This is a genomic window from Microlunatus ginsengisoli, from assembly GCF_039537205.1.
GTDB lineage: Bacteria > Actinomycetota > Actinomycetes > Propionibacteriales > Propionibacteriaceae > Microlunatus > Microlunatus ginsengisoli.
The window spans coordinates 1-57671 of sequence record NZ_BAABAB010000006.1 but is presented as its reverse complement, the minus strand read 5'-3'; the positions used below and the strand labels follow the sequence as shown (position 1 = coordinate 57671).

At 71.1% G+C, this 57671-nt stretch carries 47 protein-coding genes (1 of these 47 running past the window's edge); 25 read left to right on the top strand and 22 right to left on the bottom strand.

Annotated features, from left to right (window positions below; genetic code table 11):
- The 3 genes in view from tilS to dacB are tightly spaced (at most 52 nt apart) and all read right to left on the bottom strand, a layout consistent with a single transcriptional unit that may run on beyond the window.
- Positions 1-892: the 5' portion of a tRNA lysidine(34) synthetase TilS gene (tilS, locus tag ABD747_RS04120; RefSeq protein ID WP_344801825.1), read on the bottom strand. 65 nt of this gene lie to the left of the window's left edge; 892 of the gene's 957 nt are visible here — the first part of the coding sequence; the start codon lies at positions 890-892; the stop codon falls past the left edge of the window.
- A 25-nt stretch (positions 893-917) separates the two neighbouring features.
- Entirely contained in the window at positions 918-1997 is a 1080-nt protein-coding gene (locus ABD747_RS04115; RefSeq protein WP_344801824.1) for a zinc-dependent metalloprotease, read from the bottom strand.
- 52 nt (positions 1998-2049) lie between these two features.
- A complete protein-coding gene (dacB, locus tag ABD747_RS04110) occupies positions 2050-3504 on the bottom strand; it encodes a D-alanyl-D-alanine carboxypeptidase/D-alanyl-D-alanine endopeptidase (RefSeq protein ID WP_344801823.1) in 1455 nt (484 codons plus the stop codon).
- A gap of 91 nt (positions 3505-3595) precedes the next feature.
- Between dacB and ABD747_RS04105 the strand changes: the two genes are divergently transcribed.
- Both ABD747_RS04105 and ABD747_RS04100 read left to right on the top strand, forming a co-directional pair.
- Positions 3596-4159: an inorganic diphosphatase gene (locus tag ABD747_RS04105; protein ID WP_344801822.1), complete on the top strand. Its 564-nt coding sequence runs from the start codon at positions 3596-3598 to the stop codon at positions 4157-4159.
- Between the two features lie 361 nt (positions 4160-4520).
- Positions 4521-5492, top strand: coding sequence for a sulfotransferase family protein (locus tag ABD747_RS04100; protein WP_344801821.1), 972 nt, complete (start codon positions 4521-4523; stop codon positions 5490-5492).
- A 3-nt stretch (positions 5493-5495) separates the two neighbouring features.
- On the opposite strand, the gene ABD747_RS04095 is transcribed toward ABD747_RS04100, so the two are convergent.
- Together ABD747_RS04095 and ABD747_RS04090 are read right to left on the bottom strand one after the other, a co-directional pair.
- On the bottom strand, positions 5496-7988 hold the full coding sequence (locus ABD747_RS04095) for an Hsp70 family protein (protein ID WP_344801820.1): 2493 nt from the start codon (positions 7986-7988) through the stop codon (positions 5496-5498).
- A gap of 94 nt (positions 7989-8082) precedes the next feature.
- Entirely contained in the window at positions 8083-8979 is an 897-nt protein-coding gene (locus ABD747_RS04090; RefSeq protein WP_344801819.1) for a hypothetical protein, read from the bottom strand.
- 74 nt (positions 8980-9053) lie between these two features.
- Between ABD747_RS04090 and ABD747_RS04085 the strand changes: the two genes are divergently transcribed.
- From ABD747_RS04085 to ABD747_RS04055, 7 genes are all read left to right on the top strand, one after another.
- The gene (locus ABD747_RS04085; protein ID WP_344801818.1) at positions 9054-10127 is read left to right on the top strand and encodes a TRM11 family SAM-dependent methyltransferase; all 1074 of its coding nucleotides are present in this window, start codon (positions 9054-9056) and stop codon (positions 10125-10127) included.
- 26 nt (positions 10128-10153) lie between these two features.
- Positions 10154-10651, top strand: coding sequence for a SixA phosphatase family protein (locus ABD747_RS04080; protein WP_344801817.1), 498 nt, complete (start codon positions 10154-10156; stop codon positions 10649-10651).
- Between the two features lie 248 nt (positions 10652-10899).
- Positions 10900-12612, top strand: coding sequence for a sugar transferase (locus ABD747_RS04075; RefSeq protein ID WP_344801816.1), 1713 nt, complete (start codon positions 10900-10902; stop codon positions 12610-12612).
- A 113-nt stretch (positions 12613-12725) separates the two neighbouring features.
- A complete protein-coding gene (locus tag ABD747_RS04070) occupies positions 12726-13709 on the top strand; it encodes a glycosyltransferase family 2 protein (RefSeq protein ID WP_344801815.1) in 984 nt (327 codons plus the stop codon).
- Positions 13710-13714: 5 nt separating this feature from the next.
- Positions 13715-14626 carry a glycerophosphodiester phosphodiesterase gene (locus ABD747_RS04065; RefSeq protein WP_344801814.1) on the top strand — a complete coding sequence of 304 codons (912 nt, stop codon included), beginning with the start codon at positions 13715-13717 and terminating at the stop codon, positions 14624-14626.
- Positions 14627-14672: 46 nt separating this feature from the next.
- A complete protein-coding gene (locus ABD747_RS04060; RefSeq protein ID WP_344801813.1) occupies positions 14673-15248 on the top strand; it encodes an arsenate reductase/protein-tyrosine-phosphatase family protein in 576 nt (191 codons plus the stop codon).
- A gap of 138 nt (positions 15249-15386) precedes the next feature.
- Positions 15387-16838: a hypothetical protein gene (locus tag ABD747_RS04055; protein WP_344801812.1), complete on the top strand. Its 1452-nt coding sequence runs from the start codon at positions 15387-15389 to the stop codon at positions 16836-16838.
- A 121-nt stretch (positions 16839-16959) separates the two neighbouring features.
- On the opposite strand, the gene ABD747_RS04050 is transcribed toward ABD747_RS04055, so the two are convergent.
- The gene (locus tag ABD747_RS04050) at positions 16960-19500 is read right to left on the bottom strand and encodes a PKD domain-containing protein (protein ID WP_344801811.1); all 2541 of its coding nucleotides are present in this window, start codon (positions 19498-19500) and stop codon (positions 16960-16962) included.
- Between the two features lie 282 nt (positions 19501-19782).
- Entirely contained in the window at positions 19783-24201 is a 4419-nt protein-coding gene (locus tag ABD747_RS04045; RefSeq protein ID WP_344801810.1) for a PKD domain-containing protein, read from the bottom strand.
- 477 nt (positions 24202-24678) lie between these two features.
- On the opposite strand from ABD747_RS04045, the gene ABD747_RS04040 reads away from it, so the two are divergent.
- Together ABD747_RS04040 and ABD747_RS04035 are read left to right on the top strand one after the other, a co-directional pair.
- Positions 24679-26289, top strand: a complete 1611-nt coding sequence (locus tag ABD747_RS04040) for a lipopolysaccharide biosynthesis protein (RefSeq protein WP_344801809.1) — start codon at positions 24679-24681, stop codon at positions 26287-26289.
- A gap of 30 nt (positions 26290-26319) precedes the next feature.
- The gene (locus ABD747_RS04035; RefSeq protein WP_344801808.1) at positions 26320-27216 is read left to right on the top strand and encodes a hypothetical protein; all 897 of its coding nucleotides are present in this window, start codon (positions 26320-26322) and stop codon (positions 27214-27216) included.
- Here ABD747_RS04035 and ABD747_RS04030 read toward each other — a convergent pair.
- Genes ABD747_RS04030 through ABD747_RS04020 form a run of 3 tightly spaced genes read right to left on the bottom strand, consistent with a single transcriptional unit; the run spans position 27159 to position 30606 of the window.
- Positions 27159-28556, bottom strand: coding sequence for an O-antigen ligase family protein (locus ABD747_RS04030; RefSeq protein WP_344801807.1), 1398 nt, complete (start codon positions 28554-28556; stop codon positions 27159-27161). The genes ABD747_RS04035 and ABD747_RS04030 overlap by 58 nt on opposite strands.
- 2 nt (positions 28557-28558) lie before the next feature.
- Positions 28559-29989 carry a tyrosine-protein kinase domain-containing protein gene (locus ABD747_RS04025; protein ID WP_344801806.1) on the bottom strand — a complete coding sequence of 477 codons (1431 nt, stop codon included), beginning with the start codon at positions 29987-29989 and terminating at the stop codon, positions 28559-28561.
- Positions 29986-30606 carry a DUF4352 domain-containing protein gene (locus tag ABD747_RS04020; protein WP_344801805.1) on the bottom strand — a complete coding sequence of 207 codons (621 nt, stop codon included), beginning with the start codon at positions 30604-30606 and terminating at the stop codon, positions 29986-29988. Before ABD747_RS04020 ends, ABD747_RS04025 begins: the two co-directional genes overlap by 4 nt.
- Before the next feature lie 361 nt (positions 30607-30967).
- On the opposite strand from ABD747_RS04020, the gene ABD747_RS04015 reads away from it, so the two are divergent.
- The gene (locus tag ABD747_RS04015; protein WP_344801804.1) at positions 30968-32449 is read left to right on the top strand and encodes a right-handed parallel beta-helix repeat-containing protein; all 1482 of its coding nucleotides are present in this window, start codon (positions 30968-30970) and stop codon (positions 32447-32449) included.
- A gap of 543 nt (positions 32450-32992) precedes the next feature.
- On the opposite strand, the gene ABD747_RS04010 is transcribed toward ABD747_RS04015, so the two are convergent.
- The 6 genes from ABD747_RS04010 to ABD747_RS03985 form a co-directional block, all read right to left on the bottom strand.
- Complete coding sequence (locus ABD747_RS04010) at positions 32993-34168, bottom strand: DUF1972 domain-containing protein (RefSeq protein WP_344801803.1); 1176 nt, start codon at positions 34166-34168, stop codon at positions 32993-32995.
- A 150-nt stretch (positions 34169-34318) separates the two neighbouring features.
- Positions 34319-34738, bottom strand: a complete 420-nt coding sequence (locus ABD747_RS04005) for an adenylyltransferase/cytidyltransferase family protein (protein WP_344801802.1) — start codon at positions 34736-34738, stop codon at positions 34319-34321.
- The gene (locus tag ABD747_RS04000) at positions 34738-35517 is read right to left on the bottom strand and encodes a CDP-alcohol phosphatidyltransferase family protein (protein ID WP_344801801.1); all 780 of its coding nucleotides are present in this window, start codon (positions 35515-35517) and stop codon (positions 34738-34740) included. Before ABD747_RS04000 ends, ABD747_RS04005 begins: the two co-directional genes overlap by 1 nt.
- Positions 35517-35921 (bottom strand): hypothetical protein, encoded by a 405-nt coding sequence (locus ABD747_RS03995; RefSeq protein ID WP_344801800.1) that lies wholly within the window; start codon positions 35919-35921, stop codon positions 35517-35519. Before ABD747_RS03995 ends, ABD747_RS04000 begins: the two co-directional genes overlap by 1 nt.
- Before the next feature lie 214 nt (positions 35922-36135).
- The gene (locus ABD747_RS03990; protein WP_344801799.1) at positions 36136-36927 is read right to left on the bottom strand and encodes a class I SAM-dependent methyltransferase; all 792 of its coding nucleotides are present in this window, start codon (positions 36925-36927) and stop codon (positions 36136-36138) included.
- 113 nt (positions 36928-37040) lie between these two features.
- Positions 37041-38201, bottom strand: coding sequence for a glycosyltransferase family 4 protein (locus ABD747_RS03985; RefSeq protein WP_344801798.1), 1161 nt, complete (start codon positions 38199-38201; stop codon positions 37041-37043).
- 201 nt (positions 38202-38402) lie between these two features.
- Here ABD747_RS03985 and ABD747_RS03980 point away from each other — a divergent pair, with 201 nt between their 5' ends.
- Genes ABD747_RS03980 through ABD747_RS03955 form a run of 6 tightly spaced genes read left to right on the top strand, consistent with a single transcriptional unit; the run spans position 38403 to position 45418 of the window.
- The gene (locus ABD747_RS03980; protein WP_344801797.1) at positions 38403-40118 is read left to right on the top strand and encodes a glycosyltransferase family 39 protein; all 1716 of its coding nucleotides are present in this window, start codon (positions 38403-38405) and stop codon (positions 40116-40118) included.
- 9 nt (positions 40119-40127) lie between these two features.
- Positions 40128-40661, top strand: a complete 534-nt coding sequence (gene idi, locus ABD747_RS03975) for an isopentenyl-diphosphate Delta-isomerase (RefSeq protein WP_344801796.1) — start codon at positions 40128-40130, stop codon at positions 40659-40661.
- 52 nt (positions 40662-40713) lie between these two features.
- Positions 40714-41976: a polyprenyl synthetase family protein gene (locus ABD747_RS03970; RefSeq protein WP_344801795.1), complete on the top strand. Its 1263-nt coding sequence runs from the start codon at positions 40714-40716 to the stop codon at positions 41974-41976.
- Between the two features lie 7 nt (positions 41977-41983).
- Positions 41984-43468, top strand: a complete 1485-nt coding sequence (locus tag ABD747_RS03965; protein ID WP_344801794.1) for a phytoene desaturase family protein — start codon at positions 41984-41986, stop codon at positions 43466-43468.
- A complete protein-coding gene (locus ABD747_RS03960) occupies positions 43465-44409 on the top strand; it encodes a phytoene/squalene synthase family protein (RefSeq protein ID WP_344801793.1) in 945 nt (314 codons plus the stop codon). Before ABD747_RS03965 ends, ABD747_RS03960 begins: the two co-directional genes overlap by 4 nt.
- Complete coding sequence (locus ABD747_RS03955) at positions 44387-45418, top strand: DUF5914 domain-containing protein (RefSeq protein ID WP_344801792.1); 1032 nt, start codon at positions 44387-44389, stop codon at positions 45416-45418. The genes ABD747_RS03960 and ABD747_RS03955 overlap by 23 nt, the downstream gene beginning before the upstream one ends.
- Before the next feature lie 938 nt (positions 45419-46356).
- Here the strand turns inward: ABD747_RS03955 and ABD747_RS03950 are convergent.
- Genes ABD747_RS03950 through ABD747_RS03930 form a run of 5 tightly spaced genes read right to left on the bottom strand, consistent with a single transcriptional unit; the run spans position 46357 to position 49919 of the window.
- Positions 46357-46722 (bottom strand): hypothetical protein, encoded by a 366-nt coding sequence (locus tag ABD747_RS03950; protein WP_344801791.1) that lies wholly within the window; start codon positions 46720-46722, stop codon positions 46357-46359.
- A 39-nt stretch (positions 46723-46761) separates the two neighbouring features.
- On the bottom strand, positions 46762-48348 hold the full coding sequence (locus tag ABD747_RS03945; RefSeq protein ID WP_344801790.1) for an FAD-dependent oxidoreductase: 1587 nt from the start codon (positions 48346-48348) through the stop codon (positions 46762-46764).
- On the bottom strand, positions 48300-49160 hold the full coding sequence (locus tag ABD747_RS03940; RefSeq protein ID WP_344801789.1) for a methyltransferase: 861 nt from the start codon (positions 49158-49160) through the stop codon (positions 48300-48302). The genes ABD747_RS03945 and ABD747_RS03940 overlap by 49 nt, the downstream gene beginning before the upstream one ends.
- Complete coding sequence (locus ABD747_RS03935; RefSeq protein ID WP_344801788.1) at positions 49157-49570, bottom strand: lycopene cyclase domain-containing protein; 414 nt, start codon at positions 49568-49570, stop codon at positions 49157-49159. Before ABD747_RS03935 ends, ABD747_RS03940 begins: the two co-directional genes overlap by 4 nt.
- A complete protein-coding gene (locus tag ABD747_RS03930) occupies positions 49563-49919 on the bottom strand; it encodes a lycopene cyclase domain-containing protein (protein ID WP_344802029.1) in 357 nt (118 codons plus the stop codon). The genes ABD747_RS03935 and ABD747_RS03930 overlap by 8 nt, the downstream gene beginning before the upstream one ends.
- Before the next feature lie 420 nt (positions 49920-50339).
- On the opposite strand from ABD747_RS03930, the gene ABD747_RS03925 reads away from it, so the two are divergent.
- Both ABD747_RS03925 and ABD747_RS03920 read left to right on the top strand, forming a co-directional pair.
- Positions 50340-51446, top strand: a complete 1107-nt coding sequence (locus tag ABD747_RS03925) for an ROK family protein (protein WP_344801787.1) — start codon at positions 50340-50342, stop codon at positions 51444-51446.
- 106 nt (positions 51447-51552) lie between these two features.
- A complete protein-coding gene (locus ABD747_RS03920) occupies positions 51553-51813 on the top strand; it encodes a YtxH domain-containing protein (protein ID WP_344801786.1) in 261 nt (86 codons plus the stop codon).
- Between the two features lie 86 nt (positions 51814-51899).
- Here the strand turns inward: ABD747_RS03920 and ABD747_RS03915 are convergent, their stop codons facing one another.
- The gene (locus ABD747_RS03915; protein ID WP_344801785.1) at positions 51900-52760 is read right to left on the bottom strand and encodes an endonuclease domain-containing protein; all 861 of its coding nucleotides are present in this window, start codon (positions 52758-52760) and stop codon (positions 51900-51902) included.
- Positions 52761-53010: 250 nt separating this feature from the next.
- On the opposite strand from ABD747_RS03915, the gene ABD747_RS03910 reads away from it, so the two are divergent.
- The 5 genes from ABD747_RS03910 to ABD747_RS03890 are packed head-to-tail and all read left to right on the top strand — an operon-like array spanning position 53011 to position 57397.
- Positions 53011-53736 (top strand): DUF4129 domain-containing protein, encoded by a 726-nt coding sequence (locus ABD747_RS03910; protein WP_344801784.1) that lies wholly within the window; start codon positions 53011-53013, stop codon positions 53734-53736.
- Positions 53733-54278 (top strand): hypothetical protein, encoded by a 546-nt coding sequence (locus ABD747_RS03905; RefSeq protein ID WP_344801783.1) that lies wholly within the window; start codon positions 53733-53735, stop codon positions 54276-54278. The genes ABD747_RS03910 and ABD747_RS03905 overlap by 4 nt, the downstream gene beginning before the upstream one ends.
- Complete coding sequence (locus ABD747_RS03900; protein ID WP_344801782.1) at positions 54275-55285, top strand: AAA family ATPase; 1011 nt, start codon at positions 54275-54277, stop codon at positions 55283-55285. The genes ABD747_RS03905 and ABD747_RS03900 overlap by 4 nt, the downstream gene beginning before the upstream one ends.
- A gap of 7 nt (positions 55286-55292) precedes the next feature.
- On the top strand, positions 55293-56708 hold the full coding sequence (locus tag ABD747_RS03895) for a DUF58 domain-containing protein (protein WP_344801781.1): 1416 nt from the start codon (positions 55293-55295) through the stop codon (positions 56706-56708).
- Positions 56705-57397, top strand: a complete 693-nt coding sequence (locus ABD747_RS03890; protein ID WP_344801780.1) for a hypothetical protein — start codon at positions 56705-56707, stop codon at positions 57395-57397. Before ABD747_RS03895 ends, ABD747_RS03890 begins: the two co-directional genes overlap by 4 nt.
- Positions 57398-57671 lie beyond the last annotated feature (274 nt).

Below are 57671 nucleotides of genomic sequence, written 5' to 3'. Positions count from 1 at the left end.
GTCCGTGCCAGTCCACCACCAGCGCCTCGACGGCCTCGATATGGGCCTGGCCCAGGTCGCGAGCGCCACACTCGGCCAGCCAGCCGAGCAGCACCCGCCGGCGCAGCGGCCCGGGGAGCCGTTCGAGCCCGGCGCAGTCCAGCCCGTCGCCGGGCACGAGCCGTCCGGCCGCCTCTCTCGCCAGCGCGTCCAGCAGATCGGCGTCCGCACGGGCCTGGGCCGCGGTCCGCGCCAGCGCTTCGGCCATCCCGGGTCCGAGCTCGGCCTCCAGCACCGGCAGCACCCGATGCCGGACCCGGCTGCGGACGTACGTCGGGTCGATGTTGTGCGGGTCCTGCCACGGCTCGACGCCACCTTCGGCGCAGGCGGCGACGGTCACCGAGCGCGGTATCCCGAGGAACGGCCGGAGGAATCGACCCGAACGCACCGCCATCCCCGACAGGGAGCGGGTGCCCGACCCGCGAGCGAGCCCGAGCAGCACCGTCTCCGCCTGGTCGTCCCGCGTGTGCCCGAGCAACACGGTTGCGCCGACGGCGTCCGCGGCCGCCAGCAGCGCGGTCCGGCGAGCCGAGCGGGCCGCCGCCTCCGGCCCGGAGCCGGCATCGACGACGTCGACCCGGACCACGCCGATGTCGGCGACCCCGAGCCCGCCCAGCAGATCGGCCGCGCGGTCGGCGACGGCCGCCGACCCCGGCTGCAGACCGTGGTCCACCACTACGGCGGACACCGGCAGCTCGCGCCGGCGCCCCACGACCACCGCCGCGTCGGCCAGCGCGAGCGAGTCGGCCCCGCCCGAGCAGGCGACCAGCAGCGCGCGGTCGCCGGCGACCAGGCAGCGGCGCAAGGCGTTCACCAGCCGCAGGCGGGCCGGGCCCAGGTCGCGCCGCGCCACGCGCCGACGTCGCTTCGCGGCAGTGTCAGCCGGCGGCGGCCGGCTGCGGGTGGATCCGCGCCAGCCACAGCTGCGGATCGGCGATCTCGGCCCTGGTCGGCAGCGTCTCCGGCGAGGTCCAGACCTTGTTCAGTCCGTCCATCCCGACCGCGTCGAGCACGGCCCGGCAGAACGCCGAGCCGTCGCGATACTGGCGCATCTTCGCCTCCAGACCCAGCAGCTTGCGCAGGATCGCGTCGAAGCCCTGGGCCTTGCGCCGCACGGTGAACTTGGCCCGGATCTGCTCGACCGAGGGGATCACCTCGGGACCCACACCGTCCATCACCAGCTCGGCATGGCCCTCCAGCAGCGACATCACGGCGGTGATCCGGTCGACGATCTCGCGCTGGGCCGGCGTCTGGACCAGGTCGATGATCGACACCTCGGTCTCGCCGCGCAGCGACTCGCTCACCCGCTTGATCCCGTCGCGGACCATCTGGGCGATCGCCGCGGTGTCCAGGTCGGCCGTCGCGACCACCTCCGCGATCTCACCGTTGAGATAGTCCCGTAGCCACGGAACCGCGGTGAACTGCACCCGATGGGTCTCCTCGTGCAGGCAGACCCAGAGCCGGAAGTCGGTCGGGTCGACGGCCAGCTCCCGCTCGACCGCGACGACGTTCGGGGCGACCAGCAGCAGCCGCCCGCCGGGATTCTCGCTCTCGCCGGGCTGGCCGGGGAAGAACGGATCGAACTGGCCGAGCACCTTCGGTGCCAGATAGCTGAGCAGGGCGCCCACCTCGACCCCGGTGATCCGACCGCCGAGCCCGCCGAGGGCGGAGTTCTGCATCCGCTCGGCGACCCTGTCGTTCAGCGGCGTCAGGATGGTCCGGAACGCGTCGATGTTGGCCTGGATCCAGCCGGGACGATCGACCACCAGAACCGGTGCGGTGGCGCTCGGCGTGACCAGACCGGTGTAGTCGGTGACGTACGCCTCCGCCCGAGCCGCCGCGTCCCGAAGCTCCGCGACCGCGGCAGCCGCGCCCTCGCGCGAGATCTCCGGCCCTGGCTTGACCAGCCGCTGCGCCGTGGTGAACGCTAGCGTCCAGTCGACCATGCTCGAACTCATGCGCTGAACAATACGTGCTTGTCCCGCGCGCACCTGGCGCTGCGAGCCCCGCCTACCCCCTGCATCCGCAGCGGACCAGAGAGGCGGTGACCCGGTCCAGCCAGACGATCGAGTTCCACTCGTTCTTCGGGTTGTTCACGATGAAGGCGTACGCCAGCATCGAGCCGTCCGGTGCCCGGACGACGCCGGCCAGGCTGTGCACCTTGCTCAGCGTCCCGGTCTTGGCCCGGACCAGGCCGCGGCCGGCGCTCGCCTTCGGGTCGAAGAACCGGATGCGCAGGCTGCCCTCGACGCCGGCTACCGGCAATCCGGTGATCACCCCGCGGAGTTCGGGATGGTTCTCCTCCGACGCGACCCGCAACGCCTTGGCCATCGAGTCGGCCGGCACCCGGGTGTTCCGGCTGAGCCCGCTGCCGTCCACGATCCGCACGCTCGAGTCGAGGATGCCGAGCTTGACCAGCCGGTCGTGCACGGCCTTCCGGCCACCGTCGAACGAGGCCGGCTGCTTCGCCGCGATCGCGGCCTGCCGGAACATCACCTCGGCCGCGTCGTTGTCGCTGGCCATCAGCAGCAGCTCCACGATCCGCTCGGCGGGCAGCGAGTCGACCGACGCGACCAGCGCCGCCCCGGACGGCGCCTTGGTCTTCGAGGTCTTGGTCACCGCGATGCCCTGCTTCTTCAGCGCGGCGGCGAACGCCTTGGCGGCGGCCGCCGGCGGATCGGGCACCCGCGGACCGGGCGAGAACCCGGTCACCCGGCCCTCGTCGACCGACAGCGCCGAGACCTTGCTGACCTGATCGGCATAGAACGACGGCCAGGTCGGGTTCCAGGCCGGACCGGTGAACAGGCTCGCGTCGTAGCCGAGCGAGACCGTGCGTACGCCCTTCTTCTTCAGCGCCGCGGCCGTACGCTTGGCCAGGGCCGGGACCGACGCCTTGCCGTTGCCGGACTTGCTCGCGAAATACGGATCGCCGCCGCCGACCAGCACGATCGAGCCCGACGTCGGGGCAACGACCTTGGTCGTGAACCGGTGGTCGGGACCGATCAGGGACAGCGCGGCGGTGGTCGTGAGCAGCTTCATGGTCGAGGCGGGGATGAATCCCGTGGTCGCCTTGTGCTGGTACAGCACCGCGCCGGTGCCGACGTCGATCACGGTCCCGCTGAATGCGTCGCCGACCCCTTTGCGATCAACCCCGTTGATGAGTTTCGTCACTGCCGCCGCCGACGGTTTGGCCGCCGGCGTCGCGGCCGCGAGCACCGGCTTCAAGATCGGGGCCGCGGGCGCCGAAGGTCCGGCACCGCTCGGCGTCGGGCTGACCGTCGACGCCGAGGCGGATGCACCCAAACCGCCCGGGACCAGGGACGATGCCCCTCCGTCGGAATACAGGCCGGTGGCCTCGAGCCCGCTGCGCGCCCAGCCGCCGAAGGTGCCGGTGACCACCCCGACGGCGATGCCGGCCAGCACGACCAGACTCACCAGGGCGATCAGCACCCGCTTCAGACGCAACTACGTGCCTTCCATTTATCCCGTTATGCTGCAAATCGACTCACCGCCCGATCCGATGGCGCCGGGCCCATCCTAAGGAGAGCTGCCCAGAATGACCGCTCCCAACGCAGAGCCGAGCCGTCCGCTGAGCGGACTGACCTTCGACGTCACCGTCGAGATCCCCAAGGGACAGAAGAACAAGTACGAGGTCGATCACGAGTCCGGTCGGATCCGGCTCGACCGTACGCTGTTCACCTCGACCCAGTATCCGGCGGACTACGGCTACATCGAAGGCACCCTCGGCCAGGACGGCGACCCGCTCGACGCGCTCGTGCTCGTCTCGGAGCCGACGTTCCCCGGCTGCCTGATCAAGTGCCGGGCGATCGCGATGTTCCGGATGACCGACGAGGCCGGCGGCGACGACAAGGTCGTCTGCGTGCCGGCGTCGGACCATCGCCGCGACCACCTGCGCGACCTGGCCGACATCCGGTACTACCTGGTCACCGAGATCGAGCACTTCTTCACCGTCTACAAGGACCTCGAGCCCGGCAAGTCGGTCGAGGGTGCCACCTGGACGGGTGTCGAAGAGGCCGAAGACGAGGTCCGGGCCAGCTTCAAGCGGGCCGAGGACGCCGGCTACTACACGCCGGCCGCGACCATCGTCGCGCCTCACTGAGCTTCTCGCTCGCACCCGGCGCTGTGAGTCCGATCTTCCGCGACCACCGATCGGCAGGCCTGGCTCGACTCGCGGTCGGCTGACTGCGCCTCGGAATCGCCTTCCGCTCGGCGGGCACGGAAGACCGGACGCGCCTACCCGATGCTCGCGAGGGAGTGGGCTCCCTGCGTTGGTCGGGTCTGCCGGCCCACGTGCCCTGAGCCTGTCGAAGGGCCGTCCCGCTCACATCCCCACGTGCCCTGAGCCTGTCGAAGGGCCGTCCCGCTCACATCCCCATGTGCCCTGAGCCTGTCGAAGGGCCGTCCCGCTCACATCGAGGAAGGACCGACCAGATGCCGGCGATTTCTCCTAGTATTCCGACATGACCACCAGGGAATTGGTGCCGGACGCCATCGTCATCGGGGCGCCGAAGGCGGGGACGAGTGCGCTGCACGCCGCGCTCGCCCGGCACCGGCAGGTATTCGCCTCGCCGGTCAAGGAGCCGAAGTTCTATCTGTGCGGCGAGGCGCCGCCGCCGGCATACCGCGGGCCGGGCGACGCGCACAGCCAGCAGGAGTGGGTCTGGCGTCGAGCCGACTACGAGCGGCTGTTCGCCGGCGCCCCCGAGAACGCGGTCCGGCTGGAGAGCACCCCCTTCTATCTGTACGACCGCGGCGCCCGCCGGCGGCTGGCCGAGGAACTGCCGGCGGCCAAGTTCGTGGCCGTGATCCGCGACCCGATCGACCGGGCGTACTCGAACTGGATGCACCTGTGGGTCGACGGCCTCGAGCCGGTCGGCGACTTCGTCGAGGCGTGCGGCCGGGAGCAGGAGCGGATCGCGGCGGGCTGGGCGCCGTTTTGGCACTACCGCCGGATGGGCCGCTACGGCGAGCAGCTGGCCGACCTGTTCTCCCGGGTCGAGCGGGACCGGGTGCTGGTGCTGCGCTATCGCGAGCTGGTCGCCGAGCCGACCGCCACGCTGGATCGGGTCTGTCGCTTCCTGGGCATCGCCGAGGGCGAGATCGGCACCGTGCCGCCGGACAACTCCCGGCCGTACGTCCAACCCGGCATCCGCACCGCCGTGCTCGGCCGGGCGATCCGGGCCGGCGCGTACGCGGGCAGCTTCGTCTCGCCCGAGATCTGGCGGCAGGCCAGCAGGCCGCTGGTCGGCGCCCTGCACCTGGGCGGGCCGGAGCAGCGGCCGAAGCTGGACCCCGAGCAGCGGCTGGCGTTGCTGCAGACCTGCACCGACGACCTCGACCGGCTGGAGGACGTCCTCGGCGAGTCGTTCGCCGACTGGCGCTCCGCCGTCGGCCGGGGTTCGTTCAAGGAGCGCGCGAGCAAGCCGGCCTGACGCTCACTCGAGCGGATACTGCTCCCAGCTCCCCTTCATCTGCGGATAGCCGAAGCTGAAGTCGTACGTCGCCCGGGCGATGCTGATCACCCACAGCTGGTCCGTGCTCGAGGCGTAGGTGATCACCGGCGTCACCGCCTCGCAGGCGAGCAGCCCGCTCCGCGTCTTCCCGGACGCGGTGGTGCTGCGATAGCTCCCCTGGCCCGGGCCCTCGGAGCAATCGCTGTACTTGTCGGCGGTGAACGTGGAGGCCACCGCGCGCTGGTAGGCGTCGGCCGAGTTGTACTGGAAGTGCGTGACCGAGGTCACCTTCGAGCCCTTGATCGGGCACTCCAGCTTGACCGCCGCCGATTGCATCTCGGTTTCCACCGATCGGCAGCTGTCCCGATAGGTCGACGGCACATGCCCGATGAGCTCGTCGGCAGACGGCGCGCCGGTCAGCTCCACCGACGGAGAGGCCGCGGCGCCGCCCGCGCTCGCCGACCCGCTGCTGCTGCGGCTCGAGTTCAGCACGACGCCGGTCACCGCCCCGCCGATGATCAGGACGACCAGGGCCACTCCGATGACGAGCACGCCGCGGCGGCGATACCAGGCCGATGTCGTGGCGCGCGTCGGCGGCTGAGACCCTCCGCCGATCCAGGCTCCACCGCCGATCCAGGCGCCGGCCTGGCCGGCACCCTCCGGCCCGTCCGCCGCGGCCTCGTTCTCCGGCCCGTGCACAGCGGCCTCGTGCTCCGGCTCGTCCCCGGCCGGCTCCGGGCTGCTCGGGTGCTCGGCGGCCCGGAGCTGCTCTCGGGCCCGCGCCAGCAGGCTGGCGGCATCCTCGAACCCGGCGTCCGCGCCGACGACCGCCTCCAGCTCGGCGATCGCAGCGGCCCAGTCCTCGGCATCCAGGGCCCGCAGTGCCCCGCGATACCGCTCGCGCAGCGCCGCACGCTCCAGCTCGTTCCTGGCACCGGTCAGCATCGCCTCCGGCACGCGCTCCGGGGCCAGCCCCTGCAGCTCGGCGCCGGCCCGGAGCACGGAGTCCCACTGCCCGGCGGCGTAGAGGCTGCGCAGCTCCGACAGCAGCGCTTCGATCTGCACCTCCCGACCGGCCCTCGCCAGCCGGGCCCGGGGCTCCGGGTCCGCCGGGCGCAGCGCGACGAGTTCCTCCAGCAGCTCGACCGCGGCCGGCCAGCTCCCATCCTGCTCGGCCCGGGCGGTCCGCTCGGTGAGCTCCAGCACCCGCAGCTCGCGCCGCGCCCGGTCCAGCCGCTCGATCACGCGGCGCTGGCCCGGATAGCGCTCCGCGACCCGTTCCAGCAGCGGTACCGCATCCGCCCAGCGCTCGCCGAACCCCGCGGCGACCGCGGCGAGATAGTCCGGGTCGCCGAACGGGTCCGCGCTCGATCCCGCACCAGACTCCGACGGCCGGGCGGCCGGCACGGGTGCCTCGCCCTCGCGACACAACAGCGCGGCACCCAGCGCGATGTCGTGCTTGGGGTGCGTGTCGATGCTGAGCGGAGCCGCGAACTCGGTCTGGAGCAACTCCCCGACCAGCGGGATCCGTGAGCTGCCGCCGACCAGCACGATCGCGGCGAGGTCCCGCGGCGCGATCCGCGCCGACGCCAACGTACGCCGGAAGGCGGCCAGCGTGTCCATCAGGGCCGGCCGCATCGTCGCCTCCAGCTCGGCCCGGGTGACCCGTACGGTGGTGTTCAGCCCGGGCAGCGCGACCGGGACGGCGACGTCGGTCTCGCTGGACAGCGCCTCCTTGGCGTCCACGCAGTCCCGGCGCAACCGGGCCAGCCCGATCGTCGTCGCCGGGTCGTCCGGGTCGGCCCCGTCCAGCCGGTCGGCCAGCGCCTGCAGAACCAGTTGCGTCATCGCCTCGTCGATGTCCGCACCGCCGAGGTGCTCGACCCCGTCCGGGGTCCCCAGCACGGCAAAGCCCCGCTCCCGCTTCTCCAGCACGCAGACGTCGAACGTGCCACCGCCGAGGTCGTAGACAGCGATCTTGTCGCCGATCTCGACCTTGGTCCGGGCGGCGTAGTTCACCGCCGCCGCCTCCGGCTCGGTGCAGTAGCGCGCCGACGGCAGGTCCGCCAGCGCCACGACCTGGTCCAGCAGCTCCCGCTTGTACGGCCCCCAGTTCGCCGGGTGGGTCAGCATCAGATCGGTCGGCGGCTCGCCCTGCTGGCTGGTCGTCGCCGCGACCACCCAACGCAGCAGCCGGGCCATCAGGCTCTCCGCCGAGTACGCCGCCCCGGCCACCAGCAGCGGCACCGGGTCGCCGAACCGGCGCTTGAACTCGCGGACGAGCCGGCCGGGATCGGTCGTGCCGCGCCGCTCGGCGGCCTCGCCGACGACGAACGACTCGTCCTCGGCGAGGAAGAGCACCGACGGCACCTGCATGGTCCGGTTGCCGAGCCCGACCATGGTCGGACCGGTCCCGTTCACGACCGCCGCGGCCGCGAAGGCCGTACCCAGATCGACAGCCAACCGATAGCCCATGGCGACCCTCTGCCCCCGTGATTGCGTCGGGCTCAGGGTAGGACCGAGCGGCACCCGCTGGCACGGTCATTTCCGGGCCACGCCCGGCCCCGGATCAACCGAGCGAGGTCATGAGATCGTGCGAGCCGTCCGCGCGGGCCGCCTCGAAGTAGAACCTCGTCCGGCCGTCCGGCAGCGCGACTGCGCTGGCATAGCGCAGCGCGCCGGTGCCCTCGGGGGAGGTCGCGACCGGCTCGCTCGAGCTGAACAACGCCCCGCCGACCGAGCGGGCCACGCCGGTGGTCTCGAACCAGTTCGAAGCGGCGTCGGGACGGCCGTCGTAGAGGAGCACCAGCGGGTCCAGGCTCACCGCCGTGGTCACCCGGGCACCGCGCGCGTCCCACTCCCCGGCCGCACCGTGCAACACCTCGCCGTGATCGGTCCAGGTCAGCCCGTCCGCGCTGGTCAGGTACGCACTCGTCATCCGGTCCTCCTGACCGCGCTCGGTCAGCGGGTGACGGCAGACCCAGGCCTGCCACTGCGACCCGCGCCGGACGATCACCGGATCCTTGACGCCGACCGTCGCACTGCCCGGAAAGACCACCTGCCGCTGCCCCGCGGCCAGCCCGTCGGGCCGATCCGCGTCGAGCGCCTCGATCCACCAGTGCTTGGAGTCCGGCGTCGCGCAGCTCAGATAGAGCCGCCAGCGCGCGTCGGGCCGGTCGGAGGTGGTGACCAGCGCCGCCCGTTCGAACGACGCCGCCCCGAAGTCGTCGCGGTGCAGCTCTGCGACCGGATCGAAGGACACGCCGTCCGCTGACCGGGCCACCACCACGCTGACCCCTCGGCCCGCGTCGATCGGCCGGCGGACCCGGTAGGCCAGCCAGAAGACACCGTCAACAAGAACGGCGCTCGGCGCTCCGGTCCAGTTCCCGGGCCCCTTGGCCGGTGCCGGGACCACCACCTCGGCGCCCTCGAATCGCGGAACGGCGAGATCGGTTGCGATGTGCACCTGCCGACAATATCCGGTTTGTCCGCCAGCGCCGGCGGATCTCGACCGGCGCCGGGTCGCCATAGACTCCCGGCGTGTACGCGATCCTCCTGGCGCCGGCCAGCAACCGGGTGTACGCGGGCGAGTCCGGTGAGCTGGTCGCCGCCGAGTTGAGCGTGCTGCTGTCCGCCGTGGATCGCGATCCGGGTCCGATCCGGCCGCTGGAACTGGCCGGGGTCGGCTATCTCGCCCTGGACCTGCCGCCGGACCCGGTCGTCGACCGGGAGCTGGGCCGTGCCTCGGCCGTGCTGGCGGCGTACGAGCAGGTCGGCGACCTGCTCCGGCCGGTGCCGATCGAGCGCCCGGACCGGTTCGACGACGACCTGGTCACCATCCCGAAATATCCCGGCAAGACCAACGAGCAGTTCACCCGGCTGCTGGTGAACGTCACCCTGGCCGCGCGCCGCGCGCCCCGACTCGGACCGGCCAGCATCCTGGATCCGATGTCGGGCCGTGGCACCACGCTGAGCACGGCCTGGATCCTCGGCCACCACGGCTACGGCGTCGAGTCCGACCCGAAGGCGGTGGAGGCGCAGGCGGCGTTCCTGCGGACGTACCTGCGGCGGAAGCGGATCAAGCACCGGCTGACCACGACACCGGTGCGCCGGGACGGCCGCAGCCTGGGCCGCCGGCTGGACGCCGAGGTGCAGCCGCCGCAGGCCGGCCCGGGCGGCGCGGACTCGACCCACGGCGGCCCCGCGCTGGAGCTCACCGTGTTCACCGGCGACACCCGCGACACCGCCTTCCTGTACGGCAAGCGCACGTTCGACGCGGTGGTGACCGACGCCCCGTACGGCATCGTGCACGGCAGCGCGCACAGGGAGAGCGGCGCATCGGCCAGGGCCGGCAAGCACGGCAAGGCCAGCCGGGACCGCTCCGCGGCCGACCTGCTGGCCGAGGCGATCCCGATCTGGGCCGGCCTCCTCCGGCCCGGGGGCGCCCTCGGCCTGTCCTGGAACACCTACGGCCTGCGCCGGGAGGATCTGGCCGACATCGCCCGGCGGGCCGGGCTGGAGCCCCAGGACGGCGATCCGTACCTCCGGTTCGGGCACCGGGTCGACGCCTCGATCCATCGCGACGTGTTCGTGGCGGTCGCACCGCTGCGCTGAACGCGCCACGCCTAGGCTGAACTTCCATGAGCCGCCACCTGATCCTGCTCCGGCACGCCGACGCCGAGGCGGCGCGCCCCGGGCGTCGCGACATCGAGCGCCAGCTCAGCCCGGCCGGACTGGACCAGGCGGCCGCCGCCGGTCGATGGCTGCAGGAGCGCCGTCGACCCGACGTCGTGCTGTGCTCCCCGGCCACCCGGACCCGGGAGACGCTGGCCGAGCTCGGGGTCGGCGCGCCGGCGGAGTTCCCCGACTGGCTCTACGACGCCGGCGGGGAGACGATCGTGGCGGGTATCCGCGAGCTCGATCCGAGCGCACGGACCGCCCTGGTCGTGGGTCACGCCCCGGGCGTGCCCGCCGCGCTGCACGAGCTGACCGATCCGGAGGCGTCCGACCCGGAGGCCGTCCGGCAGGTGGCGAGCCGCTTTCCCGCCGGCACCCTCGCCATCCTCCGCGTCGACCAGGACTGGGCCGAGGTGAGCTGGGGTGCGCTGGTCGCCGTCAGGCTGCCGGGCGACGACTGAGCAGGTCCTCGAATTCAGGATGCGAACACCAGGTCACGATTTGATTTCGGCTACCAGCCATCGAATGCCTGATTGGTAACCTGCAGGGAGTCATTCCACTCGTTCGGTGTATCTGGAGTGCGCGTCGACCCTCACCGTGGTCGTTGCGCCGCAGGGTTGCGAACGAGCGGATGGCGTGAATCCGCTGGTCAAGGGGAGACGAGCGGATGACCCGTCGGGGGGCGGCGGGTAACGGGGGGATTGTGAGCATGCCACAGGGGGAATCCCGTGGGGTCCGTTCGGACCTCACGGAACCGCGAGCGATCGCGGAGCCGGCGGGCGCCGGCGCGAGTCCGGATGCGGGCGCCGTCGCGGCGCGGCCCGGGTCGCGCGACACGGCACGCACCGCCGAGCGGCGGGACACGCTGCCGCATCCGGACAGCCCGACCGACCGCTCGTCGATCCGCGACCTGGTCAGCCCGGACACCGACGCCGCGACCGCGACCAGGGCTCCGGTCGACGCCAGCGCGACCACCGCGTCCCGCCCGGCGTCCGGCGTCACCGACGCGACCAGCACGACCGGCGGCCGGCCGCTGGCCTGGGCCCGGCGCTATGTCGCCGTCGTCGCCACCTGCGACGCGCTGGTCGGCGCGCTCGCCGTCACCGGTGCGCTGCTGTTCCGCCCGCTGGCGTTCGAGCCCTGGAAGGTGGCCGTGCTCATCGCCGGTGCCGCGGTCGCGTGGCCGCTGGCCATCGCGGCCAGCCGCGGTTACGAGCGCGGCAAGATCGGGGTCGGCGACGACGAGATGCACGCCGTCGGGCGGGCGCTCATCCTGGCCATCGCCGTCAGCGCGATCCCGTGCGCGATCACCGGCCAGTACGGCGTCGTCGCCGTCTCCGGTATCGCCGTGCCGATCGCCGCGGCCGCGTCCATCTGCGTCCGCTTCGTCGCCCGCAAGAACCTGCACCGCCGCCAGCGCGCCGGGCAGGACATCCGTCGGGTGATCGTGGTCGGCAGCGCCTTCGCCGCCGCCGACCTGGCCGGCATGCTCGGCGCCGAGCCGCACTGCGGGATGAAGGTGATCGGGGTCTGCGTACCGAAGGCCGACGTCGCCCGGGCCAAGGAGGTCGGCCTGGAGGTGCTCGGCGACCTGGACCAGGTGCCGTCGCTGATCGACACCTACGGCGCCGATGCGGTCGCGGTCACCTCCGGTGACGCGACCCGGCACAACTACCTGCGCGAGCTCTCCTGGGCGCTGGAGGGCCAGCGCGTCGAGCTGCTCGTCCACCCGGGCCTGATCGAGGTCGCCGGCCCGCGGATGCACATCCGGCCGTACGTCGGACTGCCGCTGCTGCATGTCGAGCAGCCGCACTTCACCGGCTGGCGCCGGGTGGTCAAGCGGGCGTTCGACATCGTCGCCACGTCTCTCGGTCTGATCGTCATCTCGCCGATCCTGCTGACCATCGCCCTCGCGGTGAAGCTCGGCGACCGGGGCCCGGTGATCTTCCGGCAGACCCGGGTCGGCCTGGACGGGTCGACCTTCACCATGCTCAAGTTCCGCTCCATGCACGTGGACGCCGAGCAGCGGCTGGCCGAGCTCCGGGCGGCAAACCCCGAGATCGGGACCATGTTCAAGATGGTCGACGACCCGCGGATCACCCGGGTCGGCAAGCTACTGCGCAAGTACTCCCTGGACGAGCTGCCTCAGTTGTTCAACGTGCTGGCCGGCTCGATGTCGCTGGTCGGGCCGCGTCCGCCGCTGCAGTCGGAGGTCGACGGCTACGAGGACCACGCCCGCCGCCGGCTGCTGGTCACGCCGGGACTGACCGGGCTGTGGCAGGTGTCGGGTCGCTCGCTGCTGAGCTGGGAGGAGACGGTCCGGCTCGACCTGCGCTACGTCGAGAACTGGACCCTCACCCTGGACCTGCTGATCCTGTGGAAGACGGCCTACGCCGTCGCCGCCAAGCGCGGGGCCTTCTGAGCCGTCCCCGCCAACCGGCGGGATCTTCCGAACCACCGCCGGCTCGGTCCGGGCGGGTACGCCCGCCGATGCCGCCGACCTATTGTGGTTGTGATCGTACGAACGAGAGTGACATGAGCATGAGCGACGCCGCCACCGGCGCCACCCAACCGGCCGACCGGATGCAGGTCCGGATCGCCGTCTTGACCTACAAGCGCCCGCAGGACATCGCGGCCGCGCTGCCCCGGCTGCTGACGCAGGCCGAGTCGGTCCGCACCGACACCGTGACCGCGGACATCGTCGTGGTCGACAACGACCCCGACGGCGGCGCCCGGGAGTTCGTCGAGTCGTTCGCAGCCGACCACCCGACCACCGCGGTGATCTATCAGAACGAGACCGCGGCCGGCATCGCAGCGGCCCGCAACCGCGCCCTGGACACCGCCGACGGGATCGACCTGCTGGTGTTCATCGACGACGACGAGCGACCCAGCGAGCGCTGGCTGGAGCTGCTGCTGGAGACCTACCGGACGCACCGGAGTGCGGCCGTGGTGGGCTCGGTCGTCTCCGAGTACGAGGTCGAGCCGGACGCCTGGGTCCAGTCCGGTCGGTTCTTCGACCGCCGCCGGCTGCCGACCGGCACGAAGCTCGACGTCGCGGCGACCAACAACCTGCTGCTCGACCTGCACCAGATCCGGTCGTACGGCCTCCGCTTCGACCAGCAGTTCGGGCTGACCGGCGGCAGCGACACGATGTTCACCCGCACCCTGCACAAGCTCGGCGGTGAGCTGATCTGGTGCGACGAGGCCGTGGTGGTCGACGTCGTGCCCGCCGCGCGGGTCACCCGCGACTGGGTGCTGCGCCGCGCCTTCCGCAGCGGCTCGTCCTGGAGCGCGACGTCGTTGAAACTGGCTGAGGACCCCAAGCAGCGCACCGTGTCCCGGCTCCGGCTCACCGGTCGCGGCTCGGTCCGCATCGCGGGCGGGGCGGCTCGGGTGGCGGCGGGTGCCGTCGGCCGGTCCCAGGGGCAGCGCGCCCGCGGTCAGCGCACCATCGCGCGCGGCGCCGGGATGGTGTCCGGCGCCTGGGGCTACGTCTACGCCGAGTACAAGCGGAGCTGACCCTCGTGAGCCACCTTCCCCAGCGGCCCGACGTGCGGCAACGGTCCTTCGGTCGCCGGTCCTTCCTGGCCGGCGCGCTCGGCGCGGCGGTCGGCACCGGCCTGGTCGCGGCCGGCTGCGCCGGGATCGGTGGCCCGGCGTCGTCGCGGCAGCCGCCCGCGACGGTCAGCAGCCTGCTGGCCGACTCGCCGTTCTACATCGCCCATCGCGGCGGTGGCGGCAACTGGCCGGAGATGACGGCGTACGCGTACGACCAGGCGACCCGATTGCCGGGGCTGAAGGCGGTGGAGATCTCGGTCTGCCTGACCGCGGACGGCATCCTGGTCTGCAGCCACGACGCGACCACCAAGCGGATGACCGGGATCGACTACCAGATCGGCAGGGAGCAGTGGTCCACCCTCGCTCCGCTGATGGTGACGTCGGTCTACACCACCGATCCGACCCAGCCGGCGCGCCCGTTCAGCCGGTTCGACGAGGTGATCGAGGCGCACATCGACCACACAGTCGTCTTCGTCGAGCCCAAGACGCCGGAGGCGCTCGAGCCGCTGATGGCCAAGATGGCCGCGCTCGGCCAGCCCGAGCGCGTGGTCTGGAAGCAGCCGATCAACCAGGAGAACTTCGCCCGGGCGAAGTCACACGGCTTTGCCACCTGGGGGTACGTCCTGGACGAGCCGGGGCATACCTTCGCCCCACGGCTGGCCGGCTTCGCCGCCTCGAAGGACATCGACATGCTGGGCGCCCAGCGGATCCAGCCGGACGACTTCGTCAGCACCGTGGCCAAGGCAGCCTCGGCCAACGGCAAGAAGACGATCATGTGGGACATCCGCAGCGCCGAGGACCGCGCCCGAGCCCTGTCGCTTGGCTGCGTCGGGATGATGACCTCCAACATCGCCGAGGTCCCGCAGATCCCGCTCTGAGCCCACCGCCGGAAGCCACGGTGGGGCTGGCAAGCTGTACCGCGCCATGATCCTGTTCGTCTGTGAGGGCAACGTCTGCCGCTCGCCGCTCGCCGCCGCGCTGCTCAGCCGGGCGTTCGGCGAGGCCGGGATCGGGCTGGCGGTGGGGAGCGCCGGCACCCGGGCACTGGTCGGCCGGCCGGTCGACGAGTCGACCGCTGCGCTGGCCGAGCGGGCCGGGCTCGACCTGTCGGAGCATCGCGCCCGCCGGCTCGACCGCGACCTGGCCGGCTCGGCCCAATTGCTGCTGGCCGCAACCCGCCGGGTCCGCAGCCAGGCCGTCGCGATCCACCCACCCGCCGTGCAGTACGCGTTCACCATCCGTCAGCTCGGCCGGCTGCTGGCCGGGGCCGACGGCCCGGTGACCGAGGCGTCGGACCCGGCCGAGCGGGTGCTGGACGTGCGGACGTACGCCGTCCGGCACCGCGGTCTGCGCGTGCTGGAGGATCCGAGCGTGGACGACATCGTGGACCCGTACGGACGCTCGATGGAGATCCATACCGAGGCGGCCGGGCAGCTCGCGCCGGCCGTCGGCGAGCTGTCCCGGGCGCTCGGCGGACCCGGCATCGACTGGCCGCGCTGACCGCCGCGCCGGCGGGGACCGCCGCAGACCGCCGCCGGCCCGGGTGCTGACAAGCAGGTGAACTGTTGGCATACTTCGCGGAGAACTGGGGGAATCGGCCACCTGGCAGCGTCGCGGCGTTGCCGACAGGAGTGTGAGATGCCCCCGAACCCACCTGCCGCCCTGCCCTTCGCGACGTTCCGCGGAGCAGCTGCCCTGCGCGCGCTCCGCACGATTCTGGTCGCGCTGGTTGCGCTGGCGACGGCCGTCGTGCTGGTCGCGCCGGCCGATGCGGCGACCCGCCGGCTCACCGCGCGGGACGGCCACACCAGCACCCGGGCGATCGGCACCATCGGCAACGGTACGGCCAGAGCGGCCTTCGTCGTCCCGGGCAAGCGCGCGTCGACGGTGACGCTGGGGCTGGAGCTGCGCCGCAAAGGCGATGGCGATCGCTACCGCGTGCGCGCCACGGTCGCCCGGTCCGGTGCGGTCCGGGTGGCGGTGATCCGCTATCGCGGCAGCACGCCCACCGTGCTGAGCCAGCGCAAGCTCGGGCTCAAGGTCAAGGCGGGCCAGACGGTCTGGGTCGAGGGTGCCGTCAGCGGATCCAAGCCCGTGACCGTCCGGGTGCGCGCGTGGCGATCCGGCCAGCACACGCCGGGCTGGCAGCGCGCCGTGCGCGACTCGTCGGCACACCGGGTCACCGGCAGCGGCCGCGTCCGCGTGGTGGTCCGGCTCTCGGCCGCGCCGGGCGCGAAGAAGGTGACGGTGCGCTATCGCGACGCCCGGATCAGCCCGGCGAAGAAGCCGGCGAAGAAGCCGGCGACCCAGAAGGGGCCGAAGCCGTCCGCATCGACCACCGGCGTGCCCCGCGGCACGAAGTTGAAGGTGCACAACGGCAACATCGTGGTGACCAGGGCCGGGACGCGGCTGGACCGGCTCGACATCCGCGGCTTCGTCGTGGTCAAGGCTCCGAACGTCACGATCAGCCGGTCCATCGTCCGCGGCGGTTCGGGCGCGAAGACCGCCCAGGGACTGGTCACCAGCTACGGCCCGAAGAACCTGCTGATCACCGATACCGAGCTCCGACCGGCCCACCCCTCGGTCTACGTCGACGGCATCAAGGGCTGGAACTTCACCGCGCGCCGGGTGCACGTGACCGGCAACGTCGACTCGGTCAAGATCCAGGGCGACAACGTCACCGTCGCGGACTCGCTGCTGGAGAACACCACCTGGTATGCCCATGATCCCTACCAGGGTGGCGGTCCGACGCACAACGACAACATCCAGATCCTCAAGGGCAAGAACCTGACGATCACGGCCAACACCATCCGCGGCGCACAGAACTTCGCCGTGCTCGGTGCGGCCAACCAGGGCAACGTGCCCAATCTGGTGGTCAACCGCAACTGGCTGGACGGCGGCCACTGCACCGTGAAGCTGCAGTTCCACGGCTCGTACAAGATCAAGGCGACGGTGACCGACAACAAGTTCGGACCGCACCGGGCCGTCGCGCACTGCCCGATCCAGGCGCTGCCCGGTGTGACCCTGATCGCCCGCAACAACGTCAGCGAGCAGACCGGCCGGCCCGTCCAGATCTGGCGCAAGCCCTAGCCGCCCGGCCTGCGCCTTCCGGACCCGCACCCCGTACCCCGCACCCCGCACGACATGCGACTCCGCACCCTGCGGGCAGGGTGCGGAGTCGCTCGGCGCGGTGCGGAGTGCGCCGGAGGGGCTACGCCTGCGCCGCGACGAAGTCGTCGAAGCGGAAGACCCAGGGCCCGTTGGTCGCCGAGCTCGAGACGTAGGTATGGATACCGACCGAGCCGGCCGCCTGCAGGGCGGCGGTGGAGTCGGTCGCGCTGACCTGCCAGGTCGACGGCTCCGCCGCGGTGGACAGCCACACCTTGCCCCGGATCGTGGTCGGCGCGGTGCCGGTCACCTGCAGCCGGGTGTTCAGCCGCGCGCCGGGAGTGTAGGTCAGCCCCGGCACGATCAGCGTGGACAGCGCGGTCTCACCGCCCGACGTCCGGATCGCATACAGCGTCACCGCGCCGGCCGAGTCCACCTTCGCCTTGAGCCGGTAGTCGTTGCTGCCGACCCGGCGACCGATCGTGCCGGCATAGACCGCACCGGCGTTCGGCCGCTTGTCGAGCACCATCCCGGCGGTCAGGTCGACCGAGCTGGACGACACCCCGGCCAGCTGGGCCCAGGGCCCCTGCCCGGCAGTGGAGACCGTGACGAGGCCCTGCGAGCCGTTCACCGAGAACGCCGAGCCGTTGGTCGACCAGGCACCACCAGTGGGCGCGCTGCCGAAACCCGAGGCCACCGTCCGGCTGAAGGTGTCGTTCGCCACCCCGGCCGGCGCCGTTCCGATCGTCACAGTGCGTGTCGTGCTGTTCGTCGCGCCGCCGTTGTCGGTGACGGTCAGCCCGATCGTGTACGTCCCGTCCGCCGCGTAGGTATGCGAGGCGGTCGAGCCGGTTCCGGACTGTCCGTCACCCCAGCTCCACGCGTACGAGGTGACCGTGCCGTTCGGGTCCGAGGACCCCGTCCCGTTCGCGCTCACCGTGCGCCCGTTCACCGAGGTGGTGAAGCTGGCGACCGGCGGGGTGTTGCCGCCGCCTCCTCCGGCCACCGTGATCGATACCGTCGGTGAGGTCTGCGAGTTCCCGAACGGATCGACCACCCGCACCCGGTAGCTATGGGTGCCGCCCGTCAGGCCGCTGTCGGTGAATGTCATCGACGGCCGGGACCACCAGGTCGACGCCTGGGTGATCGTGCCCACCGGCGAAGCCAGGTTGTCCCGCAGCACGGTGTAGGTGAGGTTGGAGTTGTCGTAGTCGTAGTTCGCCGTCCAGCTCAGCTTGGCCTGACCCGCGCCCGGCGACGTCACGGTCGGGGTGAAGTTCGTGCCGCTGAGCTTGGGCCCCTGCTTGTTCGGCGCGATGTCGGAGGTCGCGAACCGGACCATGCCCTGCTGGCCGGTGCCGTTCACCTGCTTGAACTCACCGGCGTAGACGACGTACTTCCCGGAGCCCGAGACCGACCACGCGGCCTGGCTCTGCCCCGATGCGGTACCGGTCGTCATCTGCGGGAAGAAGTTCTGCAGCGACGGCGCCGGTTGCCCCGTGAAGCTCGGATAGCCGCGGGTGTCCTTGGTCAGCGTGCCGGTGGCCGCCTTGCTGAAGGCGATGGCACGCTGCGGCGGCGAGGTCTCGTTGTAGCCGCCGAGGTTCAGGCAGTAGTGCGGGTGACCGGCGACGTACACCGCGGTCGAGGAGGCGTAGACGCCGTAGCTGTCGCCGTGGCAGTCCTCGACCCACTTGATCCTCGCGTCGGACCAGTTCGCCGAGAAAGAGCCCTCCAGGTTTCCCCCGGTGCCGTAGATGTAGCCGGTGCCGTAGAAGTTGGTGCCGTCGGAGGACAGCGAGAGGATCGCGCTGTCCTTGCCGGCGTTGCGGACCACGTCGTTGGCCTGGATCGCCAGCGAGGTCCCGGTGCTCGCGTTCAGCATGCCGAGGCCGTAACCGGGACGGTTGGATCCGTTCAGCGTGACGAAGTTGCCGCCGACCACCAGCCTGTCCCCGGTCGGGGAGAGCTGCAACGCGTTGACCTTGGGATTGGCATCCGCCGTCCCGGTCATCGTCGGGGCGAAGCTCAGCAGAGCGCCGTCGCTAGCCCGCACGGCCGCAAGCCGCTGCCGCGAGACACCGTTGACTGCTGTGAAGGTCCCGCCCAGGTAGACCGTCGTGTCCGTCGCCGCCACCGCGCGAACCGTGCCGGCCGCGTTGACGTTGAAGCTGGTGATGATCGCGCCGGTGGTCGGGTTCAGCGCCACGATCCGGTTCTTGGTTGTGCTGCCGACCTTGGTGAACTCACCACCGACGTAGATCCGTGATCCGTCCGGCGCTGCCGTGATCCCGTAGGCCTGACCGTTCAGGTTCGCGTCGAAGGACTTCAACGCACCCGTGGTGAGGTCGTAGGCGAGGATGTTGTTGCGGACGACCTCGTTCTGTCCGGCCGCGGAACCGGACGGCCGAGCCCGGGTGAAGTTCCCGACGACGTACACCGTGTTGCCGAGCACCAGCTGGTTCCACGCGACGCCGTTGTGCTGCACCGTCGGGAGCACGTCGATCGCCACCGTCGGCGGCGTCTTCGGATCGTTCGGGTTGGCCGGCGCCGAGTCCGCACTCGCGGTCGGCAGGCCGACGGACAGCAGGCTCGCGGCGAACGTCGCCGCTACCGCGGTGACGGTCGCGACCGCGCGGCGCACGCGCGGAGCGCGACGGCGCGACGAAGCAGCCTCAGAACTGGTGATGATCATTCGCTACGTTCCCCTTGTACGCATCGGCGAAGCACCCCGTCTGCTTCAGAGCGCCGCGCGAACTACCCCCAGTCTTGAGAGATCCGAGGGCGGTTGCGGCCGATCTGTGACCTCTTTATGGATTCGTTACGACACGTCGAAATTCACGTGAAGCCTCCACGAAACGCGACGGGCCGTCCCCTCCGAGGAGAGGACGGCCCGTGCCGATCATGACCTGCTAGCTGGACTTCGTTACTTCACTGTGACCGCGGTCAGGTCGTCGACCTTCAGCACGATCGGCATCCCGGTGGCGGAGCCGCTCAGATAACCGACCACACCCACGCCACCACCGGCCTGCAGTTCGGCCGTGCTGTCGGTGGTGGTTAGCTGCCAGCTGGCCGGCTCGGTCTGGGTGCTCTTCCAGACCTTGGCCTGCACGGTGGTCGGCGAGGTACCGGTGGCCTGCACCTTCACGTTGAGCGTGCCGCCCGCGGTGTAGTTGAAGGCCGAACCCAGGTTGGTCGAGACGAGGGTGGTCTCGGCATTGTTGACCACCTTCACCAGATACAGGGTCAGCGCACCGTTGGTGCCCAGCTTCACCTTGGCCCGGTAGTCGTTGGTGCCGATGGTGCGGGCACCGACCGAGACGAAGGAGCCGCCGCCTCCGGCGATCTTGTCCAGGCTGACCTTCACCGCCACCTCGGTGCTGGTCGAGGACACCGACTCGAGCGCGATCCGCGGACCGGAACCCGCGGTCGTGAGCCGGATCTGCCCCGCGCCGTCGGCCACCGAGAACAGGCTTGCGGTGCCGTACCGGGTCCAGGCTCCGCCGGTCTCGGCGTTGCCCCAGCCGTTGCTGGCGGTGCGGCCGAAGGTGTCGGTCGCGAGCGGGCCGGTCGGGGCCACCGTCGTCACCGTCTTGGTCACGCTGTCGGTGGCGCCCTCGTTGTCGGTCACCGTCAGCTTCACCGACTGATCACCGGCCGCCGCGAACGTGTGGCTCGGGGTGGCCGAGGTGCTGGTGCCGCCGTCGCCGAAGTCCCAGGCGTACGAGGCGATCGAGCCGTCGCTGTCCGCCGAACCGGTGCCGTCGAAGGAGACGGCCAGGCCGGTCACGGTGGAGCTGAACGCGGCCGTCGGCTTGGCGTTCGCGACCGTGGTCACCGTCTTGGTCACGCTGTCGGTCGCACCCTCGTCGTCGGTCACCGTCAGCTTCACCGTCTGATCACCGGCCGCCGCGAAGGTATGGCTCGGCTTCGCCTCGGTGCTGGTCCCACCGTCACCGAAGTCCCAGGCGTAGGAGGCGATCGTGCCGTCGGCGTCCGTCGAACCGGTCCCGTCGAAGCTCACCTTCAGCTTGTTCACCGAGGAGGTGAACGCCGCCGTCGGCTTGGCGTTGTCGGTGGTGGTCACCGTCTTGGTCACGCTGTCGGTCGCACCGTCGTCGTCGGTCACCGTCAGCTTCACCGTCTGATCACCGGCCGCAGCGAAGGTATGGCTCGGCTTCGCCTCGGTGCTGGTCGCACCGTCGCCGAAGTCCCACGCGTAGGAGGCGATCGTGCCGTCGGAGTCGCTCGACTTCGTGCCGTCGAAGCTCACCTTCAGCTTGGTCACGTCGGCGCTGAAGTCGGCGGTCGGCTTCACGTTGGGCAGCTGGCCGCCACCCTTGCCGAAGTGGTCCGCGATCTGAGCAGAGCTCAGGGTCTTGGAGTAGATCGCGACGTCGTCGATCTTGCCGGCGAAGTAGTTGCTGCTGTTGCCACCCCAGGTGTTGTCACCGCCGACCCGCCAGTAGCCGGTGTAGGCCTGCGCCGCGGTCTGCGGGTTGGTGCCGACGAGCTGGTTGTCCACCCACAGCTGCATGCCGTTGCTGCCCTGCTGGGCCACCAGGTGGTGCCACTTGCCGTCGTTGTAGGACGCACTGGAGTGGATCACGTTGGTCTGACCGGTCCAGGTGCCGAACCGAAGCCGGCCGTCGTCGAACATGTAGACGTGGCGGTCGTAGCCACCGGACAGGCCGAACTGCGACGAACCGAATCCGATCAGCTTGCCGCCGCGGGTGGTGGTCGTGTTGAACCACAGCTCCTCGGCGTACGTCGTCGGGTTGTCGAAGGTGGAGTTGCTGGCGATCGCGCCGTTCACCCCGTCCAACGTCACCGACGTGTCGCCGCTGACACCGACACCGCTCGGCTGACCCAGGGTCACGCCGCCGTTGTAGCTGCCGGTGAGCTGGTTCGGGGTCGCATCGGCGGCGGTGGTGCCGCTGGTCTCGCCGAGCCGCCAGTACAGATCAGGTTCGTCGGTGTAGACGGCCTTGCCGTACCCGTCCGCCGGAGCGGTCGAGCCCGCCAGCGTCCGGCCGCTGTTGGTGTAGTGCGCCCGGACCTGAGCAGAGGTGAGGACCGTCGGGTAGATGGCCACGTCGTCGATGCTGCCGTTGAAGTAGTTGCTCGAGGGCTGGTTCGGCCAGCCGCCGATGTTGTCGCCGCCGACCCGCCAGTAGCCGGTGTAGGCCTGACCGGTGGTGATGTCGGTGCGACTGCCGATCTTCTGGCCGTCGACGTACAGCGCCATCCCGCCGGAGCCGAGCGATGCCACCACGTGGTGCCACTGACCGTCGTTGTAGGCCTTGGACCCGCTCACGGTCTGCACGCTGTTCGGGTAGACGCCGAAGATCAGCTGGCCGGAGTTGGTCATGTAGACGTGCCGGTCGTAGCTGCTGCTGTCACCGGACGCGGCCGAGCCGAAGCCCAAGATCTTGCCGCCGCTGGTGCTGGTGGTCTTGATCCAGGCCTCTGCGGTGAACGTGTTCGAGCCCACCTGGGACGCGGAGGGAACCATCAGGCCGTTACCGGTGCCGTTGAACGAGGCAGCGGTGTTGCTGTCGCCGTTGATCGCACCCGCGGTGCCGAACGCGACGCCGCTGCCCGCGGTCCCGTTGTTGAAGCCCGCCCAGTCATTCACCGTCGGGCCGGCGTTCTCACCGAACCGCCAGTAGTCGGCCGGGTTGTCGTCCAGCACGCCCTTGGCATACGAGGAGATCTCGCCGTCGGCCGACGCGACGATCGACACGGTGTCGGACCGCACCTCGTTGCCGAGCGGATCCTTGACGAAGATGCGGTAGCGGTAGGACTGCCCGGGCGTCAGGTTCGTGTCCAGGAAGCCCATCGGCGGCCGCGACCACTCCGACGACTTCTGCGTGGTGGTGTAGATCGGAGTCGCGGTGTTGCCGTCGCGGATCACCGAGTAGGTGAGCTGCTCGTTGTCGCGGTCCCAGTTGGCCGTCCAGCTGATCTTGACGGTGCCCTTGGCGAACGAGGTCAGCGTCGGGTTGATCTTGGAGCCGGTGAACTCGGGACCGACCTTGTTCGGCGCGATGCTCTTCACTGCGTAGCGGACCAGACCCTGCTGGGTCGCGCCGCCCGCGGTCGGGAACTCGCCGCCGTAGACGATGTAGTTGCTGTTGCCGGTGACGCTCCAGCCCGCCTGACCCTGGCCCGTGTAGGTGCCGCTGGTCATCTTCGGCAGCCACTTCAGCAGGTTCGGCGACGGCGTGCCGGCCCAGTTGAAGTAGCCGTACGGGTCGGCGGTCAGCGTGCCGGCGACGGCCTTGCTGAACGCGGTCCCCCAGTGGAAGGTCCACGGATCGGTCTGCGGGAAGCCGTCGGGCAGGTTGCCGCAGTAGTGCGCGTGGCTGACCGCGTACACGACGTCGCCGACCGGGAAGCTCTGATAGGTATCGCCGTGGCAGTCCTCGACCCAGGTCGTGGTGCCGCCGTTCCAGCTCATCCGGGCGGTGCCCTCGAGGTTGCCGCCGGCGCCGAACACGTAACCGGTGGCGTAGACGTTGTCCGCGCCGTCGCTAGTGAGGCTGGTGATGGCGGCCTGGCTGCCGCCGTTGCGGATCAGGCCGTTGGCCGCCCAGGGCAGCGAGGCCCCCGTGGTCGGGCTGACCGACGCCAGGCCGTAGCCGGGGTTGCTGGAGCCGTTGACCGAGGTGAACGCGCCGCCAAGCAGCAGCTGGCTGCCGTCGGGCGACATCACCATGGCGCGCACCACGCCGCCCTGCACGTTCGGCGACCAGGACAGCAGACCGCCGGTGAGGTTGACCGCGGCCGCGCGCGGCCGGGCCACACCGCCGACGTTGCTGAACAGGCCGGCCATGTAGACGGTGTCAGAGGTCGGCACGATCGCGCGCACGGTCGCGTCGGGGCTCGCCGAGAAGGTCGTGATCAAGGCTCCGGTGGTCGGGTTCAGCGCCGCGATGCGGTTCTTGGTGACCCCGTTGACCTGGGTGAAGCTGCCGCCGACGTAGATCCGGCTCTTGTCCGGCGAGACCGCCAGCGCGAGCACGTCACCGTTGGTGGTCGGTGCCCAGCTGCTGATCAGATTGCCGGTGGTCAGGTCGTAGGCCAGCAGGTTGGTCCGGGCCACCTCATTGGTGCCTGCGGCGGCGCCGGCCGGCCGTGCCTTGGTGAAGTTGCCACCGACGTACACGGTGTTGCCGACGATCAGCTGGGTCCAGGCGACGCCGTTGATCTGAGTCGTGGGCAGCGGATCGGCCGCGACCGTGGCCGGGGTGGTCGGATCGGTCGGATCAGGCGGCTGGGTGTCCGCCAGGGCCACGGTCGGCAGCTGCGCGACCGAGATGGCCACGGCAGCCGCAACCACGGCCCCTAACGTCTTGCCAAGCCTGACGGCATGGTGCTTCATGAGGTCCCCCACTGGTGACGACGGCTCGCTCCCCGCGAGCCGGTGACGAGATTGGCGCGGTAGCCAGACCAGTCGCATTGCAGACCGGGCATGGTCGTCACCGAGAAGACGAAAGCAGCGTCGAAACCGCACCGATCCGACGCAACGCACAGTGAACCCGACAAGGTTCGAATCCCCCCGAATAACAAGTCGCCGGACAGGGTCCCCACCCGCTTGCGGCCCGAAGCCGCCCCGGCTGGTGGAAATCCTACGCGATCGGTATGGAGTCGGTGACCAAAGGCCGCCAGCCCGGCTAAGCGTTACCAAGCCGTTATTGCTTCGACGTGACGGCCCTCACCTGCTGGCCGTTCTGGTCCCTCCTCCTGGTCCGAGTCACGTACGATTCCTGCAGCCCCCCGACGTCATATCCAGTCGTTCTGTTCAGGAGTGCCGTTCATGGCCACCACCCGCGGGTCTGCCACGACCGCCCCGGTTGGCACCGGCGAGGCGCCGCTGTCCGCGCACGCCGAGCGCCGCCGTCGAGCCGCCGCCGCTCGCGAGCGCGACATCGCGGCGATCCAGCAGCCCCGCGGCGTCCAGCAGGGCCAGGGCGGTACGTCGGTCCGCTGGAGCATGGCCGCGGTGCTGGGCCGGCAGATCTCGCAGATGGTCTGCGCTCTCGTGCTCGCCCGGCTACTCGGGCCGGAGACCTACGGCGTGATCAGTGCCGCCACGGTCTACGTCACCTTCACCACCCTGCTGCTCGACCAGGGACTCGCCGCTGCGCTGGTACAGCGGCCGGTGCTCTCGAGGTTCGCCCCTGGCGCGGTGGCGACCGCGAACCTGCTCTGCGGCCTCGCGCTGGCCCTGATCACCATCGGCGCGGCCCCCGCGGTGGCGGACTTCTTCCGCGCGCCCGACCTGACCCCGCTGCTGCAGGTGCTCGGCGTCGGCCTGTTGATCAAGGCACTGGCGATCACGCCGCGCGCGATCAACCTGCGGCTGATGCGGTTCCGGCTGATCGGCGTGGCCGACATCTCCGGTGGCGTGCTCGGCGCGATCGCCGGCATCAGCGCCGCCCTGGCCGGTGCGGGCATCTGGTCGATGGCAGTCCAGGTGATCTTCACCGACCTGGTGATCGCGGTCGTGCTGCTGGCCCGGACCCACGGCACCCGGCCCAACCACCACCTCGGTGAGCTGACCGAGATCCTGCCGTTCAGCCTGCGCCTGTTCGGGAGCAACGCGCTCGCCTTCGCCTCGCGCAACCTCGACAACATCCTGGTCGGTCGCTTCCTGGGCGTGACCGCGCTCTCGCTCTACTCGATGGCCTACCGGGTGCTGGTCATCCCGGTCCAGATGATCGGCCAGACCGTCAACCGGGTGACCTTCCCGATGTTCTCCCGGCTGGCCGGCGACCAGCCGCGGCTCGGCCGGAACCTGATCAAGGTCACCGAGCTGCTGGCCTTCGCCACCATTCCCGGCATGTTCGCCATCGCTGTCGCCTCTCCCCAGCTGATCGACATCGTGCTGGGACACGAGTGGGCGGCGACCGCCCCGGTGCTGAGCATCCTCGCCGTTGCCGGTGCCCGGGAGACGGTGTTCAGCGTCACCCAGTCCTTGATGCGGGCGAAGGGAGTCGGGAAACTCGTGCTGCGCTACGAGTTCCTCGCCACCGGCGTGCAGCTGACCGGCATCGTGATCGGTCTCCAGTTCGGGCTGATCGGGGTCGCGCTCGGTTTCACCATCGCCGGATTCCTCCTCAGCCCGGTGATGCTGGTGATCCAGCGCCGACTCTCCAGTGCACCGATCAGGACGCTGCTGGGCCGCATGCTGCGCCCGACCCATGCCTCGCTGTGGGGTGTCGCCGGCTATCTGGGCATCCGGCTGATCGGCTGGAACGAGCTGGTGACCCTGCTGGTCGGGGGCGTGGTGTACGTCGTCCTGCTCGGCGCGGTCCTGCTACTCGTGCACCGCGCTGCGCTGCGCCGCGCGATCGCCGCCGCGGTGGAGATCTTCGTCCCCGGCCGGAGCCGGACCGGGGCCGTTCCGCGCCGCGCGGCTGAGTAGCCTGTCGGATTTCGGCGGAAGGAAACGTTCATGCCAGCGACCCCGGTCGACCGGGCCAGGGCCAGCTATCGATGGCTCCGCAAGCGCGCCAAGCGCGCCCAGAGTCACGTCTGGCTCGCCGCCTTGAAGCGAACCAACGCGCGGTCGGCCACGTCGGTGCTCGGCGACGCCGACGTGGTCGTGTCGCTGACCACTTTCGGGCCGCGGTTGGAGTCGGTGGCCTACACCATCGAGTCGATCGCCGCCGGCACCGCGAGACCGCGCCGGATGGTGCTCTGGCTGGACGACGCCGATGCCTACGCCCACCGCCCGGACACGCTGCGGCGGTTGGAGGCGCGCGGTCTGGAGGTCGGCCTGACCGAGAACTACGGCCCGCACACCAAGTACTTCCCGACCCTCGACGGCGCGATCGAGGCCGGGCTGCCGGTGGTCACCGCCGACGACGACATCCTCTACCCGCGATCATGGCTGGCTGGGTTGTTGACCGCCGCTCGCGAGCATCCCGGAGTGATCAACTGCTACCGCGCCAGCGTGGTCGCCCTGGAGGACGGCCGGCTGGCCTCGTACGGCCGCTGGCCACGCTGTACCGACACCCGGACCAGCGTGGCCCGCTTCGGCACCGGCGTCTCCGGCGTGCACTACCCGCTGACTATGCTGCGCGAGCTGGCGAGCCGCGGCACGGCGTTCGTGGACAGCTGCCTGAAGGCCGACGACATCTGGCTGCACTGGGTCGCGCTACGGGCCGGCATCCCGGTGCGTCAGATCGCGGCGAAGCCCCGGCACTTCCCGCTGCTGCCGGGCACCCAGGAGCAGTCGTTGATGGCCGACAACGTGATGCTCGGCCGCAACGACGCCTATATCGCTGAGCTCTACGAGCCGGAGGACGTCGCGGCGCTGACCGCCGCCGGAGCGCCGACGTTGGGCTGATCCGTGTCCGCCGGCTGGGCGCCGGACGGATGCGCGTCCGTCGGCCGGAGGTGTCGCCGTGGCCGCTGGCTGGTGGCGAGGGGAACCGGCGGCTGGTTCGACAGCGGCAGTGACCAGGCAACCACCACGAGCGCAAGGCACGCCCAGATCAGGGTTCCGCTCTGGTTGGCGAAGGCCACCGCACTGAAGCTGTGCTGCATCAGCACACCGATGCCGGCGGCCAATGTCACCCCGCGGACGGATAGCTGGGCCAGACCGTAGCGGGCCACGATCACCACCTGGGTGCCGAAGTACAGCGTGGCCAGCAGGAAGCCGGTGTCGATCGCATACATCAGGAACGAGTTCTCGAGACTCGTCTCGAGTCCGGCGTTCCGGGCGATCGTGTAGCTCGAGATCAGCCCCTGCCCGGTGAGCAGGAACTCGGTCCAGTGATCGGCCACGAACCGGAATGCGAGGACGCGAGCGTTGGTGGATCCGGTGTCGTTGGCGAACCGCCCGGCGACGCCGGCCACCAGGGTCGACCCGAGCAGATAGAAGGCGATTCCGGCAACGGCGATGCTGGCCAGCGCTCGGCTCCACAGCGCCATCCGCGAGCGGATGATCGCATAGACCACGACCAGCCCGATCACGATCACACCGGTGCGCGACTGGGTGATCACCGCGGCGGATGCGTACAGTCCGACCAGGGTGAAGCGCCACACCGGCAGCCGGACGCTGAGGGCCAGGGCCGCCGCGACACAGGCGGCCATGGACAGCACCAGCGGACTGTCGGCGGTTCCCATCCAGCGCTGGTGGAACTGCTCGGGGGTGAACCAGTCCAGTTGGGCGTAGTCGTTGGCATAGAGGAGCACATCGTCGAAGGCAAGCTGCAGCAGCGCCATCACGGACTGGAAGGCAACCCCGAGCAGGACGGCGTTGCGCACTACCTTCAGCACCTCTCGGCGTCCCTCGCCGGCCGCGACCACGACGAGCCACAGCAGGAACGGCGCGACGATCTGGTCCATCAGCAAACGGGTACCGCCGCTGGCGGTGAACCGGCTGGTGATGAAGGCGCCGGCGATGAAGACGAGAACGCTCAGCACTACCAGGTAGTGCCGGCCGAGCACCCTGGCGATAGCCAGCGGATTGGTGACCAGCTGAACCACAAAGGTCAGCAGCACCAGCCAGGTCGCGGGGTGGAAAGCGATCCCGCTGCCCGACAGTCCGGTCAGGTGGTGCCCGCCCAGCGCCGGAACCGCCGCCCACACCACGATCGCCACCGCGATTGCGTAGGCCACTCGGTTGCGAAGCAACCAGGCGATCGCCAGGCAGAGCACCAGCCAGGCGGCCAGCTGGACCATGATCAGCCGGCCTCGGCGGTCCGGACCGGATCCTCGTAGTAGGTCGGCAGCCGGTCACCGCGGCCGGCGGGCACCATGGACAGAACCGTGCCGAGCACGCGAGCGTCCACCGACGCCAGCGAGTCCAGCGCGTCGCCGACCTGCTCGCGGCGAGTCTTGCCGTGCCGCACGACGAGAATCACGCCGTCGGCGACGGCGGAGGTGACGGCCGCGTCCGTGACCGGCAGCAGCGGCGGGGTGTCGACGATCACCAGGTCGTACGCGGCGCGCGCGTCGGCGATGAACCGCTCCATGGTCGGACCACCCAGCAGCTCGCTCGGGTTCGGCGGGATCGGCCCGCAGGCCAGCACGTCGAGGCCGGACGGACCCCATGGCTGGACGACCTGAGCCAGCTGGCCCTCACCGATCAGGATGCTGGTCAGGCCGGCCGACCCCTCGAGATCGAGATAGCGCTCGAGCTTCGGCTTGCGCAGGTCGGCGTCGACCAGCAGCGTACGGCGACCGGCCTCGGCGAAGGCCTGCGCCAGGTTCGCGGCCGTGGTCGTCTTGCCCTCGGCCTCGACCGAGGAGGTGATCACCAGCACCTCGACCGCACTGGCGGCATCGAAGTAGCGCAGGTTGGTTCGGAGCTGGCGGATCGCCTCGGCACGGCGGGTCCGAGTCTCGGTGGGCAGGATGATCGGTGCCCGCTTGGCCGCACTCTCGAAGCTGACCGAGCCGAGGATCGGCAGGCCGGTGCCGTCGACCAGCTGCTCACGACCGCGATAGGTGGAGTCGAACTGCTGCCGGAGCAGGGCCTGGGCGACGCCCACACCGAGACCGATCAACAGCCCCAACGCCAGGTTCAGCTTCCACCGCGGCTCGACCGGCCCCGGGTTCAGGGTCGGTCCGGAGATCACCCGGAGCTGAACAGCGTTCTGGTTGCCACGGTTGTCCAGCTCGCCGATCAAGTTGTCCAGGTTCTTCGCGATCGACTGCGAAATGATCATCGACCGCTCGGGCGACACGTCGCGGACCGAGACCGTCATCAGCACGGTGTCCGGATCGACCGACGCCGAGATCATCGCGTTCACTTCGGTGGTGCTGAGCGGCAGACCGGTGTCGTCGATGACGACCTTGGCCAGCCGCTCGCTGTTGATCACACCGACGTAGGAGTTGATCCGGCGCTGCGCGAACTCGTCGGCCTGCAACGGTGAACTGCTCTGACTGGTGGTGCTGGCGACGAAGAACGTGGTGCGCGTCTCGTACTTCGGCTGGATCAGCAGCGAGATCCCGATCGCGATCAGCAACCCGAGCAGGGTGCAGGCGACGACGCTCTTCCAGAAGCGGCGGAGCGCATGCACGTGCGTCCGCAGGTCGAGGGCCGACCGATTCGACTCAACGGGCGTGTTCGGCGATGTCCGGCCACGGGCCGGCTGCGAGGTGACGCTCATGGCTTGCCGCTGAAGATCACGGTCGGCGCGTCGGTGGTGTAGCTGAACTCCACCGTCAGCGGATCGCGCTGATCCGACGGGACGCTGAACACGTACGTACCGGAGGCGGACTTGCCGGCCGGGATCGGCGCGGACAACGGCGAGAGGCCGGGGCCGCTCAGCGTCGACGCCGGGGTCTTCTTCTTGCCGTAGTACACGTTCACTAGTGCCAGATCCATGGGCACCTCCTTGTCGGTTCCATTGGTCACCTCGACGGTGACCCGCACCGCAGGTCCGGCGATCTCGCCCGGCCCCTGCGCCTCACCCTTCACACTCTCGATCTTGCTGACCTTCACCGAGACGCCGTTGCCGAGGGACGCCTTCTGGTCCAACGGTGCAGTCGTGGCCGACGTCGGCTTGGTCGGCACCACGGTCGGTGTGCCGGTAGCGGTCGGAGCCGGGATCGAAGCGCTCGGCACCGGCGTGGTGACGGCCGCGCTCGGTTGCCCGGACGCCGCCGACGACGCCCCGGCCGAGGCGCTCGGTGTCTGGTCTGTTCCTGGTCCTGCTCCCGGGCTGTTACCGCCTCGCGTGAGCAGTACGACGACGATCGCGGCGATCAGAGCTGCAGTCCCCACTGCAATCCAGATCACGGTCTTTCGTCGCGGCGCGTCCGTTTCGGGCACGTCACTAGTCATCTTCAACTCTCTCGAACCTGCTGATCGGAGTCCCCCGCTCCGATGCTCGCACAAGCGTATAGCCCGTTTTCACTTCGCGAGGAGTTTTCGAGACGCCGAGAACAAATCGTGACCGTAACCGGGCCGTGACCAAACTCACGTCTGCCCTGATCAGCGCCGACTTGCGCGATCCGGCACGCGGGAGGAATCATAACAAACGGATAACGAAGGGATTGACCGGGGGGGCCGGCATCCGCCGACCGACACCGCAGTCGGACGAAGCACGACAACGCGAAGTACTTCCGACGGAGGAGACCCACCCGTGATTGGGCAACGACTTGCCTTGCGTTCGCGCACGCCGCGAACCCCCGAACCGGCCGATCGCCGGCCACGCCACATCGGCCGCATCCTGGCCATCCTCACCGCTCTGGCCACCGCGGTCGCGGCGCTGATCGCCACCCCGCTGTCCGCCTCGGCGGCCACCAGCGGCACGCTCTCGATCGCGCCGGGCAAGTCTGCCTCGGCCAACGTCACCGGCAGCAGCCTCGGCGACGTCGTCGGCTCTGCGACGTTCACCGTGCCGGCCCAGCGGACGGCGTACGTCGCGGTCCAGTTCCGCGCTCCCTCGGCGAGCACCGGATACCGCACCAAGGCCCGCGTCCTCAGCGACGGCACCGTCTCGGTCAGCGTCTCGCGGGTGTCCGGCGGCGCGGAGAGCATCCTGGTCAGCGCCACCAACGGGCTCAAGGTCAGCACCGGCCAGAAGCTGAACGTGGAGGGTCAGGTCACCGGCACCAGCCCCGTGCAGATCTCCGTCCGTGCGTGGGTCGACGGAACCACCAAGCCGGGCTGGCAGCAGACCTACAGTGACAACTCCGGCAGCAAGATCACCGCGGCCGGTGCGGTCCAGCTCTGGGGCTACCTCGACAGCGCCGCCGGCTCGACGGCGAACATCGCGTTCGCCAGCGCGACGGCGGCGGCCACCGGCGGCAGCGGCAGCACGACCGGCGGCACCGCCGCGACGACCGGTGGGAAGCCGTCCGACGCGACCACGGGCGTTCCGTCCGGCACCAGCCTGAAGCGCTACGACGGCGACCTCACCATCACCACGGCCGGTACCGTGATCGACGGCATGGACATCCACGGATTCGTCACCGTCAAAGCGGCGAACGTGACGATCAAGAACTCGATCGTGCGTGGCGGCAAGTCGAAGGGCTACGCGGTCGGCCTGATCACCAACTACGGCTACGACAACCTGGTCATCGACCACGTCGACGTGGTCGCGGAGTACCCCTCGGTCTACTTCGACGGCATCAAGGGCTGGGACTTCACCGCCAAGTACGTCCACGTGGTCGGCAACGTCGACTCGGTGAAGATCCACGGCGACAACGTGTCGATCCAGAACTCACTGCTGGAGAACACCACTTACTACTCCAGCGATCCGGCGCAGAGCGGCGGACCGACCCACAACGACAACGTCCAGATCCTGAAGGGATCGAACCTCAGCATCACCGGCAACACAATCCGCGGAGCCACCAACTTCGCGATCCTGGGCGGTGCGGAGCAGGCGAACGTCAACCTGAAGGTGAACGGTAACTGGCTGGACGGTGGCCACTGCACCGTGAAGCTGCAGGTCAAGAACGGCTGGTCGGAGACCGCCACGGTGACGAACAACAAGTTCGGTCCGAACCGGGCCGTGTCTTCCTGCCCGTTCACCGCCTTCCCTGCGGTCAAGCTCACCCAGAGCGGCAACACGATGGAGCTGACCGGCGCGGTGGTGAACCCGCTGATCGTGGTTTCCTGACCGCCGGATCTCCAACCAGGGCAAGAATCTGGTACGAACGAACGGACCGGGGTCGGCGTCAGCCGACCCCGGTCCTCGTGCGTCTACTCCGGTCTCGTCGGAGATGGAAGGGTGTCTGCCCGAGCCCTGAGCTCAGGGGGGACCTCACTCAGGGCTCGGGCAGACGGGGGGACACCGCGATGGGGACCGCGGTGCGCTCGGAACCCGCGCGCCGTCAGCCGGCGGTCGCAGGGCGGGCGTCAGCATGCATGGGATCATGCCGGTTGCCCGAGGTAGTCGGTGCGGCGACGTCGTTGCGTGGCCGCGCGCCGATCATGGCCGTGGTGACGTCGGGGCCGCCGATCCGCCCGCGGCGGCGCAGGCCGCCCGCCGTCGCGGCGACGCGCGGTCGACCGAACGACCGGTCACCGGCCGTGCCCCAGGAAACGGGCGCCCGATCGGCCCTGTGCGAAAGCATTGATTCCCCCGAATCTCGGCGCCACCCCCGCGACGCCGCCATGATCATATCTGTTGGACGTCCTGCCCGCGGGCAGAACGGTGAACTCAGTGCTGGAGCTCGAGCTCCCGCAGCGGCTCACGCTCGGGCACGCCGGTGCGCCGTCCGGACGGCCGGCGCGCCGGCGTCCGTCCCTCGGCGAGCCGCACGCAGAGTCGTTCGTAGGCCGCCGCGACGTCGTCCCAGTTGTAGCGGGCGATCGCGCGCTGGAGCGCCTCACCACCCCGGTGTGCCCGGTCCGGATCAGCCTCGACGTCCTCCAGCTGGCCGGCGAGCTCGCTCGGCGTACGCCAGAACTCGCCCTGCTCGCCGATCACCTCGCGGTTGAAGGAGACATCGAAGGCCAGCGTGTACGCGCCCGCCCCGGCCGCCCGGAGCAGCGACGGGTTCGTGCCGCCGACCGAGTGGCCGTGCAGGTAGGTCAGCGCGTGGGCGTACAACTGGTCCAGCTGCTCTTGATCCCACACCCCGCCCAGCAACCGCACCCGGCTGTCCGCCGCTGCGGCGACCGCCGCGGTGTACTCGTCGGCGTAGGGTGCCGAGCCGACCACGACCAACGGCAGCTCTGCCCGGCTGGCGACGTAGCCCTGGACCGCTTCCAGCACATGGTTCTCGGGCTCGAACCGGGCCACCACCAGGTGGTACTTCCCCGGCGCCAGATCCAGCTCGGCGACCCGGACGGCGTCGGCCGGCCTGCTGATCGGCGCGCCGTAGGCGATCAGTTCGGTCTCCGCCTCGAACTCACGCGCGTAGTAGTCGGCGATTCCCTCGGCGTCGGCGATCAAGGCGTCGGACCAGCGAACCGCCAGCGACTCGGCCGTGCGGTAGTAGCGCTGGCCGGTCGGACCCCACTTGCCCCGCTTCCACTCCAGCCCGTCGACGTGCGTGGCGACCGGGATCCCGCGGGCCCGGATGACCGGGAGCAGCGGCGCATTGGCGGAGTTGAACACGATCGCGGCGTCGACGCCGCGCAGCGAGCGGTGCAGCACCGACAGGCCGGTGTGGGCCAGTGTCTCCAACGACCGCTTGCGGACGATCGGGAGGTGCACCAGCCGCATCCCCTTGTAGGTCTCGAGCTGCTCGGCGCCGTCGCCGGTCGGACGGCAGTAGACGATCACCTCGTGACCTGCCGCGGCCAGCCGCGAGCCGACCTCCTCGATGCAGGTCTCGAAGCCGCCGTAACGAGCCGGCACTCCGCGAGTGCCGATCAGTGCGATCCGCATCAGTGTTGCCCCTTCATCGTGGTCGAACCCGAGGCAACACTGCCGAACCGGTCACTGCTCCGCCGACGGCCCGCCAAGCGAGCGTTTCCGGAACATTCCTTCTTGATCAACTCTTCCCCCCCGGAGAGTTTCGGTCTTTCCTGCAGCCGGCTATCGCTCGGCCAACATCGCTCGCAACTGCGTACTCGATGTGTGCGCGGTGTACGGGAAGTAGCAGACCCGGACGCCGACGGTGGCCATGTCGGCCTCGAGCTTGTCGCCCTTCGCCGTGCCACGCCAGTCGTCGCCCTTGAACAAGACGTCGAAACCCACCCGCCGCCAGACGTCGAGCTTGTTGCTGGAGTAGTCGACGACCACGTCGTCGACCATCTCGAACTGGCTCACGACCTCCATCCGCTCGGCCAGCGGGACGATCGGATACTTGCCTTTCGCCGCGAACAGCGCATCGTCGGTCACGACGCCGGCGATCAACCGGTCGCACTGCTCACGCGAGCGCAGCAAGATGTTCAGATGGCCGATGTGGAACATGTCCCAGGCACCCGGCACGTAGCCGACCAGCGGTCGCGCCATCACGCACCCGCCTTCGCCGACGCGTCCAGCGCTGCGACGTCGCCGTACCACTTGCGCAAGATCAGCACCAGGTAGCCGGCCGAGCCGAGCGCCAGCAGAGAATAGACGCCGAGGAAGATCATCGGCGCGCCGAGCAGCAGGAACGCCAGGCAGAGCACGCCGTAGTCGGTCGGGATCTTGGCCAGCGTCTTCAGCCGCGACGCACCCTCCTTCGGAGGGGTCGGCAGACCCAGCTTGGCCCGGTTCTCGCGAGCCAGCTGCTCGACCAGGATCATCCCGAAGAAGTGCACGGTCGAGACCACGGCGAAGATCATCGGGACCAGCAGCAGCAGACTGCTCGGCAGTTCCACCCGGCGGGCGAGCATGATCAGCACCGCCAGGTGCAGGCACACGATCTTGGCGGAGTCGATCATGTGGTCGAGCCACTCGCCGGTGCTGCTGCCGCCACCGCGCAACCTGGCCAGCTGGCCGTCGGCGGAATCCAGCGCATAGCCGACCACGAGCAGCACGCCGACCACGATGCCGAGCCACCAGGCGATCGGTGCCAGGGCAAGCACCGCGATACCGGCGAAGGTGAAGCCGGCGCTGATGAAGGTCACCTGGTTCGGCGTCAGGCCGATCTGATAAGCAGCCGCGGCGAAGATCCGGCCCAGCGGACGGTTCACGTACAACGAATAGGCCGGTGCCCCCTTCGAGCTCTTCTGCGCGCCGCGCAGACGCTCGAGCGCGGCGGCGAACCCCTGCCCTTCGGCCTGGTCGGCGACGGTCGAGGCGGTCATCACGCCACCGCCTCCCCGAGCGGCTGCAACGCGTGACGCAAGACAGCGCTCTCGCTCTCCCGCGGCGCCTCCAGCCGGACCACCGGCTGCGGGTCGCGCGCCTCGTCCCCGGGCTCGCGAGCCCGCTCGACGAAGATCACGACATCCGGCCCGGACGGCGCGGCGTCGGTCCCGTGCACGATCGCCTCGTCGACGCCACGGACATGGCTGACCAGGGCGAGGCGCTCCACCAATGGGATGACCGGCTGGCGGCCGGTCGAGGCCAGCACGAACTCATCGGAATAGACCCCGACGACCAGCCGCGAGCAGTGCTGCCGCGCCTGGGCGATCAGGTCCAGATCGTGGACGTTGATCAGATCGAAAGAGTGCGCCAGATAGCCGACGCACGACACAGTTCCCCGCAACTTGATATCCCCCCAGATATCCGCCGGCTCCCCCAGCCCGACGACTCCTGCTCACTTTAGCGTAAGTATTTGACCCCCACGTCGAAACCTCCACGCAATGCGCCAAGGATCACATGGTTTCGGGGCTCAGGAGCGCTTCGCAACCAGATTGATACAGAGCGCCCTCCGGCGGCTGACCGACACGCATCGGCCGCGGCGGCCGGGAGGCCATCGCTCACGGCCGGATCGCCCGGGCGGCCCGGGCGACGGCCGCCAGTGAGAACGAACCGGCCGGTCGACCGAGCCGGTCGAACAGCGCGTCGCGCAAGGCGGCCTGGCGTCGTGGCGGCAGGGACGCGCAGTACGCACCGGCCGGCCCGACGCCGGCCAGAAAGCCGTTCCACAGCTCCTCGAAGTCGCCGTAGCGCGATCCGACCGTGAGCGTGGTCTCGGTCACCTGCGTCAGCGTCTGACTCGCGAACAGCGCGGACAGCTCGCCCTCGCGCCCCAAGCGCAAGGTCCGTGCCTCGTCCGGAGCATCGGGGTCGATGCTCAGAGCGGCATCCCAGAACGTCCGCAGCATCTCCATCCCCTCGGCAAAGTCCCAGACGCACGCGGCCAGCACGCCTCCGGGCCGCAGCACCCGGCTCATCTCGCCGACCGCAGCCTCGGGGTCGCTGACGAAGTGGAAGACCAGCTGGGCGGCGGCGCAGTCGAACGAGGCATCGTCGAACGGGAGCCGCTCGGCCGCCGCGCTCCGGACGTCGACGCCGGGATGTCGTCGACGGCACAACTCGACGAAACTCGGCGTCGGGTCGACGGCGGCGACCCGGGCCGCGCCGGCCCGCCCGACGGCGACGGCGGTGAACGCACCCGGACCGCAGCCGACGTCGAGCACGCGGGTGCCGGGGCCGACTCCGGCGAAGTCGGCGAACGGACCCGCCAGCTCGGCAGAGTAGCGGCCCATGAAGCCGTCGTAGCCGGAGCCGGCGGCCCGGAAGGTTCGCGTGCCCTCGACCTCGGCCATACCTAGACCCCTCTCCGGCGCCGGCCGGCGACCGCTTTCGGTCAGTCTGGCGCGGCCCACGCTGACCCGACAAGCAGCGGGCTCTCGCGGTCAGCAGTCAGGCGGTCAGGCAGTCAGGCGGTCAGGGACCCGACCAGCTCGGCTACCTCGGCCCGGTAGCGCTCGATGCTGAACCGGTCGACAGCGCTCCGCCGGCCGGCCTCGGCGAGCCGGCCGGCCAGCTCGCCGTCGTCGGCCAGCCTGGCGATCGCATCGGCCATCGCGCTGACGTCCTCGGCGGGCACCAACAGCCCGGTCTCGCCGTCGGCGATGCTCTCGGTGTGGCCGAGGGCGGCGGTCGCGACCACGGGTCGACGAGCCAGCTGCGCCTCCACCACCGCATTGCCGAACGGCTCGCGCAGCGAGGGCGCCACGGCCAGGTCCGCGCCGGCCAGCACCGGCCAGATCGGCGAGGCGTAGCCCAGGAACGTCACCGCCCCGTCGAGATCGGGCCGGGTGGCACGCTGCTCGAGCTCCTCGACGTACCATTCGTAGCCCTCGAACGCCGTGCCGACGATCTCCAGCTCGATCCGATAGCCCTTGGCGCGGAGCGCACCAACCGCTTCGAGTGCGAGATGTGGGGCCTTGCGCGGTGAGAGCCGGCCCACCACCACCGCCCGCAACGGCTCCCCGCGCGGCGCCGGCGCCGGCTCCTCCGGCGGTTGCGGCACCCCGTTGTAGATCAGCCGGGCTCGCTCGCGCAGCGCCGGCACGATCTCCGCCATCGCGTCCAGCGTCGAGCGGCTGATCACGATCACCGCATGGGCCAACCGGAGCGGCGCCAGCAGACCCTTCAGCACCAGCCGGTTGTCGCCGGTCTCGGCCTCGTGCAGGTGGCAGATCGTCGGCCGGCCCACGAGCCGGCTAGCCAGCAACCACCAGGGCAGGGTGACGGTGTTCACGTACACCGCGGCCGGGGCAAAGCTGCGGATCACCCGGACCAGCCGCGGCAGGGCGAGCACCGTTTGGCCGATCATGGTGGCGAAGCCGCGAGCGGACGTGTTGGCCCGGCGCAGCACCGGGAACCCGACGAAGCCGACCTCGGCGCCGCGATCCTGGAGCCGGGCGACCAGCGGCCCGTCGCCGGGCACCGCGACCACCACCCGCCAGCCGCGCTCGGTCATCGCCGACACGCTCTCCAGCAGCTGCAGGTCGGCTCCGTAGACGTCAGCCGACGGGTGCGCGATCAACAGGGTCGGCGCGCCGGATCCCGTCCGGGGTCCATCAGCAGTCACGATCGTCCAGCCTTCCGGTTCGAGTGCGGGCGGCCTGCCCGGACCCGGACAATCATGCACATTTGTGCCTCGCCTTGTGCCGGGCCGGTCAATTCATCCAAACTCCACCAAATCGCCAGGCGTCGTGGGTAGCGTTGTGCGTAAGCAAGCGGGCATATCGGGGGATGTGCCGCGTCGGATCTGTCGCGGGGGACCTCCACCATGCCAAGCACTGGCGCACGCCTCGGCGCGCCCGCAGTCGATGACGTCGAAAAGTTCGAAGAGCCGCCCGCCGCCCTCGGCGGGCCCAACCGCCCCGTCCCACCGGCGGGTCGGGCCCCGACCCTGAATCGCCTGCTCCGAGACCGGTTCTGGCTGCTCGTGCCGCTGCTGGCGCTGCTCGCCACCGCCATCGCCGCGGTGCACGTGCGGCGCGTGTCGCTGTGGGTGGACGAGGCCTACACGGTCTCGGTCGCGACGCGCTCGCTGACCGACATCTGGCGGATGGTGCACACCATCGATGTCGTGCACGCGCTGTTCAACACCGCGTTGCACCCGTGGTTCGCGGTCGCCGGGGTGTCGGAGATCACGGTCCGGTTGCCCAGCCTGCTGGCCGTCGGGATCGCGACCGCCGGGGTGATGGTGCTGGCCCGGCGGTTGTTCGGTTCCTCGATCGCGGTCGCGGCCGGTCTGATCTTCGCGGTGCTGCCACGGGTCACCTGGATGGGGATCGAGGGGCGCTCGTATGCGACCACGGTCGCCGTCGCCGTCTGGTGGACCGTCTTGTTCGTCGGTGTGTTGCGCCGGCCCCGCTGGTACGGCTACCTGGGCTATGCGGTCGTCACCGCGGTGGCCGGTTCGCTCAACATCTTCCTGGTGCTGCTCGTCGGCGCGCACGGCCTCACGCTGTTGCTGGACCGCCGGCTGCGCTGGCGTCGGACGTTCTGGACCTGGCTGGCGGCGGCCGCGATCGGCGTGCTCGGCGCCGCGCCGGTCCTGCTCACCGCGGCCGGGCAGTCCGCTCAGATCGGCCCGACCAGGTACGGCCCGCTCGGCTACCTGCGCAGCGTCGTGGTGAACCAGTGGTTTCTCGGCGACACGCCGACCGTCTATCTGGCCGGCGGTCGCGTTCTCGACGGTGGCGGGTCCGGGGTCTGGAAACTCGCCGCGGTCGGGCTCGCCCTGCTCTGCTGGGCGCTGATCGCGTACGGGCTGCTCGCTGCTGGGTCGGTGACGGCACGCCCGGCCGCGCGGGACGTGCCGGAGCCGCGCGTGCTCCTGGTCGCCTGGCTGGTGGTGCCCACCGTGATCCTGGTCGGTTACGCCATGCTCGGATCGACTCCGATCTACAACCCGCGCTATCTGAGCTACGGCGCACCCGCGGTGGCGATCCTGACCGCGCTCGGCCTGCACACGCTGATCACCCGTCCCGCGGCGGTGTCGCGGCGCCGGACGGTCGGCGCTATCGCTGCCCTTGCCGTGATCGCCCTGGCCGTCCCGGTCTACGCCTCGCAACGGACCCCGACGGCCAAGAGCGGTGCCGACTGGGCGGGCGCGGCCGCCTTCGTCGCCGCTCAGCGCACGCTCGGCTCCGAGGGTGTCTACTTCGCGCCTCGGTCGGCCACCGCTACGGACTCCACCTCGGGCACCACGTCGCGAACCCTTGCCACGATCTATCCGGACGCGGTCGCGGGGATGCGGGACGTCACCCTGGTCAGCACCCCGGCGGCGGACGCGAACCTCACCGGCCGCTCGCTCTCACTGGCCGCCGCCCGGCCGCGGCTGCAGGGACTGGACGACGTCTTCGTGGTCCGGCGGGCCGACTATCCGAGCGACCAGCGGACGACCGACGAACGGGTGCTCGCTGGAGCGGGTCTGACCCGGCGGGCGCAGTGGACCGGCCCCCTGAACACGGTTGAGGTGTATCGCCGGGGGTAACCTCGCCGGGTGCGAAACGAGCAGGTCGTCCTCCTCGACCGGGACGGCTCGGTGATCGGGCAGAGCCCGAAGGCCGACGTCCATCACGCCCGCACGCCCCTGCACCTGGCCTTCTCGGTGCACATCTTCGACCCCTCCGGACGGGTGCTGCTGACCCGCCGGGCGCTGGCCAAGAAGACCTGGCCCGGCGTGTGGACGAACAGCTGCTGCGGGCATCCCGGGGTCGGCGAGCCGATGGGCGATGCGATCACCCGCCGGGTCCGGCACGAGCTCGGCCTGGAGCTCACCGGGCTGCGGAGTGTGCTGCCCGACTTCGCCTACACCGCGACCGACGCCAGCGGCGTCGTGGAGAACGAGATCTGTCCGGTCTTCGCGGCCGAGGCGGTGCATCCAAAGGCGATCCTGGGCACGAACCCCGAAGAAGTCATGGACTACGCGTGGGTGGACTGGAGCGAGGCGGTGGCGGCCATGGCGGCCACTCCGTTCGCCTTCAGCCCCTGGTCGGTCGAGCAGGTCGCCCTGATCGGCGCGCGCAGGCCCTGACCGATCCGGCCCACCCCCAACCGGCGCCGGCAAACAGCACAGGGAGGTCGGCGTGAGCGCTTCGGGCAGTCTCGATCCGGACGGCAGCGATCCGGGCGAGCTCGATCCGGGCGAGCTGGACGCGGTCGCGTCCGACACGGCATCGCGGACGACCTCCCGAGCGCTGATCGTGCCGTTCCCGGCCGAACGGCCCGCCGACATCCGGGCCCACCTGCGCCGGGTGGACGCCCTGTTCGACGAGGCGCTCGACGACCTGAGCGGCCTGTGGCGCGACCAGCTGCGGGCGGCCCGCCTGACCAGCCGGGAAGACGCCGATCCCGGCACCGACATCCTGAACCGGGACTTCCCGGACCGGGACATCCTGGACCGGGACCTGCCGGAGCTGCTCGCCGAGCTCGGCGCCGCCGGGGGCAAACAGCTGCGCCCGGTGATGTCCTACCTGGGCTGGGTCGCCGCCGGCGGCCGGCGGCGTGGCATCGGCCAGGCCGAGGTGGTCCGGGTCGGCGCGGCGTTGGAGCTGCTGCACCTGTTCGCGCTGATCCACGACGACGTGATGGACGAGTCCGAATCGCGTCGCGGCCGGCCGACGGTGCACGTCCGCGCCCGCGACCTGCATGCCGCCGCGGGTGCGCAGGGCTGCTCGCGGCGGTTCGGTGACAGCATCGCCATCCTGCTCGGCGACCTGGCCCATGCGGAGGCCGACCACCTGGCCGGTGGGCTGCCTCCGGAGATGCGCCGGATCTGGCGGGAGCTGGTGGTCGAGCTGGTCTGCGGCCAGCGGCACGACCTGACCGGCAGCGCGGGCAGCCGGGTCGACCTGCGCCAGGCGCGCTACGTGGCGCGGTCCAAGTCCGGCGGCTACACGGTGCAACGGCCGCTCCAGCTCGGCGTCGCCGCGGCCGCACCGGCGGACTTCACCACCGGGCTGTCGACGTACGGCCGCGAGCTCGGTGAGGCGTTCGCCCTGCGCGACGACCTGCTCGGCGTCTGGGGCGACCCGGCCCGGACCGGCAAGCCGGCCGGTGACGACCTGCTGTCGGGCAAGCCGACCGTGGTGATGGCCCTCGCCCAGGATCGGCTGAGCGGGCCCGCAGCGGCCCGGCTCCGCCGTTTGACCAGGGGCGACGGCGATCGAGACGACGTCGAGGCGGTCATCGCCGACCTCGATCGGGCCGGCCTGAGGGACGAGGTGGAGGACCTGATCGACCGGCACGTGCGCGCCGCCTGCCGGGCGCTGGACGACCGGGTGCTCGACCCGGCCGGGATCGCCGGACTGCGCCGGATGGCGGTCGAGATCGCCTGGCGCGATCGGTGAGCCGCCGATGAACCGGGTCGTGGTGATCGGCGCCGGGCTGGCGGGTCTGGCGAGCGCCTGCCACCTGCTGGCCGCCGGACACGACGTGACGGTGGTCGAGCGGGAGCCGATCGTCGGCGGCCGCTGTGGCCGGCTCGAGCAGGACGGCTTCGGCTTCGACACCGGGCCGACGGTGATGACCATGCCGGGACTGGTCGCCGAGGCACTCGCGGCGGTCGACGTCGAGCTGGACCAGGTGCTGCCGATGCGCCGGCTCGATCCCGCCTATCGGGCCCGGTTCGCCGACGGCAGCCGGATCGACGTGGTCTCCGGCCGGGTCGGGATGCGCTCAGAGATCCGGCGCGCCAGCGGCGAGGCTGACGCGGCCGCCTTCGACGGGTTCGTCGACTGGCTGACCGAGCTGTACGAGGTCGAGCTGCCGGCCTTCATCGACCACAACTACGACTCACCGCTGGGCCTGCTGTCCGATCCGGGCGCGGCGCTGCGGCTGCTCCGGCTCGGTGCGTTCGGCCGGCTCGGCCGGGCGGTGGGCCGCCGGTTCTCCGACGAGCGGCTCCGCCGGTTGTTCAGCTTCCAGGCGATGTACGCGGGGCTGGCGCCCGCCGACGCGCTCGCGTTGTATGCGGTGATCACCTACATGGACTCGATCTCCGGCGTCTGGTTTCCCGAGGGCGGCATGCACGCGGTGCCGCTGGCGATGGCGGCCGCGGTGGAGAAGGCTGGCGGCACGATCGTGCTGGGCGAGCAGGTGACCGGTCTGCTGCGCCGGCGCGACGGCGTCCTCGCCGGCGTCCGGCTGGCCGGCGGCGACGCGCTGGTGGCGGATGCGGTGGTCTGCACGCTCGACCTGCCGACGGCGTACGACCGGCTGCTGCCCGAGCTGCGTCCGCCCCGCGCACTGCGGCGACCGACGTACTCCCCCTCGGCGGTGGTCTGGCACCTCGGCGTACGCGGACTGCCGGACGCGGACGTGGCCCACCACAACATCCACTTCGGCCACGCCTGGGACTCCGCGTTCACCGCCTTGCTGGAGCGGGGCGAGCTGATGCCGGACCCGTCCCGGCTGGTCACGGTGCCCTCGCTGGACGACCCGACCGCCGCGCCGGCGGGCTGCTCCACCCTCTACGTCCTCGAGCCGGTGCCCAACCTCGTCGCGGGCCGGGTCGACTGGACCCGCGAGCGGGAGCCGATGCAGGAACGGTTGCTGACCTTCCTGGACCGCTCGGGGTACCCGGTCGAGATCGTCACCGAACGGCTCGTGACACCCTTGGAGTGGCGGGCGCAGGGTCTGGCGGGCGGCACGCCGTTCGCGCTGGCCCATACGTTCGCCCAGACCGGGCCGTTCCGACCGCCCAACGTCGAGCGGCGGGTGCCCGGACTGTGCTTCGCCGGCTCGGGCACGGTGCCCGGCGTGGGCGTGCCGATGGTGCTGATCTCGGGGAAGCTGGCCGCGCAACGCGTGGCGCGGTATCTGGGAGGTGTCGCGACGTGAGTCCGTCCGGTGACGAGCTCCGGCTGCGCGAGGGCTATCGGCGCTGCGCGAGCCTGACCCGGCGCTACGGGACGACGTACTTCTGGGGTGCGGCGATGCTGCCGAGGCCGCAGCGCAAGCACGTCTACGCCGTGTACGCGCTGTGCCGGCTCGCCGACGACATCGTGGACGACCCGCAGACCGGCACCGTGGCCGACCCGGTGGCGGCCGGCGCCCGGCTGCACGACTTCGTGGAGCGGTTCGGGCGGGACCTGGCCGCCGGCGGGAGCGAGGACCCGGTGCTGTCGGCGGTCGTGCACACCGCCCGCACCGCCGAGATCGACCCGGAGTGCTTCGACCGGTTCTTCGCCGCGATGGCGATGGACCTGACCCAGAGCACGTACCCGACCTGGGGCGACCTGCTGGGCTATATGGAGGGCTCGGCCGCGGTGATCGGGGAGATGATGCTGCCGGTGCTGCAGCCGCTCGACCCGGCCGCGAAGGCGCCCGCCCGCTCGCTCGGGCTCGCGTTCCAGCTGACCAACTTCCTCCGCGACATCCGGGAGGACCTCGACCGCGGGCGGACGTACGTCCCGCAGGAGGATCTGGACGCCTTCGGCGTCGACCTGCGCGTCCGCCGGCCGACCCCGGAGTTCAAGGCGCTGATGGCCCACGAGATCGAGCGCAACCGCGCGCTGTATGCGTTCGCCGACACCGGGATCGCGATGCTGCCGGCCCGCTCGGCCCGCTGCGTCGGCGCCGCCAGGGTGCTGTACGCGCGCATCCTGGATCGGATCGAGGCCGCGGAGATGAACATCTGGACCCGGCGGGCCCGGGTTCCGACGGTGCGCAAGGCCGCCACCGCCGCGGCGATCATGATCGCCGGACCGGGCCGCCAGCTCGCCAAGGCCACCCGACCCAGGCAGGGGGAACCGCAGAGTGTCACTTCGGACTCGCACTGACGCCACCCCGGACGTACCGGCCGGGCGCCGCCGGGCCGCGGCGCGGATCCCGATCGCTCGGGTGCCACAGCCGCGCGAGGACCGGATGACGTCGACCTGGAAACTGGCCCGACCGGGCCGGATCGCGGCCGCGCTGGCCGAGTCGCAGGCCCAGAACTCCGGCGGCTGGTTCGTCGCCGGGGTCAGCGCGGACGTGGGCCGCTCGGCCTCGGTCGCCCGGACCGTCGCCGGCCGCGAGGTGACATTCTGGCGGACGTCCGACGGCACCCTGGTCGCCGGGCCGGGCGCCTGCCCGCACCTCGGCGCGCTGCTCGACGACTGCCCGGTGCTCGGCGGCACGATGTACTGCCGCTGGCACGGGCTCGCCTTCACTCCGGACGGGGACGCGACCTGGTCGCCGTACCGGGCCTATGACGACGGCGTGCTGATCTGGGTCGGGCTGCCGACCGAGGGCGAGACCGCGACCGACCGGCCGGCACTGCCGCCACGGCCACCGCTGTCCGCGTCGGTGATCGCGGTGATCCACGAGACCGGCATCTGCGAGCCGCAGGACGTGATCGCCAACCGACTCGACCCCTGGCACGGCTCCTGGTTCCACCCGTACGCCTTCTCCCACCTGGTGGTCGACGACGCCGCGAGCGACGAGCGACGGCTCGTGGTGGACGTCACGTTCCGGTTGAACCGGACCTGGGGGGTGCCGGTCCGAGCGGAGTTCAGCTGCCCCGACACCCGGACGATCGTGATGCGGATCGTCGACGGCGAGGGCGCCGGCAGCGTGGTCGAGACGCACGCGACGCCGACCGGGCTGGACTCCCGCGGGCGGCCGCTGACGATCATGACCGAGGCGACCATCGCGTACTCCGACCGGACCGGCTTCGCCGCCGCCCGCTGGCTCGCGCCGCTGCTGCGCCCCTCGATCCGGCGGACCGCCCGGAAGCTGTGGGTCGACGACCTCGCCTACGCCGAGCGCCGCTACGACCTCCGCGCCCGCGGCGAGTTTCCCGGCTGAGCCTCATCGCCGCGTGGCTCGGGCTCTCCTTGGGTGCTCGCCTCGCGCGCCGCGCACGGACCCTCTCGCTCGAACCCGCCTCGCACGGCGCCCGCGTCGCTCGAACCCGCCTCGCGCGACGCCCACCTCGCGCGGCGCCCACCTCGCACGGCGCCCGCCTCGCTTCGTCCATCTTCGCTCGGGTTGGACCTACTTCGCTCGTGAAGCTCGACGCGCGAAGTGGGTGGAAACAGCGCGAAGTGGAGCCGGGGCGGCTGGAGTCGGTGGAACCCGCGCGAAGTCGGGCCCGCCAAAGCGCCGGATCCCGCGCGAACCCGGGTGAGGCGAACGGGCCGGGTCGAACGGGACGGGACGGCTGGGGCGGGTCGATGTCGACTGGGGGGCGGGTCGACTGGAGGGCGGGTCAAGACGACCCAACTTCGCTCGGGTTCGATCCACTTCGCTCGTGCAGCTCGACGCTCGAAGTGGGTGAAAACCGCGCGAAGTCGGGCGGGGGCGGCCGGAGCGGGTCGAAGCGCGCGAAAGAGCGCCTGGTGGAGCGCCGGGGCGCCGGGTAGGGCGAGGCGAACACGGCCCCGTCGAGACGGATCCAACTTCGCTCGGGTTGGACCTACTTCGCGCTCGTGAAGCGCGACGCGCGAAGTGGGTGGAAACCGCGCGAAGTGGAGCGGGGGCGGGACGAAATGGGTGGAAACCGCGCGAAGTGGGGCGAGCCGAGTGGGTGGCAGCTGCGCGAAGTGAGCGGGGGCGGGGCGGGGCGAGCCGAGTGGGCGGGAACCGCGCGAAGTGAGCGGGGGCGGGGCGGGGCGAGCCGAGTGGGCGGGAACCGCGCGAAGTGAGGCGGGGCGAGCCGAGTGGGTGGAAACCGCGCGAAGTGGCGCGGGGGCGGGGCGAGCCGAGTGGGTGGGAACGCGAAGTGGAGCGGGAGCGATCGAAGGTCAGGAGTCCCAGGGCGCAGTGTCGCCGAGCTTCGCGTAGTACTTCGCCAGGTGGCTCTTCACCCGGTCGATGTCCTTGGCGGGCAGGTCGACGCCGCCGCGCGAGCCCTGCATCACCGCGGCGGCCGCCATCACGCCGCGCGGGACGGCCACGAGGCTGCCGTCGACGACATCGGCGATCAGCAGCTTGTAGGCGGTGAAGTTGTCCTTGTTGTCCGCGTCGTACCAGACGTGTGCGTCGCGGTACTTCTCGTTGGGCTCGTCGTCCGCGTCGGCCCAGCGCCGGACCCGCTTCTCCGCGGCGTCGCCGTCCCAGCTGCGGTCGCGATCGGCCAGCGTCAAGTCCTGGAATGCGGTCACGGCCATCGGTCTCTCTCCTCGCCGTCGAGTTCGGTCGCCCGTTCCCTACCCGATTCGGGACCGACCACTCCGCGGCCCGAGCAACCCGCGCATGGGCACGGTCCACAGGTCGTGACCCGCCCGCCCCCAGCCCGCCAGCAGCGCGTTCGCCGCCTCGAACCCGGTCGTCGCGGCGCGCTCCATCAGCGCAACCGGCAGGTCGCAGCGCACGTGGTCGCCGGCCAGCAGCACCCGCGGCTCCGGCGTCCGGACGCCGGGGCGGAGCCGCCACGGCGACGTGTCGACCAACGGGCAGTCGGCCTGCACCAGCCACTCCTGATCCAGCACCGTCGCGGCCGCGACCTCCGGATAGACCCGGTGCAACGCGTCGTCGAGGCGGGCCCGCACCAGCGGGCGGCCGTCGGCGCCCGGTGCGAGGTCGGCGCCCGAGACGGCGTACGCATGGACCTCGACCACCGACCCGTGGTGGCGCTGCGCCCAGGTCGCCGCGCCCCGCTCGAACCGCTCGAGCACCGACACGTTGTCCAGCGGCCCGAAGCCGCTCGTGCCGAGGAACGCCGGCCGGTCAGCCCGCACCGGGCGGTCCAGCCACAACCGCCAGACCGCGAACGGCGGCGCGTTTCGGGTGCCGGCGACGCGCTCCCGCCAGCTCTCGGGTCCGAGCGCCGAGTCGGCGATCAGCGACCGGGTGGCGGCCGGGTCGGCCGCGATCACCACGGCGTCGGCGACCACGACCCCCGCCGACGTCTCCACCATCACCTCGTCGGCGGTGGGCGCGATGCCGACCACCGACGTACCGGTGCGGATCTCGACACCCAGCCCGTGCAGGTAGCGGCCGAGCGGAGCCCACAGCGTGGCGTCGTAGTCGTCGTCGGGTACGTCGAACAGCAGTCCCTCGGACGAGCCGAGGAAGTAGCTGTGGAACATGGCGACCAGCTCCGCCGCAGCGAAGTCCTCCGCCGGGGCGAAGAAGCTGCGGGCGAACACCTCCAGCGCCAGGTGCCGGGCGGCGGCGGGGAACCGCAGCCGGTCGAGGAATTCCGCCGCGCTCTCGCCGTCGTACGCGCTGAAGGAGTCGGGATACCGCACCCGCAGCAGCTCGAGCGCGGCGCCCACATCCACCCCGATCAGGTCGCGCGCCCGGAAACTCGGGCTCCGCGCGACGAAGCCGAGGATGTTGAACGGGGGCATCGAGGGCACCCGGTCGAACGCGTCCCGTCCACCGTCGGCGCTGATCAGCGGGTAGTCCGCGATCGGGACCAGCCGCTCCAGCGCCGGGTCGACCCGGCGCAGCAGTGCCCGGAGGTTGTAGTACTGCCGGAAGAAGGCGTGGAAGCCGCGGCTCATCGTCCGGCCGCCGGGTAGAGGCCACGCCGCGACCCGGCCGCCGAGCCGGGGCGACTGCTCCAACATGACGACCCCGATGTCGCGTTCGGCCAGCGCGGTGGCGGCAGCCAGGCCGGCGATCCCGGCACCGACGACGACCACCCGGGGCCTCGGCCCGCTCGCCCGTTCCCGGCCGGCCGGCGCGGCGTGCCGGACGGCATGCCGGTCCCGCCCGGGCCGCCATCGACCGGCGCCGATCAGCACGGCACGCGGGCGCGGAAGGTATGCAGGATGCCGTGCTGCCACCCGCGCACCGTGCGGACCTCGACATCGACGAAGCCCGCCCGCCACAAGCGATCGGCGAACCGCTCGACGGAGTCGAAGGAGAGCACGCTGTGCCACAGGTAGTCGTACAGCGCGACATCGGTCCGGGTCAGCCGGCTGAGCGGCATCACCACCGCCCGGCAGACCGCCGTCCACCGGACCCGCGCCGAGCGGGAGCCGTCCAGCGAGTACTCCTGGGTGACGAACACGCCGCCCGGACGCAGCAGGTCCCGCACGGCCTGGAGTACGTCGTCGCGGACCGAGTGCCCGGCGGCCCCGGCGCCCGGCAGGTTGCGGAAGAGGTACGCCGCGAATGCCCCGTCGAGCGGCGCGCGGATGCCCCAATCGCCGTGCCGGCTCGGCAGGTCCTGGGCCAGCCCCTGCCGGAAGCGGACGTCGCCCGGCCAGTCCTTGTCGCGCGCCCGGGCCAGCATGCCGGCCGAGGCGTCGACGGCCACGATCGACGGTGCGAGGACACGCCCCTCCGCGGCGAGCAGAGCCCTGGTCGAGGCGCCGGAGCCGCAGCCGAGGTCGAGCAGGCTGGGTGCCCCGCGATCTGAAACACCGCGATCCGGACTGCCGCGATCCGGACTGCCGCGATCCGGACTGGGGAGCCGGTCCATCAGCGCCGTCGCGGCGGAGCGCAGATGGCGGTGGTAGCCCGGGTTGAGCGCGACCATCAGGTCATAACGGGCCGCGGCCCGGTCGAAGTCGGCCAGCAGCCGTGGTCGGTCGCTCGCTGCGCCCGCGGTCGGGCCGAGCTCGCGCTCGGTCGCGATCTCGGTGTCGGTCACGTCGCCTCCGTCCGGCTCGCATCGGTCGGGCCTCCCTCGGCCGAGTCCGCTTCGGTTGGGCCCGGGTGTGACTTCTCACCCGGCGCTCGATTGGATGCAGTCCGGCCGGATGCGGCGATCGCCCGGCGCCACAGCATGACGGTCAGGGTGACCATGGCGAACCCGAAGCCGAAGTCCTCGATCGGGATGTCCCAGGGGGCGCGTACGCCGAGCATGGTGTCCGGGTCGTAGATCACGATCGGGTCGGACAGCTTGGTGAGCCAGCCGTCGACCAGGATCTGGAAGGCGACCACGATCGCCATCGTCAACCAGTACTGCAGCGACGCAAAGATCCCCGTCCGTAGCCAGGCCAGCTCGATCACGACCACAGCGACCACGGCAATCACCGTCAGTGTGGTGTAGTCAGGCATCAGGTCGCCCCTCTGCTCGGGCCCGCCCGCGGACGCCGGTGCGGCCCAGGATGATCCCCACGGCCTCGTACGTCAGCAGGCCGCAGATGGGCACCACCACGAAGAAGACGAGCTCCTCCAGCGGCATGCCGAGCACCAGGTGGACGCCGGTGACGAAGGAGTGGTTGTAGCTCCAGTGCCCGGCCAGGATCCCGACAACGTCCCAGACCGAGAACACCACCACCACCGGAGCCACGGCCCGCAGCAGCAATTGCGGCCGCCGATAGACCCTGGCGCCGATCACCAGCTCGAGCGGCAACGTCACCAGCAGGCAGCCCGCCATCAGCAGCAGGTACTGATAGTGATCGATGATGTCCCCGCCTCCGGGTCGCCGGGCTGTGAGCTCCAGGTTATGCGGCCCGATCGAGTTACGCGGGTCGATTCGGTGCGGGCCCGATTGAGTAGCGGGCGGATCGAGTGGTGAGCCGATCGTGCGACGGGCCGGTGGCAGCACTGGTCTGAGACCACGGCAGCAGGTGGATCGGAGATTACTTCACGAGTCTGTTCACAGGTCCGCGAAATTTCGCCGTTCAGATCTTTGAAACGACAACAAACGGCTACCATCGACCCCATGCCAACATCGCGACACCCAAGTTTTGGCGTGCGCGGCAGCGGCGGCTCGGGGGATTTGAGGCAAGGAAACCTGACCAGCATCTTGCGCTATGTGCGTGACAACGGCTCGAGCAGTCGTCACGACATCGCACAGGGCTGCGGGTTGGGTATATCGACGATGACTGACTTGATCTCGGAGTTGAGATCACGCCGGCTCGTCAAGGAACTCGACCCGATCCGGCGCCCCGCGGCAGGCCGACCCACCCGTCCGATCGCACTCGATGGTGAGCCATGGTGTGCACTCGGGATCCACATCGACGTCGATCAGGTCCGCTTCAGTGCGGTCACTGTCGGCGGCCGAGAGGTGTGGAGCGCTTCAATACCGGTGGACCTTCGCAGCTCTGCTGCTGAAGGGCCGGGCATCATCCGCGACATCTTGGTCCGAGAAATGGCGCAATTGCCACCGGACAAAGAACTCCTCGCGGTCGAGGTCGGCGTCACCGGATACGTCACCCGCGACACCGGGACAGTGAGTTGGTCGGCCCGTTTGGGCTGGCAGGACTATTCCCTGATATCGCTGGTCAACGACGTTCTGGCGGAACTGGACATCCGGCGTATTCACGTCGGTATCGCCAACGACTGCCACCTCGCCGGACTTCATGCGGCCCGGGTCGAGCTGCCGTCGACGCCTCACACGGTGGCGGCCTACCTCGGCGGGATGCGTGGACTCGGCAGCAGCGTCGTGATCGCCGGTGAGATCTATCGCGGCGCGCACGGCGGGGCCGGTGACTTCGGCCACGCCAACGTCGATCCCAGCGGCCCGGCCTGCTGGTGCGGGCGGCACGGCTGCCTGGAGTCCTACGTCGGGCTGCCGCGGCTGCTTGCCGACGGTGGCCTGATGTCGCTGGCCGACGCCGAGCAGCAGGTCGATGCCGATCCGGACCGGGCCGTCCAGCTGCTGGCCGACGCGGCAGCCGGCGGCGACGCGGACGTACTCCGCGTGCTCGACCGGTCGGCCGAGATCCTCGGCCGGGTCCTGGACGACGTGATCGGCCTGGTGAACCCGCACGAGGTGATCCTCGGTGGCTATCTGGGCGTGCTCAGTCCGTATCTGCTGGCGGGTATCCGGCAACGCACCGAGGTACGGACGGCGGTGGCCGTCTTTTCCGAGACCGAGATCGTCGGGCTGACCGAGGTCGTTCCTCGGGTCGTCCGCGGCGCCGCGCTGGCGGCCCGCGATGCCTGCCTGAACGACCCGCTCGGTCTCACCCGGCCGCTCGGCTGAGCCGGTCGACCACCCTGGGGTCTCCGGCTCGCTCCGGAGACCCCTCTGTCCCCCATCCTCCGACCCCTCCCGTCCCCCGGGTGAGGGCAGGACGAGAATGGGTGAGATGAAGAAGATGCTGGTGGTCGCCGGGCTCGGCGCAGCCGTGGGATACCTGTTCGGCACCGAGCAGGGACGGGCCAAGCTGGCGCGCTTCACGGACCGGGCCAAGCGGATGGCGGGCGATCCGGAGGTGCAGCAGAAGGTGTCCGACATGGCCGGCCAGGTGAAGTCGAACGCCGACAAGCTGCCCGATCCGGTCTCTGGCGTGGTCAAGACCGCTGCGGATCAGGTCCAGAGCAAGCTGGACCACCCCGAGTTGCGGTGATGGAGCGCCGCCTGCCCTGATTTTGTCCCCCGATTCGTCGCTGAGGGCCCCGTTCCGGCGGGTGCGACGTCACTGCCGGGACGAAATCAGGGAAGGTGTGCCCGGATGGTCGCGATGAACACCTCCGGGTGCTCGACCATCATCCGGTAGGTGAAACGAATGACCCGCCAGCCGGCGCCGACCAGCGCGTTCTGCCGCCACCGGTCGGACTCGAACACCGCCGGGTCGGTCGCGTGCACCCGTCCGTCGATCTCGATCGCCAGGCGCAACCGGCGAAACGCGATGTCGATGTAGTAGAGCTCACCTCCCGGCGCCAGAAAGCAGGCGTTCGCCGTCCACCCCGTGATTCCTTCCGATCGCAGCAGCCGGTGACCCAGCCGCTCGGGATAGGACCACGGGTCGGCGCGGGAGTCCAGGAACACCGCCCAACGCGCCGCGTTCCCGGCCCGGCACGGGGTCAGCCGGAGCGCCTCGCGCAGCGTGTCGAGTGTCACGACCCGCTTCCGCAGCGCCACGTCCAGTGCCTCGGTGTGGTCCAGGTCGGACAGATCGAGGGCGGTCAGCGACGGTGTGGTGACTCGGAGACCGTTCCTCGCGGTGACCAGTTCGGGCGGGACAATGCGCCGCTGCCAGCGGAGGATCCTCGACCCGACCCGCCGGTGCTCCGCGGTCGCCGTCACGATCTGCAAGGGCGCCTCCGGCCAGTAGGACAGGCGGGCCGCTGCCGCGCCGGTGAACACCGAGCCCGGCCACGCTCGGGCGACGGCGGCGATCACCGCGCGAGGATCTCCGGCGGCGACCGGGGTGGTGTACGCGCCGGGCAGCACCGCCGTCAGGTCACCGGTGCGCACGAGCCAGTCCAGCGCCGTGGAGAGTTCCGGGTGCTCGCGTCGGACGACCACGGCCTCGGCGGCGAGCAGACCGGCGATGCGATCGCGAGCTGTCATGTCGAGACACTCCCGATCGCGGCGCGATCGTGCCGCCCGCGCGGAAATCTGTGGACGATCATCCGAGCGGCGCCGGACCTGTGGACGGCCGCGGCCTGATTCTCTCCCTCCAGCGCCCGCCGATGCCCGGATTCGGGGCCCTGCGAGCGCACTGGCGGGACGGAATCAGGGCCGGCGCCGGAGGACCCTGTTTCGAGCCCGCCGCTGCGTCGACCGACACCGTTAGGCTGACCCGAGGAGGAGGCGAGCCATGCGGCGGGTGCGGACCGGAACGCTGGCGCTGGTCTTCGCCCTGCTCACCGGGCTCGTTGCCGTCGTCGCTGCCGCGGCCGGCGGACCCTGGACGATCTCGGATCGGAGCGGCCTGTGGAGTCCGGGATCCCTCCCGGAGGTCCGCCCGCCGCAGGAGAACCCTGCCCCGCTGGGCGGCCGGTCCGCGGAGCCGGTGATGTCCGGCGAGCCGCCGCACTGGCTCACCTGGGCCATGCTGATCGGTATCGCGCTGCTGACGGCCCTGCTCCTGGTCTGGCTGTGGCGGCGGCTGGCCGAACGGTTCCGGGGCAGGCACGAGCTGGAGATCGAGGCCGACACCCTCCCCGGTGAGGTACGTCCGGACGCGCCGGTGATCCGAGCCGGACTGATCTCCGCGCTGGACGAGCTCAGCGTGACCGGGAACCCCACCGACGCGGTGCTCCGAGCCTGGGTGGCGCTCGAGCACGCCGCCGCCCGCTCGGGAGTGGGCCGCAAGCCGTCGGACACCCCGACCGAGTTCACCGCCCGGGTGCTGGCCACCACGAAGGCGGACCGGGAGTCGATCGACGCGCTGCTCCGGCTGTATCACCAGGCGCGGTTCTCCTGGCACGGGCTCAGCGCCGCCGACCGGGAGCATGCCCGAGCATGCCTGCAAGGACTCGCGGCGAGCTGGTCGGCCTTCGAGACTCCCGACTCCACCACCGACGCCGGCAGCGGCCGATGACCCGGACGGCGGGCACGACCGGCCGGGCCCGCGGCTCGACCCGCCCGATCCGCGGCGCGATCGGCCTGTCGCCAGGCGCGATGGCCGGCCGGCTTCTGGTCGTCGCCGCGATCACCGGGCTGGGCTGGCTGATCGGCCTCGATCTGGCCAACGCCTCGGCGATCGGCCTGGTCGTCGTCGCGATCTATTCCCTGCGGGCGCTGGTCGGCGGTGAGCCGGAGGGCTGGCCCGCCGAGCCCGAGTCCGCCCGTAACGAGGGCACCCGGCGCGAGGTGGCTCGGCTGTCGTGGGGAATGCAGGGCAGCGACGACCGGGTGGACCGGTGGTCGGCGCAGCGACTGCACGGCCTGGCCGCGCGGCGGATGGCCGAGCACGGGCTGGATCTCGACTCCTCCGACGACGCCGCCGAGTGCCGCCGGCTGCTCGGTGCGACCACCTTCGACGCCTTGTCCCTGGATCCGAACCGCCTGCCGCGCTACGCCCAGTTCGTCGCCGCCCTCGATGTCGTCGAGCGCCTCACCCCGGAGGAGACCCCCCGATGAGTTCAGCCGAGCTGCGGGCGGAGCCCGACACCGCCGGCCGGCCGCTGCCGATCCGCGAGGTGGCCCATCTCGGCCGCCAGGTGCTGGACTCGGTGCAGACCGTCGTGGTCGGGATGGACACCGCGCTGCGCACCGCGCTGGCCGCAATCCTGGCCGGCGGCCACGTGCTGTTCGAGGACGTACCCGGGCTGGGCAAGACCCTGGCCGCGCGGTCGCTGGCCCAGGCGCTCGGGCTGGAGTTCCGCCGGCTGCAGTGCACCCCGGACCTGCTGCCGGCCGACATCACCGGCTCCTATGTGTACGACCCCGCGGAGGCCCGCTTCGTGTTCCGGCCCGGGCCGGTGTTCACCGGGCTGCTGCTCGCCGACGAGATCAACCGAACCGCACCGAAGACCCAGTCCGCGCTGCTGGAGGCGATGGCGGAGCGCCAGGTCAGCGTCGAGGGCCGCAGCTTCGGGCTGGAGCTGCCGTTCCACGTGATGGCGACCTCCAACCCGGTGGAGTACGAGGGCACCTACCCCTTGCCGGAGGCGCAGCTGGACCGGTTCATGGTCCGGCTGGCGGTCGGCTACCCGAGCGCGGCGGGCGAGGCGGACGTGCTGTCCCGCCGGCTGGCCCGGCGGACCGAGGCCACCTCGGTCGAACGGATCGTCGACGCCGCCACCGTGCTCCGGATGCAGGCCGGCGTGGAGACCGTGGACGTGAATCCGGACATCCTCGACTACTGCGTCGCGCTGGCCGCCGGCACCCGGGCGCACCCCGCGGTCGAGGTCGGCGCGTCACCGCGCGGCTCGCTTGCCCTGCTGCTGGTCGCCCGGGCGCTCGCGGTGCTGGACGGGCGCGACTACGTCACTCCCGAGGACGTCAAGGACATCGCCGTCGCCGCGCTGGCGCACCGGATCACGCTGAACCCGCAGACCTGGGCCAGCGGTACCACCGCCGCCGAGGTGGTCCGGATCGTGCTCGGCCAGGTCGCCGGGCCGGCCGCCACCGCCCGAGTGCGCTGAGCCGCTCGTGAGCGTGCCGGCCCCACGAGCCTCGACCCCGCAGGCACCGGATCCGCCGGGACGGCAGCCCGGCGTCGGGCCGGACCCCTCCCCGTGGCTGCTTGCCGGCCCGTATCCCGCCTGCCTGGTGGTCGGCATCGTCGTGCTGGCGATGGGCGTGCTCGCGCGGCGGCCGGACGTCGGCGTGCTCGGCGTGCCGCTGCTGCTGATGGTCGCCTGGACCTGGTTCCGCCGGCCCACCGGCCGGCCGGAGGTACAGATCGCACACGGTGAGCAGACTCCGGGCTCGGGCCGGCTGACCGCCGAGATCAGGGTCGGTGACCAGGCAGCCGAACGACCACGGAACCTGGTCGGATTCCGGGTCGGCGCACCCGGCCACCGGCCGGTCGAGTGCCTGGTGCCGGACCGGCCGGGGACGTACCCGGTCAGCATGCGGACCGTCCGCACCGGACGGCGCGAGGTGTTCTGGCTGGAGCAGCGGGCCGCCTCGCCCGACCGGCTCTGGGTGATCCCGCCCGCCGAACGCGAGTCGCTCGAGCTGACCGTGCTGCCGACCAGCCATCCGCTCGCGCTGGCACCGTTGCCGTTTCGGCTGGCCGGGCTCACCGGGCAGCACGGGTCCCGCCGGGCCGGCGACGGCGGCGACCTGCACGACGTCGCGCCGTTCGCACCGGGCGACCGGCTCCGCCGGATCGACTGGCGGGTGACCGCACGGCTGAACACCGGCGGCCCACCCATCGCCGACCGGGCCGCGCCCCCGATCACCACGCTGTACGTCCGCCGCACCTTCGCGACCGCCGACGCCACCGTGATGCTGGTCGTCGACTCCCGCGACGAGGTCGGGCCGCGGGTGGTCACCTGGAACGACAGCGCGGCGCTGGGCGAGCGGGAGGCCAGCTCGCTGGACATCGCCCGGGTCGCCGCGGCCTCGGTCGCCCGGCACTATCTGAACGCCGGGGACCGGGTCGGGCTGGAGGATCTCGGCCGGCTGCGCCGTCCGGTCCCGCCGGCCGCCGGCCGCCGTCAGCTCGACCGCCTGGTCCGCCGGCTCGCGCTGGCCCAGCCCGCGGGCGAGCCGACCGAGCGCAAGCGCGTCCCCCGGTTGCCGTCGGGTGCGTTGATCATCGTGTTCTCCACCCTGCTCGACGACGATCCGGCGCGGCTGGCCAGCCACTGGCGCCGGGCCGGCAACCGGGTGATCGTCGTCGACGTGCTGCCGCCGCTGTCGACCGTGGACCTGAACTCGCGGCGGCTGACGGCGTACCGGATCGTCGCGCTCGAACGGCGCGACCGGATCCGCCGGCTGGCCGGCAACGACGTCGAGCTGGTCAGTTGGCCCTCGACCGCCGATCCGGTCGTCCCGCGCTCGGCGCTGACCGTGCTCGCCCGCCAGCGCCGGCTGCCGCTCGGGGCGTCGCGATGAGCCGGGGCGGCCCGATGAGCCGGCGCGGCCCGCTCGACCGGCTGCCAGGCCGGCTCGGCGATTGGGTGCGAGAGGCGTATCGCTCGATGCTGACCCTACTGCCGAGCGCGGCCCGGCAGCCGGCCGTGGGGGTCGAGCTGCACGGCTGGCTGCCCTGCTGGGCGTTTCGGCTGCTGGCCGTCGGGCTGGCCCTCGGATCGGCGGCTCTGGTTGTGCAGACCCCGTTCGGCTGGCTGGTCGTGGGCGTGCTCGCCGCGCTGATCCTGATCCGGCCGGGCTCGCCCGCAGCGCCGATCCTGGTTGCGGTCCTCGGTTTCTCGATGGTGCAGCACCCCGATCAGGACTGGGCCGGCCGCGGCCCGCTGCTGCTGCTCGGCCTGCACGCCTGTGTCACCCTGGCGGTGCTGCTCGGCGCCACCGGCTGGGCCGCGCGGGTCCAGCTGCGAGTCCTCGCCTCCCCCGCCCTACGGTTCGCGGTGATCCAGCTGGTGGCACAGGTGTTCGGCCTGCTCGGGGCACTCCTGGCGGGGTACGACCTCAGCTGGCCCTGGCTGCCGGTGGTGGCCGCGCTGCTCGCCCTGGTCCTGGTGCTGCTCTGGGCGCCACGGCTCGCCCGCCGGGAGGCTCCGCCGCCGAGCCGGGTCGAACAGGTCGTCGACGCCACCGCCCGCCGCTGGGGCGACGAGTAGCGAGCCTCGGGTCCTCCGCCCGTACCGAGCACCACCCGTCCGACTCCGCACCCCGCCCAGCACCGCCCGTACGCCGCCGCGGCCGCCGCTTCCGAGTAGCGAGCCTCGGGTTCTCCGCCCGTACCGAGCACCACCCGTCCGACTCCGCACCCCGCCCAGCACCGCCCGTACGCCGCGGCCGCCGAGTAGCGAGCCCCAGGTCCTCCGCCTATACCGAGTACTACCCGTCCGACTCCGCACCCCGCCCAGCACCGCCCGTCCGACTCCGCACCCC

Bases quoted from the DNA above. Each gene is read 5' to 3' on its own strand.
- ABD747_RS03990 (WP_344801799.1), bottom strand. From the start codon at position 36,927: ATGGCCGAGGTCGAGGGCACGCGAACCTTCCGGGCCGCCGGCTCCGGC.
- ABD747_RS03920 (WP_344801786.1), top strand. From the start codon at position 51,553: ATGAAGAAGATGCTGGTGGTCGCCGGGCTCGGCGCAGCCGTGGGATAC.
- ABD747_RS04010 (WP_344801803.1), bottom strand. From the start codon at position 34,168: ATGCGGATCGCACTGATCGGCACTCGCGGAGTGCCGGCTCGTTACGGC.
- ABD747_RS04040 (WP_344801809.1), top strand. From the start codon at position 24,679: ATGGCCACCACCCGCGGGTCTGCCACGACCGCCCCGGTTGGCACCGGC.
- ABD747_RS03965 (WP_344801794.1), top strand. From the start codon at position 41,984: ATGAACCGGGTCGTGGTGATCGGCGCCGGGCTGGCGGGTCTGGCGAGC.
- ABD747_RS03910 (WP_344801784.1), top strand. From the start codon at position 53,011: ATGCGGCGGGTGCGGACCGGAACGCTGGCGCTGGTCTTCGCCCTGCTC.
- ABD747_RS04080 (WP_344801817.1), top strand. From the start codon at position 10,154: ATGAGCCGCCACCTGATCCTGCTCCGGCACGCCGACGCCGAGGCGGCG.
- ABD747_RS04000 (WP_344801801.1), bottom strand. From the start codon at position 35,517: ATGACCGCCTCGACCGTCGCCGACCAGGCCGAAGGGCAGGGGTTCGCC.
- ABD747_RS04060 (WP_344801813.1), top strand. From the start codon at position 14,673: ATGATCCTGTTCGTCTGTGAGGGCAACGTCTGCCGCTCGCCGCTCGCC.
- ABD747_RS04100 (WP_344801821.1), top strand. From the start codon at position 4,521: ATGACCACCAGGGAATTGGTGCCGGACGCCATCGTCATCGGGGCGCCG.
- ABD747_RS04070 (WP_344801815.1), top strand. From the start codon at position 12,726: ATGAGCATGAGCGACGCCGCCACCGGCGCCACCCAACCGGCCGACCGG.
- ABD747_RS04075 (WP_344801816.1), top strand. From the start codon at position 10,900: ATGCCACAGGGGGAATCCCGTGGGGTCCGTTCGGACCTCACGGAACCG.
- ABD747_RS03905 (WP_344801783.1), top strand. From the start codon at position 53,733: ATGACCCGGACGGCGGGCACGACCGGCCGGGCCCGCGGCTCGACCCGC.
- ABD747_RS04005 (WP_344801802.1), bottom strand. From the start codon at position 34,738: ATGGCGCGACCGCTGGTCGGCTACGTGCCGGGTGCCTGGGACATGTTC.
- ABD747_RS04105 (WP_344801822.1), top strand. From the start codon at position 3,596: ATGACCGCTCCCAACGCAGAGCCGAGCCGTCCGCTGAGCGGACTGACC.
- ABD747_RS03915 (WP_344801785.1), bottom strand. From the start codon at position 52,760: ATGACAGCTCGCGATCGCATCGCCGGTCTGCTCGCCGCCGAGGCCGTG.
- ABD747_RS03950 (WP_344801791.1), bottom strand. From the start codon at position 46,722: ATGGCCGTGACCGCATTCCAGGACTTGACGCTGGCCGATCGCGACCGC.
- ABD747_RS03980 (WP_344801797.1), top strand. From the start codon at position 38,403: ATGCCAAGCACTGGCGCACGCCTCGGCGCGCCCGCAGTCGATGACGTC.
- ABD747_RS03935 (WP_344801788.1), bottom strand. From the start codon at position 49,570: ATGCCTGACTACACCACACTGACGGTGATTGCCGTGGTCGCTGTGGTC.
- ABD747_RS04095 (WP_344801820.1), bottom strand. From the start codon at position 7,988: ATGGGCTATCGGTTGGCTGTCGATCTGGGTACGGCCTTCGCGGCCGCG.
- ABD747_RS04030 (WP_344801807.1), bottom strand. From the start codon at position 28,556: ATGGTCCAGCTGGCCGCCTGGCTGGTGCTCTGCCTGGCGATCGCCTGG.
- ABD747_RS04035 (WP_344801808.1), top strand. From the start codon at position 26,320: ATGCCAGCGACCCCGGTCGACCGGGCCAGGGCCAGCTATCGATGGCTC.
- ABD747_RS04055 (WP_344801812.1), top strand. From the start codon at position 15,387: ATGCCCCCGAACCCACCTGCCGCCCTGCCCTTCGCGACGTTCCGCGGA.
- ABD747_RS04025 (WP_344801806.1), bottom strand. From the start codon at position 29,989: ATGAGCGTCACCTCGCAGCCGGCCCGTGGCCGGACATCGCCGAACACG.
- ABD747_RS03925 (WP_344801787.1), top strand. From the start codon at position 50,340: ATGACTGACTTGATCTCGGAGTTGAGATCACGCCGGCTCGTCAAGGAA.
- ABD747_RS03890 (WP_344801780.1), top strand. From the start codon at position 56,705: ATGAGCCGGGGCGGCCCGATGAGCCGGCGCGGCCCGCTCGACCGGCTG.
- ABD747_RS03900 (WP_344801782.1), top strand. From the start codon at position 54,275: ATGAGTTCAGCCGAGCTGCGGGCGGAGCCCGACACCGCCGGCCGGCCG.
- ABD747_RS04115 (WP_344801824.1), bottom strand. From the start codon at position 1,997: ATGAGTTCGAGCATGGTCGACTGGACGCTAGCGTTCACCACGGCGCAG.